Here is a 56,553-nt window from a genome sequence, read left to right as displayed (position 1 = left end):
TCGAGGTCGGCGCCGAGCTGGCCGTGATCGACGACGGCACCGGCGCCCCCGCGGCCGCCCCGGCCCCCGCCGCTGCCGAGGCTCCGGCCGCTCCGGTGGCCGAGGCCCCGGCCCCCGCCCCGGCTCCCGAGGCTCCGGCGGCTCCCGCCGCCCCGGCCGGTGGCGCCACCGGCACGGACGTGGTCCTGCCCGCGCTCGGTGAGTCCGTCACCGAGGGCACCGTCACCCGCTGGCTGAAGTCGGTCGGCGACTCCGTCGAGGCCGACGAGCCGCTGCTCGAGGTCTCCACGGACAAGGTCGACACCGAGATCCCGGCGCCCGCCTCCGGCGTGCTGCTGGAGATCGTGGTGAACGAGGACGAGACCGCCGAGGTCGGCGCCAAGCTCGCCGTCATCGGCGCCCCGGGGGCCGCCCCGGCCGCCGCTCCGGCTCCGGCCGCCCCGGCCCCCGCCGCCGCTGCCCCGGCCGCTCCGGCTCCGGCTGCCCCGGCCGCGCCCGCCGCCCCGGCTCCGGCCCCCGCCGCCCCGGCCCAGCCCGCGGCTCCGGCTCCGGCGCCCGCCCCGGCTCCGGCCCCGGTCACCCCGGCCACCGCGCCGACCCACCCGACCGCCACCCAGGCGACCGACGAGGGCGCCTACGTGACCCCGCTGGTGCGCAAGCTCGCCGCCGAGAACGGCGTCGACCTGGCCACCGTCAAGGGCACGGGCGTCGGCGGCCGTATCCGCAAGCAGGACGTCATCGCCGCCGCCGAGGCCGCGAAGGCCGCCGCCGCTGCCCCGGCTCCGGCCGCTGCCGCTCCGGCTGCCGCCGCCGCCAAGAAGGCCCCGGCGCTGGAGGTCTCCCCGCTGCGCGGCCAGACCGTCAAGATGCCCCGCATCCGCAAGGTCATCGGCGACAACATGGTCAAGGCGCTGCACGAGCAGGCCCAGCTGTCGTCGGTCGTCGAGGTCGACGTCACCCGCCTGATGCGCCTGCGCGCCCAGGCCAAGGACTCCTTCGCCGCGCGCGAGGGCGTCAAGCTCTCCCCGATGCCGTTCTTCGTGAAGGCGGCGGCCCAGGCGCTGAAGGCCCACCCGGTCATCAACGCCAGGATCAACGAGGCCGAGGGCACGATCACCTACTTCGACTCCGAGAACATCGGGATCGCGGTGGACTCCGAGAAGGGCCTGATGACCCCGGTCATCAAGCACGCCGGCGACCTCAACATCGCGGGCATCGCCAAGGCCACGGCGGAGCTGGCGGGCAAGGTCCGCGCCAACAAGATCACCCCGGACGAGCTGTCCGGTGCGACCTTCACCATCTCCAACACCGGTTCGCGCGGCGCGCTGTTCGACACGATCATCGTGCCGCCGGGCCAGGTCGCGATCCTCGGCATCGGTGCCACGGTCAAGCGTCCGGCCGTCATCGAGACCGAGGAGGGCACGGTCATCGGCGTCCGCGACATGACCTACCTGACCCTCTCCTACGACCACCGCCTGGTCGACGGCGCCGACGCGGCCCGTTACCTGACGGCGGTCAAGGCGATCCTGGAGGCGGGCGAGTTCGAGGTCGAGCTCGGCCTGTGACTCCCCGGGCCCCCGCGCCCGTACGACACCCCGTCCGGAGCCTTCCGGGCGGGGTGTTCGTGTTTGTCGGCACACAAAGCGTGTAAGCCTCGTCTCACCTGCGCTAAAGCACCCCCGCGCGCCCTACCCACGGAACGAACCCGCCGTATTGTCTAAACGTCAGCCCTCCCGAAGGAGCCCTCAATGACCGCGCCCGTCGTCCACTCGCTGCGCGAACAGATCCGCGAGCACATCGTGGAGGGAATCGTCAGCGGGCGCTGGCAGCCGGGCGAGCGGATCGTGGAGCGCCGGATCGCCACCGAGCTGGAGGTCAGCCAGACCCCGGTCCGCGAGGCCCTGCGCGAGCTGGAGTCCCTGCGGCTGATCGAGTCCGCGCCGAACAAGGGCGTACGGGTACGGAACCTGACGGCGGCCGACCTGGAGGAGAGCTACCCGGTCCGGGCCGGCCTGGAGGCCATCGCGGCGGAGCTGGCGGCCGACCGCCTCGCCGAGGACTGCTCGGCCCTGGAGCCGCACGTCCTGGCCCTGTACGAGGCCGACCGCAAGGCCGACGGCACCGCCCAGGTCCGCCATACCGTCGGCTTCCACCGCGCCCTCGTGCGCGCCGCGCACAACTCGGTGCTGCTGCACACCTGGGAGGGCCTGGGCATCGAGGTCTTCACGGCGCTGTCCATCCGCTGGCTGGGCACGGTCCAGCAGTCGTACGCGGAGGAGCACGAGGAACTGGTGGCCGCCTTCAAGCGGCGGGACCCCCGCATCGCGGAGATCGTGAAGGCGCACGTGCTGGGCTGCGCGCCGCGCGCTTGATTCAGTCGAGCGGAGCCGCGCTCAAACGCCGCCCCACCTGCGAAAACAAGGCGAAACAGCGTCACCCGGTGCCATCACCGAAGGCACCGCGTGCCTACTTTCTCGGAAACGAGACTTTTTCGCCCTGAACCCTTTGATCGATCATCGATCAGGGAGTTACAGTCGCCGACGGACTTCCACCGAAGTCCCAGCCCTGTCCTGCCAAAGACCTAGGGCACCCCCGAACCCTTACCGATGAGGGAACCCCCTTCGACTGAGGAAGGCGGCGACATGACCGACCCCAACGCCATCCAGCCGAGCGCGCTCGACCAGCTCCCCGACCGCGACCCGGAGGAGACCGCCGAGTGGCAGGCCTCCCTCGACGCCGTCGCCAGGGAGGCCGGGCCGCACCGCGCCGCGTACCTGATGCGCCGCACGCTGGAGCGCGCCGAGGCGGGCGGCATCGCGCTGCCGAAGCTCCTCGAGACGGACTACGTCAACACCATCCCCACCTCCGCCGAGCCGGCCCTGCCCGGCGACCCGGAGATGGAGGCCCGGATCACCGCGTGGAACCGCTGGAACGCGGCCGCCATGGTGACCCGGGGCAGCAAGCACGGCGTGGGCGGCCACATCGCCACCTTCGCCTCCGCCGCCTGGCTGTACGAAACCGGCTTCAACCACTTCTTCAAGGGCAAGGAGGGCGACGGCTCCGGCGACCAGCTGTACATCCAGGGCCACGCCTCCCCCGGCATCTACGCCCGCGCCTTCCTGGACGGCCGCCTGAACGAGGCGCACCTGGACAACTTCCGCCAGGAGGCCGGCGGCAACGGCCTGCCGTCGTACCCGCACCCGCGCCGACTGCCCTGGCTGTGGGAGTTCCCGACGGTGTCGATGGGCCTCGGCCCGCTCTCCGCGATCTACCAGGCGCGCTTCAACCGCTACCTCACCAACCGCGGCATCAAGGACGTCTCGTCCTCGCACGTGTGGGCGTTCCTCGGCGACGGCGAGATGGACGAGCCGGAGTCGACGGCGGCCCTCGCGCTCGCCGCCCGTGAGGAGCTGGACAACCTCACCTTCGTCATCAACTGCAACCTGCAGCGCCTCGACGGCCCGGTCCGCGCCAACTTCAAGATCGTGCAGGAGCTGGAGGCCCAGTTCCGCGGCGCCGGCTGGAACGTCATCAAGACGCTGTGGGGCACGGCGTGGGACGAGCTGTTCGCGCTCGACACCACGGGCGCGCTCGTACGCCGGCTGCGCGAGGTACCGGACGCGCAGATCCAGACGTACCAGACCCGCGACGCCGCCTACATCCGCGCCGACTTCTTCGGCAAGGACCCGGCGCTCGCCGAGATGGCGAAGCTGCTGAGCGACGACAAGATCCTGGAGTGCTTCCACCTCTCGCGGGGTGGTCACGAGGCCCGCAAGGTCTACGCCGCGTACAAGGCCGCCGTCGAGCACAAGGGCGCGCCGACCGTGATCCTGGCCCAGACGGTCAAGGGCCACACCCTCGGCGAGGGCTTCGCGTCGAAGAACGCCAACCACCAGATGAAGAAGCTGACGGTGGACGAGTTCAAGACGATGCGCGACCTGCTCGACCTGCCGATCAAGGACGGCGACTTCGCCGACGGCGTGGTGCCCTACGGCCACCCGGGCGCCGACTCCCCCGAGGTCCGCTACCTCCAGGAGCGCCGCGCGGCCCTCGGCGGCCCCGCCCCGGCCCGCCGTACGCACGCGCTGGCCCCGCTGCCGGCCCCGGCGGAGAAGGCCTTCGCCTCCTTCGACAAGGGCTCCGGCTCGCAGAACGTGGCCACCACCATGGCCTTCGTCCGCCTGGTCAAGGATCTGGTCCGCGACAAGGAGACGGGGAAGCGCTGGGTGCCGATCGTCCCGGACGAGGCGCGCACCTTCGGCATGGAGAGCCTGTTCCCGTCCCTGGGCATCTACTCCCCCAAGGGCCAGACGTACGAGCCGGTCGACCGCGACCAGCTGATGTACTACAAGGAGGCCAAGAACGGCCAGATCCTCAACGAGGGGATCACCGAGGCCGGTTCGATGGCCGACTTCATCGCCGCGTCCACCGCGTACGCGACGCACGGCGAGGCGATGATCCCGTTCTACATCTTCTACTCGATGTTCGGCTGGCAGCGCACCGCCGACCAGATGTGGCAGCTCGGCGACCAGCTCGGCCGCGGCTTCCTCGTCGGCGCGACCGCGGGCCGTACGACCCTGACGGGCGAGGGCCTGCAGCACGCCGACGGCCACTCCCCGGTCATCGCCGCGACCAACCCGGCCGCGCTGACGTACGACCCCGCGTTCGCCTACGAGATCGCGGTGATCGTCCGTGAGGGTCTGCGCCGGATGTACGGCGAGGCCAAGCCGGGCGAGGACCAGAACGTCTTCTACTACCTGACGGTCTACAACGAGCCGCTGCCGCAGCCGGCGAAGCCGGCCGGCCTCGGCATCGACGAGGGCATCGTCAAGGGCCTGTACCGCTTCAACACCGCGGAGTCGGCGGGTCTGTCCCCGGCCGCCAACGCCCCGCGCATCCAGCTGCTGGGCTCCGGTACGGCGATCCACTGGACCCTGGAGGCCCAGAAGCTGCTCGCCGAGGAGTGGGGTGTGGCCGCCGACGTGTGGTCCGCGACCTCCTGGTCGGAGCTGCGCCGCGACGCGATGGAGGCGGACGCCGCCCTCCTGCGCGGCGAGGAGCGGGTGCCGTACGTCCGCCAGGCGCTGCAGGGCGCCGAGGGCCCGGTGCTGGCCGTCTCCGACTACATGCGCCAGGTCCCGGACCAGATCGCGCAGTGGGTCGAGCAGGACTGGTCCTCGCTGGGCGCCGACGGCTTCGGTCTGTCGGACACCCGTGAGGCCGCCCGCCGCCACTTCGGCGTCGACGCCCGGTCGATCGTCGTCGCGGCCCTGGCCCAGCTCGCCAGGCGCGGCGAGGTGAAGGCCACGGCGGTCAAGGAGGCCCGGGAGAAGTACGGACTGTAGTCAGCCGACGCAGTTGCGCGCCGGTGCGGCGGACAGGGGGTGCGGGTGCCCTCTGTCCGCCGCTTCCGTTCTCAGCCGCCGACCCTTTCCCGGTCGTCTCCGAGGTCGTCGAAGCGTGACAGCGCGTGGTGCAGTCCGGTCAGCTCACGCAGGATCGAAGCGCGTTGTTCGACCAGGCCGCCGACCGGGGTGAACTTGCTGTCGGCGATGATCGCGGCCACCGTGTCCCGCAGCTTGCTCACCGCGTCGTCGGAGAAGATCCGGCCGGCCTTCTCGGTCGCCTCGGTCACCATGGCCTCGGCCTCCTGGCGCAGCTGTTCGGCGCGTTCCCCGATCTCCGTGAGCCGCTGCTCCGCCCTGCGCTGGCGCGCGGCCAGATCCCGCTCCGACTGCTCGCGCCGCTTGGCGAGGTTCGTCTCGAAGTCGGCGGCGGCCTGCGCGGCCCTGGCGCGGGTCTCCTCGAAGAGGGTGTCGGCCTCCTCGCGCTTGGCCAGCGCGTCCCGCTGCGCCCGCGCCAGCAGCCCGGCGGCGTCGGTCTTCGCCTGCTCGACGATCCGCACGCCCTCCCGCTCGGCCCGGGTCCTGCGTTCCGTGACGTAGGCCTCCGTTTCGGCGCGCACCTGCCGGGCCGCCGCCTCCGCCAGCTCCCGGTGCTGCTCGGCGGCGCGCGCGGCCTCCGCACGCAGCTCCCGGGCGTCCTCCAGGGCGGCTTCGCGCAGCGCGGCGGCTTCCCCTTGGACGTCGGCCGGCCCCGTCGGGGATGCCGCCTCGGCGCCCAGGCCGCTCAGCCTGTCGAGGACCTCGCGGGCCGTGCCGGGACGCTCCTCGGGGGTGCGGGACAGCAGATCGAGGACGAGCGTGTCCAGTTCGGGCGGGATGGCGGGGTTCAGCCCGCGCGCCGGCTCGATCCGCCCCTCGAAGAGCAGATGCATCTGCGCGTACGGGTTGTCGGCGACGAGCGGGGGCCGACCGGTGAGCATGAAGTAGAGCAGGCAGCCGAAGGAGTACAGGTCGGTGCGGTGGTCCACGGTGCGTTCGCCGCGCGCCTGCTCCGGCGACATGTACAGCAGGCTGCCGATGGCGACGCCGGTGCCGGTGAGTCCGCTGACGAGCACGGTGTCGCCGAGGAACTTGGCGATGCCGAAGTCCAGCACCTTCAGGTCGCCCTCGGCGTCGAACATGACGTTCTCCGGCTTGATGTCCCGGTGCACGATGCCCTGCCGGTGCGCGGCGTCCAGCGCGGCGGCGACCTGCCGAGCCCAGGCCACGGCGCGCCGCCAGGACGGACGTTCCTGCACGACCGCGTCGTACAAGGTCCGCCCGGTCAGGCGTTCCATCACCATGTAGAGCACGCGTTCGTCGTCCAGGACGGCCTCGCCGCAGTCGTGGGCGATGACGGTGTACCGGCCGGGCAGCTGTGCCGCCGACCTGATCTCGCGGCGGAACCGGAGAAAGGTCTCGTGCTCGCCGATCCGCGGCAGCGCGGTGACGAGCTTGACCGCGACCTCCCGGTGCATCCGGTTGTCGCGGGCCGCCCACACCTGCCCCATGCCGCCCCGGCCCAGCCGTTCGACCAGTTCGTACCGGCCGTCGAGGATCTCCCCCCGCATGCCCCGTCCCTTCCCCGCTCCCCATGTGCCTCCAGCGTAGGAGACCAAGGCCGCGCCGGCGGGCTTCGTGGCAGGCTGGCGCCATGCGTGCGGCCCGGCTCATCAAGATGGTGCTCCTGCTGCAGTCCCGGCCGTCCATGACGGCCGCCGAACTCGCGCGGGAGCTGGAGGTCTCGGAGCGGACGGTGACCCGGGACGCGCAGGCGCTGTCGGAGGCGGGCGTGCCGGTGTACGCGGACCGGGGGCGGGCCGGCGGCTACCGGCTGGTCGGTGGCTACCGGACGCGGCTGACGGGGCTGGCCAGGAGCGAGGCGGAGGCGCTGTTCCTGAGCGGGGTGCCGGGGGCGCTGCGGGAGATGGGGCTGGAGGACGCCGCCTCCGCGGCCCGGCTGAAGGTGTCCGCGGCGCTGCTGCCCTCGCTGCGGGACGCCCCGGACAGCGCCGCCCAGCGGTTCCATCTGGACGCGCCGGCCTGGTTCCGGGAGCCGGAGCCGCCCGCGCTGCTGCCGGCGGTCGCGGAGGCGGTGTGGGACGACCGCCGGGTCACCGCCCGCTACCGGCGCGGCGAGAGTGAGGTGGAGCGGTTGCTGGAGCCGTACGGGCTCGTGCTGAAGGCGGGTGTCTGGTACCTGTGCGCACGGGTGGCCGACGACGACCCCTCCCGAACCGACGACGGCCGCTTCCGGACCTACCGGATCGACCGGTTCAGCGGGGTGGCAGCCCTGGAGGAACGGTTCGCCCGTGATCCGGACTTCGATCTGCCCGGCCACTGGGCCGAGCAGGCCGAGCGGTTCGCGCGCTCGATCCTGCGCGCCGAGGTCGTCGTACGGCTGTCCCCGCAGGGGGTGCGCATGCTGCGGCACGCCGTCGATCCGCTGTCGGCGCGCGAGGCGCTGAGCGGCGTGGGCGAGCCGGACGGGACCGGCTGGGTGACGGTGACGCTGCCGGTGGAGTCCGAGGAGGTGGCGCACGCGCAGCTGACGGCGCTCGGCGCGGAGGCGGAGGTGCTGGCCCCGAAGGGACTGCGGGAGCGGTTCGCCGGGGACGCGGCACGGCTGGCCGCACTGTACGGCGCCCCGCGCCCCGAGGGCCGTACGGACACCGGATAACGATCCGCCGTACACCGGCGTACTCCGCGTGCGTCGCACGGGTGGAGGCCCGATGCTGGTGCCGTGATGGACGAGACGGAGTTCTGGGAGCTGATCGACGCCGCCCGCGAGACCGCCGAGGGCGACCCCGAGGAACAGGCCGATGTGCTCGTGGACCGGCTGCTCCAGCTGGACCCCGATCTGATCCTGGACTTCGCCCGTCACTTCGAGGCCCGCTACAACCGCGCCTACCGCTGGGACCTGTGGGGCGCGGCCTGGGTGCTGCTGGACGGGGCCAGCGACGACGCGTTCGACTTCTTCCGGTGCTGGCTGATCGGCCAGGGCCGGGAGGTCTACGAGGGCGCCCTGCACGATCCCGACTCGCTGGCCGAGCTGCTGGAGGAGTTCGACGAGGAGATCGACGGCGACGGCGAGGAGCTGGGCTACGCGGCGGACGAGGCCTACGAGCAGCTGACCGGCACCGTCGCGCCCGATCTGGGCATCGCCCCGGCGCCCGCCGAACCGGAGGGCACGCCGGTGGACTTCGAGAACGAGCGGGAGCTCGCCGCACGGTTCCCCCGGCTGTGGAACCGCTTCCGGGAGTAGCCGGCCCCGGCTCAGCCGGCCGCGCGCCTGCGGAGGCTGTCGGCCGGCAGGTAGGCCTGCGGTTGGTCGGCCCGCACCGCGTGGTGCAGCGGCGCGGCGTTGGCCTGGTCGAGGGCGGACGCGGTGGCCGCGGCCGGGCCGAGGACGACGGTCGCGACCGCGCAGAGCACCACCCAGGGGCCGCGCGCGGTCCGCGTCCAGCCAGCCCGCTCCGTGCTCTCGTCCGGGCCTGCGGCCGTGCTTGCGGCCGTGGACTTTTCACCCGTACGACTGTTGTTCATGATCCCCACCTCCAGTCGGCTTGTGACGTCCACGACCGTAGGGCGCGTGGCTCGGAGCGGGCTGCGTGTCACCTAGGGGGTTCCTATGGGCCACAGCAAAGTGGTCCGGCCCTGCAGGCGCGCGGCCTGCTCCCTGATCTCGGGGAGCCGGGCGGTGAGCGCGGCGCCGGGGCAGCTGGTCATGAACCCGGCGTTGTGGCCGGCCAGGACGGGCAGGGTGACCTTGGTGCCGGCCTGGTAGCGGCTGAGGCTGTTGCTGGAGACCAGCCGGACGCGGGCCCGCGGGTCGACGTCGGCGAGGCCGAGCTTCCAGGCGGCCAGCGCCGCGATCGCGTCGGTCATGGCCCGGGGCACGGGCACGCCTGCGGTGAAGGTGCCGATGGCGGCGATGCCGGCGGTGCGGTGGTTGAAGCCCTGGGTGTGGGCGCCGGTGACGGCCCGGTCGGTGCCTCCGGCGCGGCCTTCGTAGATGGTGCCGCAGCGGTCGACGAGGAAGTTGTAGCCGATGTCGTCCCAGTTCCGGACGCCGGTCTGGCCGGCGTACAGGCGGCGGATGATCTCCGGCGCGTCGGCGCAGGAGTAGTCGCTCGGCGAGTCGGTGTGGTGCAGGAAGACGGCGACCACCTTGTCGTCGTAGCGGGGCGGCGGCTGGCTGTGCCCGGCGGTGCCCAGCCAGACGGAGCGGGGCACGATGTGCGGCCGGGGGGCGCGGTGGGCGACCGGGGTGCGGGCCCGGACGGGCCGGTCGAAGCGGGCCACTGCGGAGCCCTCGACACCGGTGGGGCACAGAACGAGCGCGAGCACGGCCACCAGCCCGGGCAGACAGCCGACCAGCACCGGCAGAACACCGGGTATCCGCCGTGCGCACCGGCGCCGGCCCCCCGGTGGATACGGGACCCGTACCGGCCCCGGCGTGTCCGACAGCGTCCCCGGTATGGCCGACGGCCCGGGCGTGTCTGACAGCGTCCCCGGCGTGCCCAACGGTTCCGGTGTGTGCGACAGCGCCCCCGGTATGGCCGACGGCCCCGGTGTGTCCGACAGCGCCCCCGGTACGGCCGAGAGTCCCGCAGGCTCCGGTGAATCCGCCGGTGCCGGGGGCTTCGACAGCCCAGGGCGCTCCGGCGTCGCGGGGGTCCGCGGGGGCCGCCCGGGTGCCTGGGAGGTCTCCGGCACTTCGCAGGGCCGCGAAGTCGGCGGCGTGTGCGAAGGCCCGGCTGGCTCGGGTGTTCCCGTGGGCTGCTGGGCGCCGAGGGCCATGCGGCGGGCCCGGCGGCCGACGAGTCCCGGGAGTCGCCAGGGCACCGAGGCCTTACGGGGCGCGGACGGCTCCGGCGTCTTCGGGGTGCCCCGGGCCTCCGAAGGCTCCGACGGCCCCGGAGTCGCCGGGGCGTCACGTTTCTCCGGCTCTGCCGGTATTTCCTGCATCCCCGATGCGCCCCGCCTGTGGCGGTGCCGGGGCCTCTCCAGTGTTCTTCGGACGGCGTGCATGGGCACCACTCTCGGGCGGCCGGGCCGTGCCCGCGATGTGCACTCTGCCACCTGGCGGAACCATCATCCCGGTCCAGGTCGTTTCTGGGGGTACATACAAAGTGGCCGGTTCGCCGTCTGGTGGCCGTGCCCAGGTGTGGGTGACTGATCACCGGGCCCGTCCCGTCCGTACTGAGGGGTCCGAGAGAAAGGCGGCTCCGTGGACCTGCTCGACCTGGTGCTTGTGCTGGTGATGCTCGGTTACGCGGCGTCCGGTTACCGGCGCGGCCTGGTGGCCGGCTGTGTCTCGCTGGCCGGGTTCGTCGGCGGTGCCGCCGTCGGCGTGTGGGTACTGCCCTGGGTGACCGGCCTGGTGGAGCGCGGTACGACGCAGGCGACGGCGCTCGCGGTGGCGACGGTGCTGGTGCCCGCGGTGGTGGGGCACGAGCTGGCGGGCCGGCTGGCGCTGCGGCTGCGCGGGGAGCTGGACCGGGGCCCGCTGCGGGTGCTGGACGGCATAGGGGGCGCGGCGGCGAACTCGGTCGCGGTGCTGATCGTGGCCTGGGTGGCGGCGAGCGTGCTGGGCGCGGCCCCGTCGCAGACGCTGAACACGGCGATCCGGAACTCGACGCTGCTGGGCGCGGTGCAGGACGCGATGCCGGACACCACGCCCGCGTGGTTCTCGCGGGCCACGTCGGCGCTGACCGAGGCGGGTTTCCCGCAGGTCTTCAACCCGTTCGAGAACGAGTCGACGGCCCAGGTGGCCCGACCCTCCGGGGACAGCGTCACCCCGGCCGCGACGAGCGCCGCGAAGCTGAGCACGGTGAAGATCGAGGGCGTCTCGGGCAACGAGGGCCGGGAGGGCAGCGGATTCGTCTTCTCCGCGCGGCATGTGATGACCAACGCGCACGTGGTGGCGGGCATCGACCACCCGAGCGTGCGCGTCGGCGGCGTCGGGCGGTCGTACGCGGCCCGGGTGGTGCTCTTCGACCCCGACCGGGACGTGGCGGTGCTGTATGTGCCCGGGCTGCGCGCCCCGGTGCTGCACTTCGACACCAGCGCATCGCGCGGGGACTCGGCGGTGGTCGCGGGCTATCCGCAGGACGGCGGCCTGAACCTGCAGGCGGCGACGGTGGCGGGCCGGGTGCGGGCGATCGGGCAGAACATCTACAACGACGGCACGGTCACCCGGGACATCTACTCGATCCGCTCCACGGTCCGGCCGGGCAACTCCGGCGGCCCGCTGCTGACCACGACCGGCAAGGTGTTCGGGGTGGTCTTCGCGCGCTCCACCTCGAACGCCGAGACGGGGTATGCGCTGACGGCGGCCGAGGTGGCGGGCGACGCCCAGCGCGCGGCCACGGCGACGGCGACGGTGGACACGGGCCGGCTGGTCAGCTCCTGACGGTCACAGGCGCCGGCCCATGAGCACGTCGTCGACGTAGGCGCCGTCGAGCAGGAACTCCTGCGGCTGCACCCCCTCGACGGCGAAGCCCTCGGACTCGTACAGCGCGCGGGCCGGGGCGTTGTGCCCGAGCACGCGCAGGGTGAGGCGCCGCGCCCCGCGCTCGCGCGCCTCCTCGACGGCGGCCCGGAGCAGCGTGCGCCCGAGGCCCCGCCCCCGCGCCTCCTCGGCGACGGCGAGGCCCTGGATCTGCAGGACGTGCGCGTTGGAGGCGAGCGGGGTCGGGCGCCCGATGCGGACATAGCCGACGATCCGCCCGGCGACCTCGGCGACCAGGTAGTCCTCAGGGAGGTGGCGCTCGTCGAAGAACGGCCCCTCCGGCGGGGGCGACACGGCGTGCAGGGTGGACCAGGCGGACCGGTCGAGGAGGGTCAGTTCCTCGTCGTCGGCAGGCACGGCGGTGCGTATGTACGGCTCCGGCATGACGATCACCCTACGGCGGGCCGCCGGAGCACCTCACGGGGTTTTCGCGCGGGCATGCTGAGGTCATGGAGCGAATGCGAATCGCCGTGGCCGGCGCGTCCGGGCTCATCGGCAGTGCCCTGGTGCGGTCCCTGACCGCGGACGGGCACGAGGTGGTACGACTGGTGCGCCGGGCTGCCGAGGGCCCGGACGAGGTCTGCTGGGACCCCGAGGGCCAGTACGTCGACGCGCGCGGGCTGACCGGCTGTGCCGTGGTGGTGAACCTGGCCGGGGCCGGGATCGGCGACCGGCGCTGGACCGCGTCGTACAAGCGGCGGCTGCGGGACAGCCGGGTGCTGGGCACGGCCGCGCTGGCGGAGGCGGTGGCCGCGCTGCCCGAGCCGCCGCGGGTCTTCGTCAGCGGCAGCGCGATCGGCATCTACGGCGACACCGGCGACCGGGTGGTGGACGAGGACGCGCCGCCGGGCGACGGTTTCCTGCCCTCGCTGTGCGTGGAGTGGGAGGAGGCGGCGGCGCCCGCGCAGGAGGCGGGCGTGCGGACGGTGTTCCCGCGCACCGGGCTGGTGGTGGCGCGGGGCGGCGGGGCCTGGGGGCGGCTGTTCCCGCTGTTCCGGGCGGGGCTCGGGGGGCGGCTGGGCGACGGGCGGCAGTACTGGTCGTACATCGCGCTGCACGACGAGGTCGCCGCGATCCGCCATCTCATCGACGACGACACCCTCTCCGGGCCGTTCAATCTGACGGCCCCGCAGCCGCTGACGAACCGTGAGATCACGGCGGCGATGGCCCGGGTGCTGCACCGTCCGGCGCCGTTCGCGGTGCCGGCACCGGTCCTGCGGGCGGTGCTGGGCGAGCTGGCCGGGGATGTGCTGGGCAGCCAACGGGTCGTGCCGAAGCGGCTGTTGGAGTCGGGTTTCCGGTTCGCGTTTCCGGGGATCGACGAAGCGATCCGGTCGGCCTGACCTACGCACGAGACCTCCTGCGGCCTCCTGCCGCTCCTGCCGCCTCCTGCGAGCTTCCGAGACCAGTTGTGACCGTATGCGACCTCCATGCGACCGTGCCCTGTTGATGCGCGACTGTTTGCGACCGATCACGGACCTAACCTCGACCCGAACTCGGGTATCCCCGGGGCCAGTTGGGGGCATGACGTCTCCACCGGCCGCGCAACCACAGGAGGGGCCTCGTGCTTGAGCCCGCGTACCAGGTGGACGTCGTCATCGTGGGAGCCGGAATCGCCGGACTCTCGGCGGCTCACCGGCTGACCAGCGCAGGAATCTCGACCGCAGTCCTCGAGGCCGCCCCTTACGTCGGCGGCCGCATGTCGACGGAGAAGGTCGACGGCTTCCGGCTCGACCGCATCGGACAACTGCTGTCCACGTCCTACCCCGAACTCCGCACGACCCCCGGTCTGGACTCCCTGGCCCTGAGCACCTTCGCGCCGGGCGTCCTGCTGCACCGCGACGGACGCACCCAGCGCGCGGGCGCACCGGCGACCGGAGGGAGCGCAAGGGGCGCAAGGGGCGCACTCCATGTGGTGCGTGCCCTCGCAAGCGCCCCCAGGGGACCGGCGGCCACCCCGGGCCGGACCGGCGCGCCGGTGGGCGGCGCCGTCGACCAGGCCCGGCTCGGTGCCGCGCTGGGCCGGATCGCCGCCACTCCGGTCGAACGCGTCCTGGCCCGGCCCGAGCTGCCCGCCCGCCAGGCCCTCGCCCAGCGCGGGATGCCGCCGCGCACGGTCGACGGCTTTCTGCGCCCGCTGCTCGCCGCCCTGCTGTGCGACCCGGAGCTGACCACGTCCAGCCGGTGCGCCGACCTCGCGCTGCGCGCCTTCGCGAGCGGCCTGCTGTGTGTGCCGGAGGGCGGCGCGGAGGTGCTGCCGGAGCTGCTGGCGCGAGCGCTGCCGGCCGGCACCGTGCACACCGGGGTGCGGGTCACCTCGGTGTCCACGACCTCGGTGGCCACCGCCGAGCACGGGGCGATCCGCTGCCGGGCGGTACTGCTGGCGACGGACGCGCGGGCGGCGGCGGAGCTGCTGCCGGGCCTGAGGGTGCCCGACTTCCACCCGGTGACCGTGGTCCACCACACCACCGACGACCCGACGCCCGCCTTCGCGACGGGCACCTCGCTGCTGCTGGACGCCGACCGCGGCGGCCCGGTCGCGCACACGGCGGTGCTGAGCAACGTGGACCCGGGCCGGGCGCCGGTGGGCCGGGTGCTGATCTCCTCGACCGTGCTCGGCACACCGCCGGAAGGGATCGACACCGCGGTCCGCATCCACCTCTCCCGGCTCTACGGCACCTCGACGCGCCGTTGGGAGACGCTGGCGGTCCACCACACCCCGGAAGCGGTCCCGGCCATGCGCCCCCCGCACGACCTGCGCCGCCCCGTCCGCCTCCTGGCCGGCCTCTACGTCTGCGGCGACCACCGCGACACCAGCACGGTCCAGGGCGCCCTGCACTCGGCCCACAGGGCGACGGCAGCGCTCCTGGCCGACCTGGGCGCGGCGGGTTCCCTGAATCGCGCAGATCCGGCGCCCACTTTGCCAAGGGCGGCGTAAGGCGCCCTGAAGGGGCGCGGGGAACTGCGCGAGCAACCACGACGGCGCGTAAGGAAGCCCACAACCGCCACCCCCAACGGCGAGTGGCCATCGGGCTACCCCAACGCCGCCACCTTCTCCCGATACCCCCGCACAGGTGCCGCATCCCGATAGGGCTCGAGCCGACGCTCGAAGTCCCGCACGTACTCGATCGCGCGAGCGCTCCGCATCTCCGCGGCCTGGCCGGCGGCCTCCGCGGCCAGCGCGCACGCCTGGTCGAGTTCGCCGAGGCCGAGGCGGGCCGTGGCGAGGACGACCCGGCAGAAGAGCCGGCTGCGGGCGAAGGAGGGCGCGCGGAGCTGGAGCGAGCGTTCGGCGTGCTGGGCGGAGGCCCGGAACTGCTGCAGATCCCGGTGGCAGTGCCCGAACTCGTCGGCGAGCTGGGCCTCGTCGAAGAACTTGGCCCAGTACGGCACCTCGTCCCCGGGCCGGGCCGCCTCCAGGGCGCGCTCGGCCCGCACCAGCGCCGCCGTGCACGCCCGCACCTCCCCGAGCACGCCGTGCGCCCTCGCCTCGGAGGCGTGCAGCAGCGCCTGCACCACCGGTGGGCCGCCCGTGCCCATGCCCTGCTGGGCGACCCGGGCCAGCTGCACGGCCTCCCTGCCGTGGCCGAGATAGACGGCCTGCCGGCTCATGGTGACCAGGACGTAGGAGCCGTACGCCCGGTCGCCGGCCGCCTGGGCGAGCCGCAGGGCCTGCACGAAGTAGCGCTGGGCGAGTCCGTGCGCGGCGATGTCGTACGAGGTCCAGCCCGCGAGCCGGGTGAGGTCGGCGGCCGCGGCGAACAGCTTGCGGCCGGTCTGCTCGTCGTAGGAGCCGCGGAGCATCGGCTCGCACTCGTGCTCCAGGTAGCGCACCAGCGCCTGCCGGGCGTGGCCGCCGCCGTACCGGTCGTCGAGGGTGCGGAACAGCTCGCCGACCGAGCGCAGCGCGTTGATGTCGCCGCCCGTGACCTTGTGCCCGGGGGCGCGCTCGGCGTGCCCGCGCGCCCGGGGCGGCACCGGCAGCACCGGCCGGCCCTGGGGCTTGGCCGGGGCGGAGCGGCTCTGCGCGGGCACCCGGGGTACCGGTTCGCGGGCCACCTTGTCGTCGGCCTTGCCGATCAGCCAGTCCCGGCTGGGCACCACGAGCCCCGCCGGGGTGAAGGCGATCTTGCGCAGCTCGGCGTGGCTGCCGGAGTCCTTGCGCCACAGCCCGCTGACGATGTCCACGGCCTCCTCCGGGGTGGCCGCGAACTCCAGCCCGGCGTACACCGGCGCACAGGCGTCCAGGCCGAGATCCTGGGCCGTGAGCCGGCGCCCGAGCCGGCGTGTGAAGACCTCGGCGATGAGGGCAGGGGTCGTACCCCGCGGCTGCTGCCCGCGCAGCCAGCGGGTGACCGAGGTCTTGTCGTATCTGAGGTCCAGCCCGTGCTCCAGGCCGAGCTGATCGACGCGACGGGCCAGACCCGCGTTGGAGAACCCCGCTTCTGCGATGAGCGCGGCGAGTTGGCGGTTGGGGGTGCGCTGCGCGGGTCGGTCCGTCATCTGCGGTGCGGTCTCCTGCCTTCCGGGCCTGACGAAGTGCCCGGTTTGCCTTTGAGCAGCCCTTATGGCCTCACGAACGGCGTGAATGTAGCGGAGAGTGAGCAGGCGATCGCACATTCCGCCTGGCATTCATCCGATCGTGTGAGAAACGCCCGCCGGGCTGACGTACGCCGGACGGACGTACAGTGGCGTGCGCGTGTTACGTGTCTGACACACCGATTGCTCGGTCGCTGAGGGAGGCGCTTGCCGTGAGTGAGTTGCGGTTCGTCCGCATGGGGTTCGGTGCGGATGCCGTCGATTACCAGGAGGCCTGGGACGAGCAGCGCCGGGTGCACGCGGCCCGGTTCGCCGACGAGGTCCCGGACACCGTGATCCTCCTGGAGCACCCCCCGGTGTACACGGCGGGCCGGCGCACCGAGGACAGCGAGCGTCCGCTGGACGGCACCCCGGTCATCGACGTGGACCGCGGCGGCAAGATCACCTGGCACGGCCCCGGCCAGCTGGTGGGCTACCCGATCCAGAAGCTCCCGCGCCCGGTGGACGTGGTCGCGCACGTGCGGCGGCTGGAGGAGGCGCTGATCCGCACCTGCGCCGACTTCGGCCTGGAGACCACTCGGGTCGAGGGCCGCAGCGGCGTATGGGTGCTCGGCGACCCGATCGAGCAGCGGCCGGTGCTCGGCGGGCTGTCGCTGGACTTCGACCCGCGGCTGCAGGACGAGGAGTTCGACCCCCGCCTCAACGGCCCCGAATACGCTCCCTCCAACGCCGGCCAGCGCCGTGAGGACCGCAAGATCGCCGCGATCGGCATCCGGGTCGCCAAGGGCGTCACGATGCATGGCTTCGCGCTCAACGTGAACCCCGACAACAAGTGGTTCGACCGGATCATCCCGTGCGGGATCCGGGACGCGGGGGTCGCCTCCCTCGCGGGCGAGCTGGGCCGGGACGTCACGATCGAGGAGGTCCTGCCGGTGGCCGAGAAGCACCTCAAGGACATCCTGGAGAACGCGGACCTCAAGCCGCGGGTGATCGAGAAGGCGTCCGCCTGAGCCGTCGGCCGTCCGGGGAATGCTCCCTGCGACCGCGAGGTTGATCTCGTCGGCAGGGCGCTATGAACACGGGCGTACCCTGGTGTGCGCCGAAGAATCAAAGCTTAGGGAGCCGGTCGTGTCCGCAGTCGCACCCGACGGACGCAAGATGCTGCGCCTGGAGGTCCGCAACAGCCAGACCCCCATCGAGCGCAAGCCCGAGTGGATCAAGACCCGGGCGAAAATGGGTCCCGAGTACACGAAGATGCAGAACCTCGTGAAGAGCGAGGGCCTGCACACGGTCTGCCAGGAAGCCGGCTGCCCGAACATCTACGAGTGCTGGGAGGACCGCGAGGCGACCTTCCTCATCGGCGGCGACCAGTGCACCCGGCGCTGTGACTTCTGCCAGATCGACACCGGCAAGCCCGAGGCCCTGGACCGCGACGAGCCGCGTCGCGTCGGCGAGTCCGTGGTCACGATGGACCTGAACTACGCCACCATCACCGGCGTCGCCCGCGACGACCTGGAGGACGGCGGCGCCTGGCTGTACGCGGAGACGGTCCGGCAGATCCACCAGCAGACCGCCGGGCGCGAGGGCGGCCGTACGAAGGTCGAGCTGCTGGCCCCGGACTTCAACGCGGTCCCCGAGCAGCTCGCCGAGGTCTTCTCCGCCCGCCCCGAGGTCTTCGCGCACAACGTCGAGACGGTTCCCCGGATCTTCAAGCGGATCCGCCCCGGCTTCCGCTACGAGCGCTCCCTGAAGGTCATCACCGAGGCCCGTGACTACGGCCTGGTGACCAAGTCCAACCTGATCCTCGGCATGGGCGAGACCCGCGAGGAGGTCAGCGAGGCGCTGAAGCAGCTGCACGAGGCCGGCTGCGAGCTGGTCACCATCACCCAGTACCTGCGCCCCTCCGTCCGGCACCACCCCGTCGAGCGCTGGGTGAAGCCGCAGGAGTTCGTGGAGCTGAAGGAGGAGGCCGAGCAGATCGGCTTCTCCGGTGTGATGTCCGGTCCGCTGGTGCGGTCGTCGTACCGGGCCGGGCGCCTGTACCAGATGGCCGTCGAACAGCGTCGATCAGGTGCTCCGCAGCGGGATGGCTCGTTCATCGCCACCCAGGCGGTGTGAGCCCGGCGCGTGCGCCGAGCGTGTGAATTCGCGCACAAGTAGCTACTGGCCAGTAATGGCCGAGTCGACGCGGTCCTGACCGTCCTCGCTGATGAGGGCGGCCATCAGGACCGCGTCAGCGTTTCAGTGCCCTGTATCAAGGCTTCATTGGTGTTTGACCGGTCGGACACGCCCTGGTAACACCAATCAGTGACTCTGGTATCACCGCTCGTACATCATCGATCCGAGGGGGGACCTCGATCATGCAGGCCGCGCCCGTACGCGCCACCGCCATCCCGTCCTTCACCGACGCTCTCCGCGCCGTCGAGTCCCTGCTCATGAGCGGCGGTCAGCGCACCGCCCGGCGCAACGCGTGGACCTCCGTGCTGGAGGACCGCCGGCGCGCCAAGGACCGGGTGGAGGCGCAGCGCTTCCTGGAGCAGGCCGCCGGCCGCTCCTGACCCTCCCCGACGCCTTCCTCCCGGGCACTGCCGTCGTCCGCACTCCCGGGGCCACGTAGACTTCGTGACATGGCGAGGAAGGAAACCGCGGCGGACGCCGCGAACGCAGGACGACTGAAGCAGATCGTTCTCACATACAAGATGACCCGTAAGGTCGACACGAAGATCGGCCTTGTACTCGGGGCCGTCGGCATCGGTACCCTCGCCGTCTTCCTTGTGATCGGCTTCTTGCTCGGCCACCCCGTATATCTGGGCATCTTCGGCCTGCTGATCGCGCTGCTGGCGACGGCGATCGTGTTCGGCCGCCGGGCCGAGCGCGCCGCCTTCGGCCAGATGGAGGGCCAGCCGGGCGCCGCGGCCGCCGTGCTGGACAACATCGGCCGGGGCTGGACGACGACTCCGGCGGTGGCGATGAACCGCAGCCAGGACGTGGTGCACCGGGCGGTCGGCAAGGCCGGCATCGTGCTGGTCGCCGAGGGCAACCCGAACCGGGTGAAGAGCCTGCTGGCCGCCGAGAAGAAGAAGATGAACCGGATCGTCGCGGACGTACCGGTGCACGACGTGATCGTCGGCAACGGCGAGGGCCAGGTCGAGCTGAAGAAGCTGCGTACGACCATGCTGAAGCTCCCGCGCGTGCTCACCGGCCCCCAGGTGACGGCCACCAACGACCGGCTGCGGGCCATGGGCGACCTGATGAAGAACATGCCGCTGCCGAAGGGGCCCATGCCCAAGGGCATGCGGATGCCGAAGGGCCGCTGAGCCCCGTGGCGCCGGCCCGTCAGGACAGGCGCCGGAACTCCCGCTCGCAGTAGACCATCGGCGAACCCTCGCCCAGCCGCACTCCCGTTACCCGGCCGATCAGGATCGTGTGATCCCCGGCCGGGTAACGCGCGTATGCGGCACAGTCCAGCTGTGCGGGCGCCTGCCGCACCGCCGGCAGCCCGGAGGGGCTCGGCTGCAGCAGGGCGTCGGAGAACTTGTCCGCGCCCTTGGTGGCGAACAGCAGGGCCAGCGGCTGGTGCTCCGGGGCCAGCACGCTCACCGCGAAGTGCTCGCACCGTGCGAAGACCGCCGCGGAGTCGGCCGCGTCCGCGAGACACACCAGGACCAGGGGTGGCTCCAGGGAGACGGAACAGAAGGAGCTCGCCGTGAAGCCGCGCGGGGTGCCGTCCTCGCAGCGGGCGGTCACCACCACCACGCCCGACGGAAAGCGCGCCATGGCGTCCCGGAACTCCTCCGGCGTCACCTCGGCCGCCATCACATCCTGAGCATCGGTCATACCGCGACGATGCCGCCGGCGGTGTGACCGGGCAACCGGATGGCGGCATCTGGACGATCGCCGGGCGCGGGTGCGGACCCGCAGCCGGAAACGGTCAGATCCGGACCTCTACGGTCTTCGCCAGCCGGTCGTGCAGCCCACGCCCGTCCCGGTCCCAGATCAGTGCCGGGACGGCGAGGCACAGCAGGATCGTGCGGAGCAGGGACCGCAGCGGGTTGACAGTGCCGGTCTCCAGAGCCACCACCCGGATGCCGAAGAGCCGCTTGCCCGGGGTGAAGCCGATCGTGCCCACGGTCAGCACGCTCATGACGAAGAAGACGCCGAGCGCCCAGTTGCTCGTCGCAGGCACCCGGTAGCCGTTGGTGATCAGGCCGTATGCGATCAGCACGCTCAGTCCCCAGTCCACGGCGAGCGCGCCGAGCCGCCGTCCCGGGCGTGCGACGGAGTTCGGCCCCTCCTCGGGGAGACCCAACTGCTCGCCCCGGTAGCCGAAGTCCGCACCGGCCTCTTCCATGGCCGCGCGAGGCCCGGAGAGCCACGATCCGAGTGCTTGCCTGTTGTCCACCCGTCAACGGTACTGGGCCCGAAATGACCGGGGTACGCCGGGGTGTCCCGGAGCTAGGGTGGACATGTGGCCGGTTAACTTCTGCGAAACAAATGGGTCACGCCCGAGAAATCACCCGTCCCTAGGGTCGAGGCCAGCGTGTGCCACCGCACTGGCCGCACGAACGATCTACCACCCCGGCGAGGACGGTCGGGAGTAGGAGGAGCTGGATGTTCCAGAACGCCGACGAGGCCAAGAAGTTCATCGCGGACGAGGACGTCAAGTTCATCGACGTCCGCTTCTGCGACCTGCCGGGCGTCATGCAGCACTTCACGGTGCCCGTTGAGGCGTTCGACCCGGACGAGGAGCTGGCCTTCGACGGATCGTCGATCCGTGGTTTCCAGGCCATCCACGAGTCCGACATGGCCCTGCGCGCGGACCTGTCCACCGCCCGTGTGGACCCGTTCCGCCGGGACAAGACCCTCAACATCAACTTCTTCATCCACGACCCGATCACGGGCGAGCAGTACTCCCGTGACCCGCGCAACGTGGCGAAGAAGGCCGAGGCCTACCTCGCCTCGACCGGTATCGCGGACACCGCGTACTTCGGCCCCGAGGCCGAGTTCTACGTCTTCGACAGCGTCCGTTTCGCCACCTCGGCGAACGAGAGCTTCTACCACATCGACTCCGAGGCGGGCGCCTGGAACACCGGTGCCCTCGAGGACAACCGTGGTTACAAGGTCCGCTACAAGGGCGGTTACTTCCCGGTCCCGCCGGTCGACCACTTCGCCGACCTGCGCGCCGAGATCTCCCTGGAGCTGGAGCGGTCCGGCCTGAAGGTCGAGCGCCAGCACCACGAGGTGGGCACCGCCGGCCAGGCCGAGATCAACTACAAGTTCAACACGCTGCTCGCCGCCGCCGACGACCTGCAGCTGTTCAAGTACATCGTGAAGAACGTGGCCTGGCGCAACGGCAAGACCGCGACCTTCATGCCGAAGCCGATCTTCGGTGACAACGGCTCGGGCATGCACGTGCACCAGTCGCTGTGGAGCAACGGCGACCCGCTGTTCTACGACGAGGCCGGTTACGCGGGCCTGTCGGACACCGCCCGCTACTACATCGGCGGCATCCTCAAGCACGCCCCGTCGCTGCTGGCCTTCACCAACCCGACGGTGAACTCGTACCACCGTCTGGTGCCGGGCTTCGAGGCGCCGATCAACCTGGTGTACTCGCAGCGCAACCGCTCCGCGGCCATGCGCATCCCGATCACCGGCTCCAACCCGAAGGCCAAGCGCGTCGAGTTCCGCGCCCCGGACTCCTCCGGCAACCCGTACCTGGCCTTCTCCGCCCTGCTGCTGGCGGGTCTGGACGGCATCAAGAACAAGATCGAGCCGGCCGAGCCGATCGACAAGGACCTGTACGAGCTGGCTCCCGAGGAGCACGCGAACGTGGCCCAGGTCCCGACCTCGCTGCCGGCCGTCCTCGACTCGCTCGAGGCCGACCACGAGTTCCTCCTCCAGGGCGACGTCTTCACGCCGGACCTGATCGAGACGTGGATCGACTTCAAGCGCACCAACGAGATCGCGCCGCTGCAGCTGCGTCCGCACCCGCACGAGTTCGAGCTGTACTTCGACGTGTGACAGACGGTCCCCGCGGACTGGACAGGCCCCTCGGCTCGGCCGGGGGGCCTTCCTCGTGCTCAGCCGGTGCGCCGGGAGCGACTGCGGTACTGCGTCCGCGCCGAGGTGTTCGCCGAGCAGCTGCACCCACGGGGGCAACCTTTCCCGCTTCCCAGACTTCCTATTGTCGGGGGATCATCCCTCCTGACCCTGCCGGACGAGAGAGGTTGAACGGGGATGACGGAACAGGACGACTGGGAGCGGGAGTTCGATCACCGCTGGGCGAATTCCGCCGAGCACAAGGAGCCCTCGGCCCGGGCCCGGATGCTGGCCGCGCGCTGGAAGGAGAACCCGCCGAGCCCGGCGCCCTTCCGCGCCGACCCGGAGCCGGTGCCGCGCCGGGCGTCATGGGCGTCGACGACCGTGGTCTTCGGCTGTGTGATCGCGGTCATGGTGCTGATCGGGCTGCTGCAGTTCGGCTCGTCGTACTAGGACACGTCGTACCGGGCGCACGGTTCGTACCGGGCGCACGGTGACCGGGGACGCTCAGCGACAGCCGGCCGACTCACAGGTACGTTTTGCTGCTCCTAGGGACGTTCAGGACGTGTTCATGGGAGTCCGCTGGTGCACACTGGACAGCGGGACGAGTGCCTGACTGCGGGGTGATGCAAGATGCAGAGCCGCTTCCGGAGCGACCGACGGCTGACCGTGCGCATGGGTCTGACGATGTTCCTGCTCGGTCTGCTGTATGTGGGCTTCGTGGCCGCGCTGATCGCGCTGCTGAAGTCCTGGGTGCTGGTCGTCGTGCTGGTCGGGGCGATGTTCGTGGCACAGTTCTGGTTCTCCGACCGGATCGCCATGTTCGCGATGCACGGCCGGGTCGTGGAGCGCGAGGAGTATCCCGAGCTGCACGCGGTGGTCGACCGGCTGTGCGCGATCGCGGACATGCCCAAACCGGTGGTCGCGGTGTCCAACATGGACATGCCCAACGCGTTCGCGACCGGCCGTAACCCCGACCACGCCGTGATCTGCGTGACCACGGGGCTGCTACGGCGGCTGGAGCCGGCCGAGCTGGAGGGCGTGCTGGCGCACGAGATGTCGCACGTGGCGCACAAGGACGTCGCCGTGATCACGATCGCGTCCTTCCTCGGTGTGCTGGCGGGCCTGATCGTGCGGTTCGCCTTCTATTCGCAGCTCTTCGGCGGGGGCCGCAGGGACCAGAACACCGCCGCCGTCTTCGCCGCGATCATGGGCGTCTCCGCGGCGGTGTACGCGATCAGCTTCCTGCTGATCCGGGCGCTGTCGCGGTACCGGGAGCTGGCCGCCGACCGGGCGGCGGCGCATCTCACCGGCCGCCCGTCGGCCCTTGCCTCGGCGCTCACCAAGGTCACCGGGGACATCGCCCGGATCCCGACCAAGGACCTGCGCACCGCCCAGGCCTTCAACGCCTTCTACTTCACCCCGGCGACCGGCAAGGAGCCGGGCATCGAGCGGATCTTCTCCACGCACCCCACCCTGGAGCAGCGGCTGGAGCAGCTGGGCCGGATCTCGGCGGAGCTGGGCGAGGCCGCCACTCCCGGGAAGGCGGGCTGAGCATTGGGGCTGCTGGACATCCTGCTGGGCCGTACGAAACCGGTCGCGCCCGATCTCGACCAGCTCTTCGCGCTGCCCTCGGCGGCCGTGACTCTGCAGGTCGCGGCAGGTTTCACACCGACCGGGACCGGTGCGGTGTGCTTCGCCACGGTGGAGGGCGCGGCCTTCGAGCAGACCCACCGGGAGGTGCAGGCGCTGCTGGACGCGGACACCGACCGCTCCGGTCCGCCGGTGGAGCTGCGCCGGGACGACTACGGCTACTCCTGGCTGGTGTCCGCGCGCAGCCCCGAGCAGCTGCCGGAGCTGGTCAACGATCTGCACGCGGTGAACAGCGCGATGGAGATCAACGGCTTCGGCCCGCAGCTGCTGTGCTCGCTGGCCGCCTTCACGGACGACGGCGGCCGCAAGCTGGCGCTGGTCTACCTCTACAAGCGGGGCACCTTCTACCCGTTCGCCCCGCTGCCCGGTACCGCCGAGCGGCGGGACAACGCGCTGGAGCTCCAGGTGAAGGCGACGCTCGCCGACGATCTGCGGATCGAGCAGGACCTGAGCCGCTGGTTCCCGGTGTGGGGCGCCCCCGGCCTGTGACCGGGGCCGTCCTACGCCCTTCACCTGCTCTTCTCGCGCTCCTGCCGACGCGCCTCGAAGGGCCGTTCCCGGCGGTAGCGGCGCTCCCACTTGGCCAGCCGGTCCCGGCGGTCGCGATAGGCGCGGTAGCTCTCCGGAGTGGGCGGGGTGCCCGCGCCGGCGGGTGGTGGCGTGCCGGGGGAACCACGTCCGTGCGTCGCGTACAGGTACAGCAGCGCGACGGCGGCGAGCCACCACAGATGGTTTCCGATTCCGAGGATCACCAGGACGACGGTCCCGGACGCGACGATGCCACGCATGACGGACCTCCGTTGGGGTGAGTGTGGCGGGGGTGGAGTGTGTCGGCTTCGTGCCGTTTGTTCAGCGTAGGGAGGCGGTGACGGGGACCGCATCCCGTTTTCCACCCGGCGCGGGCCCGCCATGAGTGAATGACCCGGTGAACGAACTCTCCGACTTCACTTACGACTTCGACGGCGAACGACTCAGCGGCCTGACGGCCGGTTCGCCCGGCCGGGCCACGGCGGTGCTGCTGCACGGCGCGGGCAACGGCAGCAAACAGCGCCTTCTGCCGCTGCTCACGGAGTTCACCGAGCGCGGCTGCCACGCCCTGGCCTTCGACTTCTCGGGCCATGGCGACAGCACGGGATCCCTCGCGGAACTGAGCCTGCGCCGCCGCTTCGAGCAGGCGGTGGCGGTGATCGACGCGCAGGTGCCGGCGGACGCCCCGCTGGTGCTGGTCGGCTTCAGTATGAGCGGGCAGACGGTCGCCGATCTCGTACGGCACTACGGCCCACGGGTGGGGGCCGTCGGCCTGTGCGCGCCGGCCGTCTATGCGCCCGAGGCCTGGGAGGTGCCGTTCGAGAACCGCCAGGGCCGCTTCAGCGAGATCATCCGCACGCCGGACGGCTGGCGGAGTTCACGGGCACTGGAGGTGTTCCGGGCGTACGAGGGCCGGGCGGTGCTGGCGGTCCCGGGCATGGACGCGGTCATCCCGCCGGCCGTGACCGAGGCCGTACAGGACGCTCTGTCGGCACGGGCCCGGTACACCCGCTTCGAACTTCCGGACGCGGAGCACCGGCTGGGGTTGTGGTTCCGTGACCACGCGGAGGACCGGCGGGAGTTCGTCCGTTGCGTCCTGGCGGAGTCGGCCGAGCGCGAGCCGGTCGAGGCGGTGTCGGCGTGAGAGCGCGCCGGGTGCCCCGCCGAAGGGAAGGGCACCCGGCACCGGTGCGGGCTGTCAGCGGTTGTAGCGCATGAACGCGCGCACCATGTGGCAGGTCGTGTCGGACGGCGGGCGCATGCCGATCTCCTCCGCCGTGCTGCGGATCGTGTCGTCGCGGGCCTGGGCCGGGAGGTAGATGCCCGAGTCGAGCAGGGCTATCGCCAGGCGCATGGCCTTGAGCCGGCGGTTGTGGGTGACGTACCACTCGCGCGGCCGTCCGGCCGGCAGCGGTCGCTTCACCACGGGCTCGTAGGGCGAGTCGAACAGCACGGGATGCTTGGCGGTGGACTGGGTGGGCAACGGCTTCGGCTTCAGGGCGGCAGCGGGCACGGGCATCCTCCTGTCGCGGTCAGGGCAGCCCTCCGGGGTTCCGGCGACTGTCTCGAACACTGCTTCCAGTCTACCGGCGGCCACTGACAATCGGAGGTCCCCGACGGCAGCCGAATGCCCAGGTGAGGCAGGGGATTTGGGGCGCGTGACGGGGGGTCGGGAAGGGGCTGCCGGGACGTCGGAAATTCGAACAGGGCTGAGGCCGAGTACCGTGTGCGGCATGGAAATCTGGATCAACCCGGCCTGCTCGAAGTGCCGCAGCGCCATCAGCCTGCTCGACGCCGAGGGGGCCGAGTACACCGTCCGCCGCTACCTGGAGGACGTGCCGAGCGAGGACGAGATCAGGGCCGTGCTGGAGCGGCTGGGGCTCGAACCGTGGGACATCACCCGCACCCAGGAGGCCGAGGCCAAGGAGCTGGGGCTCAAGGAGTGGGCGCGGGACGCCGACACCCGGGACCGGTGGATCACCGCGCTCGCCGAGCATCCCAGGCTCATCCAGCGGCCGATCATCACCGCCGACGACGGAACGGCCCTGGTCGCCCGCTCCGAGGACGCGGTACGGGATGCCCTGTCCCACAACAAGGACTGAGCGGGCTCAACTCATCTGTGACACAGCCCACTTCACCGACTCCTGCAACCGCTGAGTAACCTCGTTCGGTATCTCGTACATAGCGGCGTACGCTCCCCTACCTCTTCAGGAGGCGCGCATGTCTCGCAGGAGAACTCTCGGTACGAAGAAGAAGATCGCGCTGCTCGTCAGCGCCGCGGCGGTGGCGGGCGGCGGGGCCTTCGCACTGGCCACGACGTCCAACGCCGCCCAGCCCGCACACAACGCGAAGACCCTGTCAGCCGGGGACTCGAACGTCTGCCAGGGACTGGCCACGGCCCACGGCAACAACGACCGGTTCATCGCTGACCAGAAGGCTCATCCCGACGCCCAGTCGGCGGCCCGGATCGCCAACCGTGAGGCGGTCATCAAGCAGATCGAGGTCCAGCAGAAGGCGGCCGGTTGCACGGTTGGGGAGTCGGCTCAGGGCTCCCAGACCGGACAGCAGGCGCAGGCCGGACAGCAGGGCGCCGGGCAACAGGGCGCCGGGCAGCAGGCCGGACAGCAGGGCGCCGGACAGCAGGGCGCGCAGCCCTCGCAGTCCGCCGCCGCGGGGAACAGCGGTGGTGGCGCCGCCGCTGCCTCCGGTCAGCAGGTCTGCAACGGCTCCACGGTCACGCTCTCCGGTGAGGGCGGCGCCCCGGCGGCCTCCAGCAACCAGTTCCCGGCCGGGACCACCCTGAAGGTCACCAACCTGGACAACAACAAGTCCACCACGGTGAAGGTGACTTCCGTCTCCGGCAGCTGCGTGCTGCTCAACAACGCCGCCTTCGAACAGGTCAGGGAACCCGGCAAGTTCCTCATCCGCCATGCCCGGATCGAGAAGGTGGGGTGAGGTTCAGGGACCGGACAGGAAATCGGTGAGGCGGCCGGCCAGGGCGGCGGGTGCCGCCTGCGGCAGCGCGTGGTGCGAGACGCCCGGTAGTACGGCCGTCTCCACGTGCGGCAGCAGGACCTCCGCCCCGGCAGCCACCTCACGAGGGTCATGGGTCCTGCTGTTCGCGGCCACGAGCAGCAGGACCCGTGCCTCCAGGGCCCGTAGCGCGTCCGGTGCCGGGCGGGGGCTGGTCACCGGTTTGCGGGAGGGGAAGCCGGCAGCCGCCTCCTGCAGCCGCAGCCAGTCGGAGTCGAGGGCAGCTCCCCCGGTCTCCCACTCCAGGAAGGCGCGGACCCGGCGGGGCGTGGGCCGCAGCAGCATCGGCAGTGCGCGCAGCAGATACGCCGCCTTGAACCCGGCGAAGCACTGGGTCGGGTCCAGGAGGAACAGGCGGCGTGTCCGCGCGGGGGCGTGCAGGGCGTAGTGGAGGGCGATCCAGCCGCCGTACGAGTGGCCGCCCAGGTCGGCCGAGGCGGCACCCAGGCCGTCCAGGACCGCGTCCAGCCAGAGCGTCAGGTCGGCGACCGTACGGGGGTGGCGGTCGTCGGCCGGGACGCTCAGGCCCGGGGCGCCGAGCACGTCGACCGCGTGCACCCGGCGCACCCGGGCCAGCTCCGCGACCTGGGCGTACCACGAGACGGAGGTGGCCCCACCGCCGCCCGGTAGCAGGAGCAGCGGGGGCGCGTCGCGGGGGCCGCAGGAGTTGAGGCGGGTGTCACCGAAGGGCGTGGCGACCGTCAGCGCCTCCCGCTCGGCGGGCCATTTCGCCAGCACCTTGTCGTACGCAACCCGGAAGGCCGCGCTGTCGTATCCGGTGTCTCCGGCCACAAAACCGCCCCCTATTATCTCGTTCAGCAAGATACTCGCCGAGCGAGATGATAGTCCCGGGAGGCCCGCATGCAATCCGATCTGGAGACCGTCCATCTGCTGCGTGCCGTCGCCGTCGAACTCGGCCTGCACAGCGGCCGGTTCGCGCAGCAGAACGGCATGCACCCCACGGACGTACGCGCCCTGATCGCGCTCATGGACGCGCGGCGCGCGGGCGAGGAGCTGACCGCCGGACGGCTCGGGGCCGCTCTCGGGCTCAACTCGGCGGGCACGACGGCGCTGCTGGACCGGCTGGAGCGGGCGGGCCGGGTACGGCGGGCGCGCGGGCGGAGCGATCGGCGGAAGGTCGTCGTGGAGGTGACGGACAGTGCCGTGGCACTCGGCTGGACGTTCTTCGGACCGCTGATCGAGCGCTCGCTGGAGCTGCTGCGCGGCTACGACGACCATCAGCGGGCCGCGATCCGGGACTTCCTCGACGGGGTGCGGCAGGCCGCGGCGGAGGGCGCCCATACCCCGCCCACCGGCACCTCACAACGTGAGTCGGGACACAGAACGACCAGGTAACACGGGGTTCACACAGGAGCAATGGACGGGAAATCGCCTGTTGACAGGCTGCCCGGCAGATCGAGCGGCGCCCCAGTGCCGCAGCGCCGCAGCACCCGCGACGACAAGTGCGCCCGGACTTACCCCTAAGGATGTGGCCCCGTGACCTTCAAGGCTGAGTACATCTGGATCGACGGCACCGCGCCGACGGCCAAGCTCCGTTCCAAGACGAAGATCATCACGGGTGCCCCGGCCGGTCTCGACGCGCTGCCGATCTGGGGCTTCGACGGCTCCTCCACCAACCAGGCCGAGGGCCACGCCTCGGACTGTGTGCTCAAGCCGGTCTTCACCTGCCCGGACCCGATCCGCGGCGGCGACGACGTCCTGGTGCTGTGCGAGGTCCTCGACACGGACATGAAGCCGCACCCGTCCAACACGCGGGCCGCGCTGACCGAGGTCGCCGGGAAGTTCGCCGCGCAGGAGCCGATCTTCGGCATCGAGCAGGAGTACACCTTCTTCGACGGCTCCCGCCCGCTGGGCTTCCCCGAGGGCGGCTTCCCGGCCCCGCAGGGCGGCTACTACTGCGGTGTCGGCGCCGACGAGATCTTCGGCCGCGAGATCGTCGAGGCCCACCTGGAGAACTGTCTGAAGGCCGGCCTCGGCATCTCCGGCATCAACGCCGAGGTCATGCCGGGCCAGTGGGAGTTCCAGGTCGGCCCGCTCGCCCCGCTGGAGGTCTCCGACCAGCTGTGGGTGGCCCGCTGGCTGCTGTACCGCACCGCCGAGGACTTCGGCATCTCCGCGACCCTGGACCCGAAGCCGGTCAAGGGCGACTGGAACGGCGCGGGCGCGCACACCAACTTCTCCACCAAGGCCATGCGCGAGGGCTACGACGCGATCATCACCGCGTGCGAGTCGCTCGGCGAGGGCTCCAAGCCGCTCGACCACGTCAAGAACTACGGCGCCGGCATCGACGAGCGCCTGACGGGTCTGCACGAGACCGCCCCGTGGGACAAGTTCTCCTACGGCGTCTCCAACCGTGGCGCCTCGGTCCGCATCCCGTGGCAGGTCGAGAAGGACGGCAAGGGCTACATCGAGGACCGCCGCCCGAACGCCAACGTCGACCCGTACGTGGTGACCCGCCTGCTGGTGGACACCTGCTGCTCCGCGCTGGAGAAGGCCGGCCAGGTCTGATCCGTCCGGCTTCCCGAAGGGGGCGCCCGCCGTCACGGCGGGCGCCCCCTTCCGCATGGGGTGAGGCGCTGCGGGCGGCGGCGACCGGGACGCCTGAAGGAGGCAGGCACGGTCGGCGGCCGGGGCCGGGCAGCGCGGGCCGTGTGGCGTGTCACCGGCCGGGCCGAGGACACGGTGGAGCCGCTCGCCCGGTGGCTGGTCGCAGCTGCCGGCCTCCGCGAAGGTGCTCGACCGACCGATCCTGTCCGGATACCGAGACGACATTCCACGCAGGGCTCCTGTCCGGTGCCCGCGTCTGCTTCAATGGGCCCATGGCCAGCTTCCAGAAGTACATCGCGACGGGTCGCCATGACCTCGAGCCCTTCTGGCCTTCCCGTCAGCACCACGACTTCGACCGGGTGTGTTGCCGCGCGGTGAACGCGCGGGCCCTCTAAAGCCGTAACCCCCGGCCTTCGGCCAGCGCGAAACGACGTACGTCCTCCGGCGCGCCCGACCACGAATCGCGGCCGCCGCTCCCACCGACGAACCTCTCGCGCGAAAGAGCTGACCTCTCATGGCGACCACTCGTTCTCTCTCCCCCGCCTCCACCCTCACCGCCCCCGCCCGGCACCGGCTGCGCGCCGTCGACCGGGACGAGGTGGTCGATGTCGCGGACCTCCTGCCGCCGGGCTCCACCTGGCTGCCCGCGCCGCAGCACACCCTGCCGACCCTGCCCGGACAGCCGCCGATGGTCGGCTACCTGGTGCTGGTCCCGGCCGACCAGCACCCGCCGTTCCTGCCGGTCGCGGTGCCGGACCAGCCGGAGACAGCCGCCGAGGCGGGCGCCGCCGAGCCGCTGGTGCGGATCGACCCCGTGCAGCGCACCGCCCGTGTCGACGACCGCGAACTCGACCTCACCTACCTGGAGTTCGAGCTGCTCGCGCACCTGGTGGCCCATCCGCACCGGGTGCACACCCGCGACCAGCTGGTCACCACGGTGTGGGGCTACGGCCATGTCGGCGACGGCCGCACCGTCGACGTGCACATCGCCCGGCTGCGCCGCAAGCTGGGCGCCGAGCACCGTCAGACGATCCAGACGGTGCGCCGGGTCGGCTACAAGTACACTCCGCCGACCGGCCGCTGACCGGCAGTCGGAAAAGTGGCTCTGCCCTCGGCAGAGTCCCCTGCCGCCGGGCGCCCGGAGCGGGCACGATCACCGGTATGAGACTTCTGGTGCTGGGCGGTACGGAGTTCGTGGGGCGGGCGGTGGCCGAGGCCGCGCTGGGGCGCGGCTGGGAGGTGACCGTCTTCCACCGGGGACGGCATCAACCCCCGCCGGGGGTGCGGTCGTTGCACGGCGACCGCACCGCACCGGACGGCCTCGCCGAGCTTGCCGAAGACGCCGGCTCCTGGGACGCCGTGATCGACACCTGGTCGGCCGAGCCGCGTGCCGTGCTCGCGGCGGCACGGCTGCTGCGGGGCCGTGCCGCACGGTATGTGTACGTCTCCAGCCGGTCGGTGTACGCCTGGCCCTGGCCCACGCTGGGCGGGGCCGCCGAGGCCGGGGCGCCGGTCGAGGGCGCCGCCGCCGACGCCGGGCCGACCGACTACCCGCGCGACAAGCGGGGCGGCGAGCTGGCCGCCGTAGAGGCCTTCGGCGAGCGGGACTCGCTGCTGGTGCGGGCCGGGCTGATCCTCGGGCCGTACGAGAACGTGGGCCGGCTGCCCTGGTGGCTGACCCGGATCGCCCGCGGCGGCCCGGTGCTGGCGCCCGGGCCGCGCGAGCTGCCGGTGCAGTTCATCGACGCCCGCGACCTGGCGGGCTGGCTCCTGGGAGCGGTGGAACGGTCGCTGAGCGGGCCGTACGACCTGATCGGCCCGCCGGGGCACAGCACCATGGGCGAGCTGCTCGACCTGTGTGTCCGGGTCACCGGCGCGGACGCCGAGCTGCGCTGGACCGATCCGGAGGCGATCCTGGCCGCCGGGATCGAACCGTGGACCGAGCTGCCGGTGTGGGCGCCGCCGGGCACCGAGCTGTACGACTGCGTGCACCGCACCGACGTGTCACGGGCCCTGGCCACCGGTCTGGAGTGCCGCCCGGCCGCACAGACGGTCGCGGACACCTGGCGCTGGCTCACGGAGCTCGGGGGCGTGGCACCGCTGCGGCCGGACCGGACGGCCCCGGGCATCGATCCGGAGGTGGAGGCGAAGGTGCTGGCCGGCGGCGGGGGTGTATCTGGCACCACCCCCCGGGAGGGGACCTCGGGCCAGTGACCCCCGCCCCGGGGTCGGCGAGACTTGCCGCATGAGCAGCGAAGACAAGAGCGGCCGCAGCCGAGAGGCCCTGCTGGCCGCCGTGCGCGGGCTGGTGCTGGCAGTGACCGTGCTGCCTTTCGGCATAGTGTTCCTGGTGCTGATCCCGCTGTCCCTCGCCTTCGTCCCCCTCGGCGTCGGACTGGTGACGACTCCGGCCGTGCTGACGGGCGTTCGCGCGCTGGCGGACGTGCGCCGCAGGCTGGCGGGCGAGTGGTGCGGGGTGCGGATCGGGGCGGCGTACCGGCCGATCCCCCGCGGCACCAACCCGTGGACCCGCACCTTCACGATGCTGGGCGACCCCCAGACCTGGCGGGACGTGCGCTGGTTGCCGGTGGACGTCACGGCCGGTTTCGTCACCGCGCTGCTCCCGGCCGTGCTGCTGTTCTTCCCCGTCGAGGGTCTGATGCTGCCCTTCGGACTGTGGCGGCCGTACACGCACGGCGGCACCTACTGGTACGCGTTCGTCCCGGTCACCGGAGAGGTGAGCGCCATCGGCGCGGCTGTCCTCGCCCTCGTCCTCCTCGGCGTCGCCCGGCGCTACACCCCGGCCCTGCTGACCGCACACTTCCGGCTCACCCGGGCCGTCCTCGGCCCCGCCGACGGCGAACTCGCCGAGCGCGTGAGGGTGTTGACCGAGACCCGGCGCGACGCCGTGGACACCTCCGCCGCCGAGCTGCGGCGCATCGAGCGCGATCTGCACGACGGGGCGCAGGCCCGGCTGGTCGCCATGGGCATGGACCTCGGCACCATCGAGTTGCTGGTGGAGCGGGACCCGGCCCAGGCGAAGCGGCTGCTCGCCCAGGCCCGCCGGAACTCCGCCGAGGCCCTGGAGGAGCTGCGCGACCTGGTGCGCGGCATCCACCCGCCGGTCCTCGCCGAACGCGGGCTCGGCGACGCCGTACGGGCGCTGGCGCTGCGGCTGCCGCTGCCGGCCGAGGTGACCGTGGAGCTGCCCGGCCGGGCGGACGCGCCGGTGGAGTCGGCGGCCTACTTCGCGGTGAGCGAGGTGCTCACCAACGCCGCCAAGCACTCCGGCGCCGACCGGGTCTGGGTCGACGTGCACCATGCCGAGGGCCGGCTGCGGATCACGGTCACCGACAACGGCAGGGGCGGCGCGGCGGTCGGCGCCGGGTCGGGGCTCGCCGGGGTCGAACGCCGGCTCGGTACATTCGACGGCGTCCTGGCCGTCAGCAGCCCCGTCGGCGGCCCCACCCTGGTGACCATGGAGATGCCGTGCGCGTTGTCCTAGCCGAAGACCTCTTCCTGCTGCGCGACGGGCTGGTGCGGATGCTGGAGGCCTTCGGCTTCGAGATCGTGGCCGCCGTCGAGTCCGGACCCGAACTCAGCCGGGCGCTGGCCGAGTTGGAGCCGGACGTGGCCGTGGTGGACGTACGGCTGCCGCCCACGCACACCGACGAGGGCCTGCAGTGCGCGCTCGCGGCCCGCAAGGCGCGGCCCGGGCTGCCGGTGCTGGTCCTGTCCCAGCACGTGGAGCAGCTGTACGCGCGCGAGCTGCTCGCGGACGGCAACGGCGGGATCGGGTACCTGCTGAAGGACCGGGTGTTCGACGCCGAGCAGTTCGTGGACGCCGTACGACGGGTCGCGGCCGGCGGTACGGCGATGGACCCGCAGGTGATCCAGCAGCTGCTGTCCCGCCGGGCGGGCGACGACCGGCCGCTCTCGGGTCTCACCCCGCGCGAGCTGGAGGTGCTGGAGCTGATGGCGCAGGGCCGGTCGAACGCGGGCATCGCGGCCCAGCTGGTGGTGACCGAACGCGCCATCGCCAAGCACACCTCCAACATCTTCACCAAGCTGGGCCTGGAGGTGTCGGACGACGACAACCGGCGGGTGCTGGCGGTCCTCGCCTATCTGGACCGGGACCGCTGACCAGCCAACTCCCCTGTTTCTGCGAGGAATTTGTGAGACGGGTGAACACCTGTGGGGCGGCGTCCGTATGGAAGGGCGCCGCTTCACTCCTGTCGGGCGCCCCGATGCTGCCCCGCAAGGAAGTCAGAGGAGTTCCATGGGACGCAACACACGAAAACGCCGTACGCCGCTGGCCGCCAAGGCCATAGCCGCATCGGCGGCCCTAGCGCTCGGTGGGGGCGGGCTGATCTGGGCGAACTTCTACGCCTCTGCGCACGAGTCGAACAACCAGACGTGGGGAGGCAACCAGACGAAGGCCGCGACGGCGCAGGTCGCGACCATCTCCTGCCCGGACGTCCAGCAGAAGCTGACGAACGTGCCGTGGCGGGCCCGCCAGGGCGTGGCGACGGAGCTGGCCAACCTCGACAAGCAGATCACCGAGGCCTACACCCGGCTCGCCTCCACGCGGGACGCGCAGGCCAAGGATCCGAGCTTCGTACAGAACGCGATCGTCGGTCCGCTCAAGGACAAGCGGGCGGCGACCATCGACCGCATCCGGATGGACATCCAGCGGGTCGGCGGTTCCTTCGACAACGCGATCCAGCAGCTCGCCGCCTGTACGACGCAGTCCGCCAACCAGACCACCGCCGGGGGGAACGGCGATGGCCAGCAGCAGAACGGCGGGCAGCAACAGAACAACGGTGGCCAGCAGCAGGGCGGCCAGCAGCAAGGCGGTCAGCAGCAGGCCAACAACGGTGGTCAGGGCGGCGACGGCCCCTCCGCGGCGGACTTCGTGGACATCACCAAGGTCGCGCCGAACGTCCAGTCCAAGCCGAACAAGACCCCCAACGCCTCCACGGGCACGTTCACCACGCGCTGCGGTGTGAACGCGAACCAGAACCACAACAGCGACAACGTGATCGTCGCGCCCGGCGTGACCAACGGCGCCCACCACGTCCACGACTACGTCGGCAACCAGAAGGTCAACGCCTTCGCCAGCAACAACACGTTCCTGCAGGGCGGCACCAGCTGCCAGAACCGGAACGACCTGTCGGCGTACTACTGGCCGGTCATCCGCGAGCAGGACGGCACCCAGGAGAAGGACGCCAACGCGGACGGCGGCGGCAAGGACCTCAACGTCGGCAAGATCCTGGTCGCCCAGCAGGCCCAGATCAAGTACGTGGGCAGCCCGGCGAGCAAGGTCGTCGCGATGCCGCAGTTCCTGCGGATCATCACCGGTGACGCCAAGGCCTTCGTCAACGGCCCGGCCAACGCCAACGCGCACTGGAGCTGCACCGGCTTCGAGAACAGGGTGCAGCTGACGGACAAGTACCCGATCTGCCCGGCGGGCAGCAACGTGGTGCGCTCGTTCGCCTTCCAGAGCTGCTGGGACGGCCAGAACATCGACAGTGCCAACCACCGCACACACGTGGCCTTCGCCGATCCCGGGAGCGGGGTCTGCCCGAACGGCTTCAAGGCGATCCCGCAGCTGACGATGCGCCTGGTGTACAACGTGCCGCAGCCCGTCATCCAGGCGGACGGCACGGTGAAGAACGCCTACGCGGTCGACGGCTTCCCGGAGGAGCTGCACAAGGCGATCACCGATCACGACGACTTCATCAGCGTCACGACCGGTGGCCTGGCGAACCGGATCGCCAACTGCATCAACAGCGGGCGGAACTGCGCCTGACCGCCTGACGCGGGCCACAGAGCGAGGCCGGTGACGGACCCCCCTCCCGTCACCGGCCTTCCGCGTCTTTCAGCCGCTGTGCCCGGCGTGGGCGGCGTGGTTCGTGCCCATCTCCACGTCCCCGCCGAGGGTGCCGCGCAACGCCTTGACGACGCCGTCGTCACCGACGGCGACCCACTTGCGGCCGACGAGGTAGTAACCGCCGTAGTCCTTCGCGTCGTTGATCCACTCACGCTGGCCGCGGTCGGTGGCGAAGGTGGCGAAGACGAACCTGCCGTCGTGGTTCCTGCAGATGGCCTGCCGGACCTCGTCGGAGTCGATCTGCATGTTCGGCGTGCACTTCACCTCGGCCGCCAGGCTCTCCAGGCTGCCGGTCGCGGTGGGCGGGACCGCCTTGGTGTCCCCGCCCGAACCGCAGCCCGCCAGCGCCAGTACGGCCGCGGCGGCCGGCAGCAGTCGTGTCACCCTCATCTGTTCCTCCGGTCCAGTGGGCCAAGCATGCCTCAGCTCCTTCGGATACGGCTCCGGGCCGCCGTGCGCTCAAATCCGGCAATCACCCATCCGGTGGTGACCAACCCACGGCTCGCTCGTTCTCCATGACGTGCAGTCACAGGATGTAGCCCAGCGTCACGGATCCACCTCCGAGTACTCCGGTCCGGTCGATGTCGAGCAGGCCGAGGCCGCGCTCGTCGAGCACTATCCGCGGCTGGTCCGGATCGCCTACCTGGTGCTGCCGCCGAGCCTCGGCCGCAGCCGCCGGGTGCTGACCGCACACGCGCTCGTCCAGCGCGCCCTGCCCAGAGGCCGGGGGCAGCAGTCCGTGATCCCGGCCCAGGCCTCCGGGCGTGCGGGCGACCCCGGGTACGCCTTCCTGCGCGAGCGCGTCCTGCGTGCGGCCCTGGAGGCGGCCCGGCCCCGCAAGGGGCTGCCCCGGCTCTCCCAGCTGCCGCCGCTGCTGCCCCAGGTGTGGGGCCTGAGGCTGTTCCCGCGCTCGGGCGGCGCCGACGAACTCGCCCTGGACCAGCGGCTGTCCGCCCTGTCCGGCCCGGCCCGCGCCGCGTATGTGCTGCGCGGTCTGGAGAAGCTGTCCGACGCCGGGATCCGGGGGCTGCTCACCGCGGCCGGGGTGGAGGACGCGGGCGGCGCGCTGGCCTCGGCGAACGGCGTGCCCACCCAGCCCGCGCTGCTCTCCTCCGCCGAGTTCGACCCCTGTCTGCTCCAGGCCCGGCCCACCGATCTGATGCGTCGCCGCCAGCACACCAAGGCCGCCCTCGCGGCCGCCGCGGCGCTCGCGGTGTGCGGGGCGCTGGTCGTCCTGCCGGGTGACGGCTGGGGCCCGGACGGTGCCGCCGCGCCGGCCTACGCCGAGAACCCTTCCGCCGAGGCCGCCCTCGACCCCGCCCGGCTGATCCGGGTCTCCCCCGTCGGCTGGGAGTCCGCCGCCCGCACCGACTTCTCGGTGTGGCCCGCGCGCGGCCCGCTCACCGGCGACACCGCCCTGCTGCGGCGCGCCCTCGCGGTGTGGGCCCGCCCCGGCGCGACGGTCCGGGTCTCGGCGACGCCCGGCACCCAGACCGGCGGCCCGGCCGGCCCGCCCCAGCTGCTGTACGCGGGCCAGGTCGACAACGCGCGCGTGGTGCTGCTCTACGACGGTCTGCGCATCGCCCGCTACGCCGAGCCGGTCGACGGCACCCAGGGCGCGGCCCTCGACCTCGCCCGGGTCGACGGCGCGACCGGCGCCGAGGCGAGCGCGCTGGTGCTGAGCCGCTCCGACGGCAACGTCCGCTATCTGACCGCGCCCTGGGTCAAGAAGGCGGCCTCGCGGGACCTGACGAAGCCGGACGCGGCCGCGATCCCGCTGGCCCTCACCGACGGGATCACCGCACCGCTGGCCAGCCCGGCGCTGCGGTCCGGCAGCTGCACCTCCTGGACGGTGCTCCAGCTGACCGACGCCACGGGCCCGGAACTCACCACCGACCTGGGCGAGTTGGTACCGGCGCGGCTCACCGCCGGGCGGCCCGGATCGGCGGGTGGGGCGTCCGGCGCCGCCGGGCTGAAGGCCTGGGCGCCGTTCGCCTGCTCGCTTCAGGCGGAGCGCTCCGCCGGGGTGCGCAGCGTCAACGCCTGGGCGTTCGCCGACCAGCCGCTGCCCGACGGCAGCGGGGCGGCCGAATGGGTGTGCACCAGGGCCGAGACCTGGCGCGGCGACGGTACGGCCGCGCTGGCCCAGTTCCGCACGCCGGGCGCGGCGGTGGGGGCGGCCGTCGCCAAGGGCACGGACGCGCGGGCCTGCGGGCCGCGCGATCCCCATGTGCTCGCCGGGGTGCTGTGGAAGTCCGCGGCCGGGCACTGGTATCTGCTGGCGGCGGGTGACAAGGACACGGCGTCGATCCAGGCGGGCGGCGGAGTCACCGCGGCCGGGCAGGGACAGTTCCTGGTCGCCCGGGCCAGGATGGGGGCTCAGGCCTCGCTGAAGGGCACGCTGGTGGACGGGACCGAGGTCAGCGGGTTGCGGTAGAGCCCTTTGTTGACAGCGGCGTAAACAAGGCCGCTCCCGGGGGTTCTCAGGGCGCCTACTCGTCAGTACATTGACGCCATGTCTAACACGCAGGCCCGGGTGCCGCTCAAGGCACGCAAGGTGTCCTTCTCCTGGGACGGCACGCCGTTGCACTGGGTGCCGGAGGATCCGTTCACCACGCACACCATCAACGTGCTGCACCTGCTGCTGCCCGCCGGTGAGCGGTGGTTCGTGCACGTGTACAAGCAGGTGCTGCCGTACATCCGCGACGAGCGGCTCCGCGAGGACGTCATCGGGTTCATCGGCCAGGAGGCCATGCACTCCCAGGCCCACGACGAGGTGCTGCCGCATCTGCGCGAGCAGGGGCTCGATCCGACGCCGTACACCGCGCAGGTCGACTGGTTCTTCGAGAAGCTGCTCGGTGACCGGACGCTGCCGCCGGGCAGGCCGCGCCGGTGGTGGCTGATGGAGCGGGTCGCGCTCATCGCGGCCATCGAGCACTACACCGCGTTCCTCGGCGACTGGGTGCTCAACGCCGAGGAGCTGGACCGGCGCGGCGCCGACCCGACCATGCTGGACCTGCTGCGCTGGCACGGCGCGGAGGAGGTCGAGCACCGCTCCGTCGCCTTCGAGCTGTTCATGCACGTCGACGGCAGCTACCGCCGGCGCGTGCGCACCTGGGCGACGGCCTTCTCGTCGCTGGTGTTCCTGTGGCAGCGCGGGGCGCGGTTCTTCATGGCGAACGACCCGACCCTCATCGACGGCAAGGCCTCCTTCAAGGACTTCTACGTCCGCGGCAGGCGGGGCCTGCTGCCCGCGACCGGGGACATGCTCCGGTCCATCCCCCGCTATCTGAGCCGCGACTACCACCCCTCGCAGGAGGGCGACACCGAGCAGGCCGTCGCCTATCTGGCCGCCTCCCCGGCGGCCACGGCGGCGCAGAAGAGGGCCGCCTGATGCCGAAGCTGCGTACGGTCGTGCTCGTCGCGGGTGCCGCCCTGCTGGCCCGGGGGGCCCTGCGCCGCCGGATCCAGGTCTCGCCGCTGTGGCCGATGCCCGCGCTGGAGGAGCCCACCTCGGGCCGGCCGCGCTCGCGTGCGCTGCGGCTGCTGGTGACCTCACGCGAGACGGTCGCCGAAGGAGTCGTACAACTCCGCCTGGAGGGGCGGGACTTGCCGCGCTGGGAGCCCGGAGCGCATCTCGACCTCGTCCTGCCGTCGGGGCTGGTACGGCAGTACTCGTTGTGCGGGGACCCCGGGAACACCTCCTCGTACACGGTCGCGACCCGGCTGGTCGAGGACGGGCGGGGCGGCTCGCGCGAGGTGCACGAGCAGGTCACGGAGGGCATGGAACTCGAGGTGCGGGGGCCGCGGAACCGTTTTCCGCTGGTCGAGGCGGAGTCGTACGTCTTCGTCGCCGGCGGGATCGGGATCACCCCGCTGCTGCCGATGCTGCGGGCGCTGCCGGAGCACACCGACTGGCGGCTGCTGTACGCGGGGCGCGACCGGGCCTCGATGCCGTTCCTGGAGGAGGTCGAGAAGCTGGGCGGCGACCAGGTGACCGTCGTGGAGGGGCGGCCGGACCTCGACGCGCTGGAGGTGAGCGAGGGGGCCGCCGTCTACGCCTGCGGTCCCGAGGGACTCATGGCGGCCGTCGCGGCGCGCTTCCCGGACGTCCGCCTCGAACGGTTCGCGCCCCGTACGTCGTCCGACGGCAACACCGGCTTCCAGGTCGAACTGCGGCGCAGCGGTCGGACGTTGACCGTACCCGCCGACTCCACCGTGCTCGCCGCCGTACGCAGGGAACTGCCGGACACCGCCTACTCCTGCGAGCAGGGCTTCTGCGGGACCTGCCAACAGCGGGTGCTGGAAGGGGAGATCGACCACCGGGACGAGCTGCTGACCGACCTGGAGCGCGCCGACTCGATGCTGATCTGCGTCTCGCGGGCCCGCAGCGATCGTTTGGTGCTCGACATGTGATCACCTGCGGCCGAACCCGATCGGTAAGGTGTTCGCATGAGTACCGGGGTTCGCCGCAGGATGGGTGTCGAGGAACGGCGACAGCAGTTGATCGGCGTTGCCCTCGACCTGTTCAGCCGACGCTCGCCCGACGAGGTCTCCATCGACGAGATAGCGTCGGCCGCGGGCATCTCACGCCCGCTCGTGTATCACTACTTCCCCGGCAAACTCAGCCTGTACGAGGCCGCGTTGAAGCGCGCCGCGGAGGATCTCGCGGGCCGCTTCGCCGAGCCGCACGAGGGCCCGCTCGGCGCCCGGCTGCTGCGCGTGATGCGCCGCTACTTCGACTTCGTGGACGAGCACGGCCCCGGTTTCTCGGCGTTGATGCGCGGCGGCCCGGCGGTCGGCTCGTCGGCGACCAACGCGCTCATCGACTCCGTACGGCAGGCCGCCTACGACCAGATCCTGTCGCATCTGGAGGTCACACAGGCGCCGCCGCGGCTGGAGCTGGTCGTCCGCTCCTGGATCTCCCTCGCCGAGTCGACCGCACTGATCTGGCTGGACGGCCGGCGCATGCCGCGCGCCGAACTGGAGCTCCAGTTGGTGCACGACTTCGCCGCGCTGGCCGCCGTCAGCGCCGCCTACGACGAGGAGATGGCGGCCCTGCTGAAGACCATGGTCAAGGACGAGCCGGCCGACGGCCCCTTCGCGGAGCTGGTCGGCCGGCTCATCGCCCTCGGTTCCTAGACCGTCACCGGTCGAACTTCCGGTACGACGGGTCGAGATCGCGGACCTCGGCGGAGGCGTGCAGGGTGATCCCGGTGTCCGCGACGTGCTTCCGGAGCAGCTCCAGGGCCGTCTCCGTCAGCCTCGCCTTCGTCTCGTCGCTGCGGCCGGCGAGGAGCCCGAACGTCACGTGCACGATGGCGTGCCCGCGCGCCCCGGGATCCTCGTAGCCGTACACCGTGTACGCGCTCGGCCGGAACTGCGTCTTGCAGGCCTCCGGCTTCGCCGCCGCGATCTCCACGGTCGCCTCGTGCAGCGCCCGGGCGAAGCCCTCGCGGTCGAAGGCGTTCTCCACGATGTCCGAGTAGTCGATGGTGATCTGCGGCATGCGCACTCCTGTTCTACGACGTCAGCCCGACCCTACTTCCCCGCCCGCGTGAACACCGCCACCGTCCGCGCCGGGACGCTGAACGTGCCCGAGCCGGCCGCGTAGGCGGAGGTCTTCACCACCGGGTCGGCGCCGGAGGCCTGCACCGGGTGCAGCGTGTACTGCGTCCCGGCCAGGTCGCCGATCCTCTGCTCCTGCCGCTCCGGGGTGGCGTTGAAGACGACGACCAGGTCACCGAGCTTCATCGTGATCACACCCGGGGTCTCGTCCTTGCCGGACAGCGGGAAGGACAGCTCGTCCTGCACCTGTGAGGCCGTACCGAGCGAGAACGCCTTCTCGGTCGTGCGGATTCTCAGTAGGTCCTGGTAGGCGGCGGAGGTCCCGGTGATCTGCGGGCAGCCGACCTTGACGCCGGTCAGCAACGGCCGGGCGTAGTCCCACTTGGACTGGTTGTCGGCCGCCATGGGCAGCCCGCGGCCGAAGCCGTTGCCGTCCGCGCAGTTCCAGTGGATGGCGTTGAACCAGTCCCCGCTGTCGAAGGAGTTGCGGTCCAGCGACTTCGAGCGCAGCAGGTCGGTGCCCGCCTGGGACAGGGCCGGCCCCTGCGACAGGGCGGCCGTGGCCATCGCCAGGACCTGCATGCGGGCCCGGTCGGACGCGGAGGTGTCCTTCGGGAGCTTGTAGGTCAGGGCGTCGAAGAGGGACTCGTTGTCGTGTGCGTCCACATAGGCGAGGGCGTCGCCGGGTGCGTCCGCGTAGCCGGCGGGCGAGCCGTTGTAGTCGACCTCCGCTCCCGTGACCTCCTTGCCGTCGGTGTCCGTGAAGTGGTACTTCGCGAGGTTTCCGGACAGCCCGACCTTGATCAGGTCCTGGTAGTGCAGGAGGCGCGCCTTCTGCTCCTCCTTCGAGCCGTTGGCGGTGGAGGAGTTGGGATCGGTGTACAGCCCGGACGCGAAGCCCTGGATGCCGGGGTCGGAGTCGAAGGGGCTGCCGCCGCGTACGGCGTCACGGGCGCGGTCGGAGAAGGTGGCGATGCCGGTGCCGGCCATGTTGGCCTGCGTGGCCTGCACGAAGCGGGCGTCGTTCGCGACCTCGCCGAAGTTCCAGCCCTCGCCGTACAGGATGATCTTCTTGCCGTCGACGCCGTCCTTCTCCACGGTCAGCGCGTCGAGGGCCTTGCGGACCGCGAGGATGTTGGCCTTCGGGTGGTGGCCCATGAGGTCGAAGCGGAACCCGTCGACCTTGTACTCCTTGGCCCAGGTGACGATCGAGTCCACGACCAGCTTGCCCATCATCGAGTTCTCGGGCGCGGTGTTGGCGCAGCACGTGCTGCTGGCCACCGAGCCGTCGGCCAGGAGCCGCTGGTAGTAGCCCGGCACGATCTTGTCGAGGACGGAGGTGTCCGCCTGGCCGCTGGCCGCCGTGTGGTTGTAGACGACGTCCATGACGACCCTGAGGCCGTCCTGGTTGAGCGCCTGGACCATCCTGCGGAACTGGACCGTGCGGGCGGTGCCGTCCGGGTCGGTGGCGTACGAGCCCTCGGGGACCGTGTAGTGGTACGGGTCGTAGCCCCAGTTGAAGGCGTCCTTCGCGGCGGTCTTCGCCACGCACGCCTGCTGCTGGTCGGAGTCGGCCGCGTAGGAGGCCAGGTCGCAGTCGGGACTCGCCTGGTCGGCCTTCTTCTCGGGGACGGTGGCGAAGTCGAAGGCGGGCAGCAGATGGACGTACGACGTGCCCGCCCTGGCCAGCTCCCTCAGATGCTTGGAGCCGTCGCTGTTCTTGTCGGTGAAGGCCAGGTAGGTGCCCTGGTCCTGGGCCGGGACGGTCTTGTCGGCGACCGAGAAGTCCCGGATGTGCAGCTCCTGGATCTGCGCGTCCTTCAGCGGTACGGCCCTGGGCTTGTGCAGGGCCGACCAGCCGCTCGGGGCGAGGGCCTTGTCGCCCAGGTCGACGACGAGGCTGCGCTCGGAGTTCGCGGTCAGGGCGACCGAGTAGGGGTCGGTGACCTTGTTGGTGACCATCTTGCGGACGCTGGGCGCCCAGACCTTCACGACGTACCGGTAGGTCTTGCCCTTCCATGACGCCGGGCCGGTGACGGACCAGACGCCGGTGGTGTCGTCGCGGTGCATGGGGTGGACCGAGCCGTCCAGCTCCAGTGCGACGCTCTGTGCCGTCGGCGCCCAGACGGAGAGTCTGGGCCTGCCGTCGTGGAAGACCGGCCCGAGCGCGGCCTTGGTCGCGCCGGGGTAGAGGTCGTCCAGCACGCCCGCGATCTGCACCCCGGTCGCGGCCAGGACGGCACCGTTGGCGGCGCGCTGCGAGGCGACGAGCTGGCCCTTCAGCGCCTGGCGCACCCGGTCCCGGTCACGCGGGTCGACGGACCAGGCGGTGTAGTCCTTCAGGTGCGGGAACTTGGCCTTCTGGGCGTCGGTCAGCGTGGTCTTCTCCAGCCGGATCCAGCGCTCGTCGTCGCTGGTCAGCGCCCCGTCCTTGACCGCGATCGAGCCGTCCAGGGAGTACAGCAGCTGGGTGGAGGCGGCGCCGTCCACGCCGTTCCAGGCGACGGTGTCCCGGTCGATCCAGATCGCCTTGGACGTGCTCAGGTCGAGGGCGGCCGAGCTGCCCGCCGGCTGCGGCAGCAGGTACTTCTCCTGGCCGTTCAACAGCCACACCTCGTAGCCGCTCGCCTTGAGGTCCAGGGACTGGTCGGCGGGCAGGTCCTTCTCGTCGCCCTTGTGGATGATGTAGCTGAGGCTGGTGGCACCCGCGGTGAGCGGCACCTCGAAGACCGCGCCATAGGCATCAGTCTTGACCGGCTTCAGCGGGTTCGACCAGTCGGTGGGGTTCGCGGCACCCGTCCAGACGTGCAGGCCCCAGCCGTCGTAGTCGCCGTCGGCCCGGTGGTAGTGGATGACCGCCTTGGTCTTGTCCTGCGCCGGATAGTCGGGCTTCTGGGTCAGTACGTCCGGCTTCCCCTGCTCGACCCAGACCTCACCCGTCTTGGTGACGTCGATGCTCCGGTCGGCGGAGACGTCCTTGTTGCCGTTCTTGTCGATGACCAGGAAGCCGACGTTGGAGGCGCCGGGCTTGAGCTTGACCCAGGCGAAGGCGCCGTAGGCGTCCCGGCCGGTGAACGGGTGGCTGGCCGGCCAGTTGGTGGCCTCACCGTCGGCGATGTCGCCCCAGGCGTACAGGCCCCAGTTGCCGTAGTCGCCGTCGGTGCGCTTGTAGTGGACGATCACGTAGTCGCGGGAGGAGGCCGTGGGGACCTCGGGCGCGGGCGGGGTGCCGGAAGTGCTGTTCGCCGTGGCGCTCGCGGTGTGCCCGGCCGAGTCGATCACGACGGCCTTGTAGCGCAGCGCGGTCCCGGCGGGTACGTCCTTGCCGAGGGTCTGGGTGACCTTGTACGGAGCGTGGTCGGCGGAGCCCAGCACCTGCCACTGGGCGTTTCCGACCTGGGCGGCGAAGACGACCCGGTTCAGCTGACCGCCGTCGACATCGGCTGTGACGTCCACCGTGCCGGTGGCTCCGGCGGCCGGCGCCTTCAGGGTGATCACCGGCACGGCGGCGGGCTTCGCGAGGGTGCCGGACGCCTTGTAGACGACGGCGGACCCGGCCGGGACGGTGACGCTGACCTTGCGGTCGCCGTCGGACGTCACGGAGTCGGTGGCACCGTAGATGCCCCGGTACGCCATGTCGGCGGAGCCGGTGGCGAAGGTCGCCGTCTGCGCCGCGTCGGCGTTGTTGAGGGCGACGACGTACTCCTGCCCGGTCTTCGCGTCCGTCCGGGTGAAGGCGTAGACGCCGGCGCCGTCGGCCGCGTAGCGCTGGGTCTGGACTCCGTCCGTCAGGGCCGGGTTGGCCTTGCGGAGCTTCGAGAGGTCGGCGATCTCCCGGTACAGCGGCGCACTGGTGTCGTACGAGTCGCTGGCGTGGGTGCGGTCGGTGCCGATCTCGTCGTCGTCGAGGTAGTCGGCGACCTTGGAGGCGAACATGGTCTGGCGGGCGTCCTTGTCGCCGCCGGAGCCGGTGAAGCCCTGCTCGTCGCCGTAGTAGACGACCGGGTTGCCGCGGCTGAGGAACATCAGCTCGTTGGCGAGCTCGTCCTTCTTCAGGATCTCGGCGTCGGTGGCCTTCGGGTTGTCCTGCTTGAGGAAGTACCCGATGCGGCCCATGTCGTGGTTGCCGAGGAAGGTGACCTGCTCGTACGCGTTGGCCTTGTCGGTCGTGTACTTGTAGTCGTCCCCGAAGACGCCCGCCAGCTTCTGGGCGCCGGCGCCCTGGGAGGCGTAGGCGCGGGCCGCGTCCTGGAACGGGAAGTCGAGCGTGGCGTCGAGGCGGCCCTGGGTGACGTACGGGGACGTGATGTTCGGGTCGGCGGAGTAGACCTCGCCGAACATGAAGAAGTTCCTGCGCCCGTGCGCCGCCGCGTACTTGTCGAGCGCGGTCGCCCACTGGGTCCAGAACGGCATGTCGACGTGCTTGACGGTGTCGATCCGGAAGCCGTCGACGGCGAAGTCCTTCACCCACCGCTCGTAGATCTTCTCCATGCCGTGGACGACCTCGGGACGCTCGGTCCACAGGTCGTCCAGGCCGGAGAAGTCGCCGTAGGTGGTGGACTCGCCGGCGTACGTCGAGTCGCCCCGGTTGTGGTACATCGTCGGGTCGTTGAGCCAGGCCGGGACCTTGGACTGGCTGGTGACCTTCGGGGTGTACGGGAAGGAGGCGCTGGAGACGGCCGGGAACTTCTTGCTTCCGTCCGCGTAGTCGGCGTCGTCGAAGGGCCTGCCGTCCTTGGTGAGGTACGGGAAGGCGCCCTTGGAGAGGTAGTCGTAGGACTTCTCCTGGTAGTCCACGACGTCGGCGGTGTGGTTGGTGATGACGTCGAAGAAGACCTTCATGCCCTTGGCGTGCGCCTTGGAGATGAGGGTCTTGAGGTCCTTGTTGGTGCCGAAGTGCGGGTCGACCTGGGTGAAGTCGGTGATCCAGTAGCCGTGGTAGCCGGCGGAGGCGTTGCTGCCCGTGCCCTGCACGGGGCGGTTCTTGAAGATGGGGGCCATCCAGATGGCGGTCGTGCCGAGGCCCTTGATGTAGTCCAGCCTCTTCGTCAGGCCCTTGAGGTCGCCGCCTTGGTAGAAGCCCTTGTCGGTGGGGTCGTAGCCGGTGCTGAGGCGGGAGCCGGTCAGGCCGCCCTTGTCGTTGGACGTGTCGCCGTTGGCGAAACGGTCCGGCATGACGAAGTAGAACTGCTCACGGGTGTCGTCGTGCCTGGCCGGCTGGGCGGCGAGGGCCGCGTCCGAGGGGGGCGCGGGTGGGGTGGCCGCCTGCGCGGCCAGTGGCTGGATCAGGGCGGCGGCAAGGGCCACGGCGGTGACGGCCGCGGCCCGTCTCGCTCTCGGTATCACAGGCGGTAACTCCTAGCGAATGCGGCTCATTTGGCTCCCTTGGGTCCGACCCCGCGCGACCGTATCGCCGACGAAAGGTTTACAGCAAGAGTCTTGAAACTCAGAGCAAGAAGTTTCAGCGTCAACCTTGACGTGCCCTTCTCAACTTCCTCACGCTCACGGGTTGTTCAACGCTGCCCCTTCTTCCGGAGCCGCACATGGGCAGACACCGACCCCCGGGAGTCCTCCGCCGAAAGGACAGCTCGGGCAATGTGACCTGGGAGTCCGGGACGAACCGCTCGTACACGACGGGCAGTTCGTCCGGCTACACGACGAGCGACACCTGGAAGTAGGCGTCCGGGTTCAGCAGCTCGACTTCCCGGCGTAGAGCGCGAGCGCCGTGTTCGAGCCCAAGGTGGCGGTGAACTGCCCACTGGAGTTCACCGTCACCGTCGTGTTGTTCTGGACGTTGCAGTACGTGCCCGCGGGCAGGGAGGTCTGGTACGTCCTGGTCAGGCTGCCGGACTCGTGGTTGATCGCCACATAGCCCCTGCTCCCCCGGCCGAACGCGATCGCGTTGTTGCCGTCGTCCCACCAGTCGGTGACCGCCTGGCCGCGGGTCGCGTTGCGGAAGGCGACCATGCGGATGATCTCCGGCCAGGCGTGCTGGCACTTCCAGCCGTCCTGCCAGCAGGCGCCCACCTGGCCGCCGTTGGGCGGGCCCGCGTCCGCGTCGGACCACTCGTAGCCGGAGTTGATGTCGGGGGCGCCGTACGGCCAGGCGAGCATGAAGACGTTGGCCAGGGTGTAGTTGGCGCCGTCCTTGTAGTTGAGGGTGCTTCCGTTGCGCTCGGTGTCGTGGTTGTCGACGAAGACGCCGGCCACCGAGCTGCCGAGGTAGCCCCAGCCCTCGCCGAAGTTGGTGAGGTAGGCCAGCTTCTCGTTGTTGAAGACGCGCTTGAGGTCGTAGGCGTAGCGGAACTCCTGGACGTCTCCGTTGCCGGTGTACTCGGAGGGCTGGACGGCCTCGTTCGCGCCGTAGATGACCTCCTGCTTCCAGTATGCGGAGGGGTTGGTCAGGCGGCTCTTGATGTTCGCCAGGTCCTCGGCCGGGATGTGCTTGGCCGCGTCGATGCGGAAGCCGTCGGCGCCCAGGGAGAGCAGGTCGTTCATATAGCCGGCGATGGTCTTGCGGACGTACTCCTCGCCGGTGTCCAGGTCGGCGAGGCCGACGAGTTCGCAGTGCTGGACGTTCCAGCGGTCCTGGTAGTTGGTGACCTGGGACGTGCAGTCGTCGAAGTCGGGGTACGAGTACAGGCCCGGATAGTCGTACTTGCTGTACGTCGAGCCGCCGGTGCCGGTGCCGCTGCCCGCCGACATGTGGTTGATGACGGTGTCGACGACGACCTTGAGGCCGGCCGCGTGGCAGGTGTCGATCATGCTCTTGAAGGCGGTGCGGTCGCCGAGGCGGCCCGCGATCTTGTACGACACCGGCTGGTACGACGTCCACCACTGCGAGCCCTGTATGTGCTCGGCGGGCGGGGAGACCTGGACGTATCCGTAGCCGGCGGGGCCGAGGGTGGTGGTGCACTCGCGGGCCACCGAGGCGTAGTTCCACTCGAAGAGGACGGCGGTGACGTCCTTGGTGCCGGGCGGGGAGGCCTCGGCGGTGGTCGGGTTCATGCCAACCAGAGCGGCGGCCGTGAGGGCGGCCACCGCGGGGAGGGTTCTGCGTGCCATGTGGGGTCCTTCGTCCTTGAAGGCTGGGGAAAGACCGCTGAAGAAGCTTGCTGCAATGTTTCAGCAAACTTGCGGTGACGCAGATGTTAAAGGCCCGCTGCCTGAAAGACAGCGGGCCGTTGTGAAGTTGATGCAAGAACTTTCAGAGGGGCCGTCAGGCCGCGTGTCAGACGGTCGTGAACCACACCGTCGTGTCGGCGGGCACCTTGGTCTCGTCATCGGCCTCGGTCACCTCACCGCTGGCGAGCAGCACACGGCCGTACGCCGGGGTCGTCACCGACTCCCCCGTGGTGTTCGCGACGCAGACGAACTCCCCGCGCCGGAAGGCCAGGACTCCCTCGGGTGCCCGCAGCCACTCCACCGCGTCGCCCGCGCCCAGGTCGGGCTGCGTCCGGCGGGCGGACAGGGCCGCGCGGTACAGCTCCAGCGTCGAGCCGGGGACGCCCGTCTGCGCCTCCACGCTCAGCTCGCCCCAGCTCGCCGGCTGCGGAAGCCAGCTGCCGCCGCTGCCGAAGCCGTACGAGGAGCCCTCGCGGGTCCACGGGATCGGCACCCGGCAGCCGTCGCGGAAGCCGTCCTGGCCGGCGCCACGGAAGTACGCCGGGTCCTGGCGCACCTCGTCGGGGAGGTCGACGACGTCCGGCAGGCCCAGTTCCTCGCCCTGGTAGACGTACGCCGAGCCGGGCAGGGCCAGCATGAGGAGGGTGGCGGCGCGGGCGCGGCGCAGACCCAGTTCGCGGTCGCCGGCGGTGCGGATCTGGGTGCCCAGGCCCGGGGGGTTGGCGAAGCGGGTGGCGTGCCGGGTGACGTCGTGGTTGGACAGCACCCAGGTGGCGGGGGCGCCGACCGGACGCATGGCCTCCAGGGTGCGGTCGATGACCCTCCGGAGCTCCTTCGCGTCCCATTCCGCGCTGAGGTACTGGAAGTTGAAGGCCTGGTGCAGTTCGTCCGGGCGGACGTAGTTGGCGGTGCGCTCGACGGTGGGGGTCCACGCCTCCGCCACGAAGATCCGCCCACCCGTCTCCCACCACCGCCCTTCTGACGAAGGCCCTTCGGGCCCCCTTTTATCCGCGTACTCGTCGAGGATCGTGCGCCACTGGCGGTAGATCGCGTGGACGCCGTCCTGGTCGAAGAACGGCATGACATCGTTGCCCAGCAGCTTGAGCTGGTCGTGGGAGCCGAGGTCGGGCAGGCCGTCGGCCTTGACCAGGCCGTGGGCCACGTCGATGCGGAACCCGTCCACACCCATGTCCAGCCAGAAGCGCAGGATGGAGCGGAACTCGTCGCCGACGGCCGGGTGCTCCCAGTTGAAGTCGGGCTGCTCGGGCGCGAAGAGGTGCAGGTACCACTCCCCGTCGGCCACCCGCGTCCACGCGGGACCGCCGAAGATGGACTCCCAGTCGTTCGGCGGGAGTTCGCCGTTCTTCCCCTTGCCGGGGCGGAAGTGGTAGCGCTCGCGCAGCGGGGAACCGGGGCCCTCGGCGAGGGCGCGCTTGAACCACTCGTGCTGGTCGGAGGAGTGGTTCGGCACGAGGTCGACGATGATCCTGAGGCCCAGCTCGTGGGCGTCGCGGATCAGCGCGTCGGCGTCGAGCAGGTTGCCGAACATCGGGTCGACGGCGCGGTAGTCGGCGACGTCGTAGCCCGCGTCGGCCTGTGGGGAGGCGTAGAAGGGGCTGAGCCACACGGCGTCGACGCCGAGGTCGCGCAGGTACGGCAGGCGGGAGCGTACGCCTTCCAGGTCGCCCATGCCGTCGCCGTTGCTGTCGGCGAAGCTGCGCGGATAGACCTGGTAGATGACCGCGTCCCGCCACCAGTCGCGGCGGCGGTCGGCAACGGCGGCGACGGTTGCGGCGGTGGAGTGGTGGGCCGGTGCGGCAGGGTGCTGCTGGCTCATGGCGTCCTTGGTGTGTAACGGGGTTCGGTTCATGGGCGCGTGGGTGCGGCGGCGGATGCGGGTGGGCCGGGGGTGCGTGTGCGAGGCGGCCGCGGTGACAGCGGGGTCGGATGGGCACCGCGGCCGCCTTCCCGCGCGGTGAGGCGCGCGGGAGTCCCTGGGCGGGCGTCAGCCCTTGGTGCCGCCGGCGGTGAGACCGGTGACGAGGTTCTTCTGCACGAGGTAGAAGAACACCGACACGGGTATCGCGATCAGCACCGCGGTGGCGGCCATGTAGTTCCACTGGGCGTCGTGCTCGCTGACGAAGGTCTGCAGACCGACGGCGAAGGTGTACTTCGAGTCGTCCAGCATGAAGGTCGTCGCGAAGGCGACCTCGCCGACGGCGGTGATGAAGTTGTAGAAGGCGGCGACGGCGAGGCCCGGGCGGGCCAGCGGCAGGATCAGCCGGAAGAAGGTGCCGAAGGGGGTCAGTCCGTCGACGCGTCCGGCCTCGTCGATCTCGAAGGGGATGGTGTCGAAGTACCCCTTGAGCAGCCAGGCGCTGTACGGCACGGCGGTGGTGCAGTTGATGACGATCAGCGCCCAGTAGGTGTCGATGAGATCGAGCTGGCTGAAGATCTCGTACATCGGCACGATCAGGATGGCGATCGGGAAGGCCTGAGTGAGCAGCAGGACCCACATCAGCTGCTTGTAGCCGGGGAAGCGCATCCGGGAGACCGCGTAGCCGGTGGTGGCGGCGACGAAGACGCCGATCAGGGTGGTGCCGCCGGCCACGATCATCGTCGACTTGAACCAGTCGAAGAACCCGGTGTGCTGGAGAACGAAGCTGTAGTTGGAGAAGCTGAGCTTGCCCAGGATCTTGCCCGGGTGCAGATAGTCGTCCTTCTCGGGGCCGAGCGACAGGAAGATCAGCCAGGCCACCGGGGCGAGCGCGATCAGGCTCGCGACGGCGAGTCCGCCGTGCAGGACGGCGGCGCCGAGGGGGCCGCGTTCACCGCGCCGGCGGGCGCGGCGCGGGGGCTGCGCGGCGGGGGTCGGCCCGGCCTCGGTCTTTTCCAGGGTCGTGGTGCTCATGGTGGTGGCTCCTGCGGCGTCAGACGGCGAGCTGGTCATTGCGCTTCAGCCAGCGGAAGTAGAAGGAGGTGAAGACGGTGATGATCGACAGCAGCAGTACGCCGTACGCGGCGGACTGGGCGAAGTCGCGCGGCTGCTGTCCGAAGCCCAGGAAGTAGGCCCAGGTGACGAGGATCTGGGCGTCGGGGGCGCTGGTCGGGCCGAACAGCAGGAAGATGATGGCGAACTGGTTGAAGGTCCAGATGATGCCGAGGAGTACGACGGTGGAGCTGACGGACCTCAGTCCCGGCAGGGTGACGTGCCTGAAGCGCTGCCAGGCGCTGGCGCCGTCCATCTCGGCGGCCTCGTAGAGCGAGGAGTCGATGGACTGCAGTCCGCCGAGCAGCGAGAGCATCATGAACGGCACACCGCACCAGGTGTTGACCATGATCGCGGCGAAGCGCTGCCAGAAGGTGTCCTCCAGCCACTGCGGCTGGGGCATGTGGAGCGCGTGCAGGATCTGGTTGATCACCCCGGAGTCGGAGAGCATGATCCGCCACGAGAAGACGGTGACGAAGGTCGGCACGGCCCAGGGCAGGACCAGCAGCACCCGGTAGAAGGTGCGGCCGCGCAGCTTCTCGTTGAGCATGAGCGCGAGGCCCAGGCCGATGGTGTAGTGCAGGGCCACACAGGCGGCCGTCCAGACGACCGTCCACAGGAAGTGCGACCAGAACCGGTCGTAGGACAGCGGGCCGAACAGAATGTCCTTGTAGTTGCCGAACCCGATGAACTTGTAGGTCGCCGGGATGTGGTTGACGCCGATGGTGCGCGCCGAGTTGAGGCTGTTGGCGTCGGTCAGGGTCAGGTAGACACCGCGGATCAGCGGGTAGCCCACGATCACGGCGAGCACGACGACCACCGGGGCGATCATCGCGTAGGCGTACCAGTACCTGTGGTACCCGTTCTTGATGCGCTGCCCCAGCCCGGGCCGAGGCGCGCGGTCACCGCGGCGCTTGCCGGTCGCGCGGTCGATGGCGACTGTCATGGTTCGACACCTTCAAAACGATCAGGGGTTGGGCCGGGCACAGGGCGGTGGCCGCCGGATCCTTCCCCTCCTTGCGAGAGGATCCGACGGCCACCCGGGCGTCACTTGCTGAAGTCGGGCACCAGCTTGGCGATGGCGACCTCGGCGTTGCTCAGGCCCTTGTCCAGCGACTCCTTGCCGCCGGCGATCTTCGGCAGCTCGGTGTCGAGCGGACCCCACAGGCTGCTGTACTCGGGCAGCGCCGGGCGGGGCTGGGCGGCGGAGAGGACGGCCTGGTAGCCGGCGATGCCGGGGTCGGCCTTGACCTGGGCGGTGTAGGCGTCCTCACGGGTGGGCAGGGTGGAGTTCTTCAGGGCGATGGTCTCCTGGGAGGCCGCCGAGGTCATGAACTTCACGAACTTCAGCGCCGCCGCCTGGTGGGACTTGTCCGAGCCGGCGTAGACCGCGAGGTTGTGGCCGCCGGTCGGGGCGCCCGCCTTGCCGGTGGAGCCGGCCGGGACGGTGGCGATGCCGAGGTTGGACTTGTCCTTGAAGGCGCTGCCCTTGTAGAAGTTCGTGATCTCCCAGGGGCCCTGGATGATCGAGGCGACCTTGCCGTTGACGAACGCGTCCTGGATGTGGGCGTAGGCGTCGGCGGTGGTGTCGGCCTTGTGCAGGCCCTGCCCGGAGAAGGTGCTCAGCCAGGTGCCGTAGGCCTTCTTCGCGGCGGCCGAGTCGACGGTGATCTTCTTGGCGGTGGCGTCGACGGTGTCGGTGCCCTCGCCGTAGAGGAAGGTCTGCGCGTAGTAGGCCTGGGTGGAGCCCCAGTAGCCGTACACCTTGTCCTTGGTGTCGATCTTGGCGGCGTCGGCCTTCAGCTCGTCCCAGGTCTTGGGGGCGTCGGTGATGCCGGCCTTCTTGAACAGGGCCTTGTTGTAGACGAGGGCCAGGGTGTCGGTGACCAGCGGCACGCCGTAGGTCTTGCCCTGGTACTGGGCCTGCTTGATCAGGCTCGGCTGGAACTTGGCCTGGTCGGCGAGGGCCTCGGTGCCGTCCAGCGGCAGGAAGTAGCCCTTCTTGGCGAAGGCCGGGGTCCAGCCGACCTCGGAGCGCAGCACGTCCGGGGCCCCCTTGGAGCCGGCCGCGGTGTCGAACTTGTTCTGCGCCTGGTCGAAGGGGACGTTGACGTACTTGACCTTGATGTTCTTGTTGGCAGCCTCGAACTGCTTGATCAGGGCCTGGTACGTCGGCGCCTCGTTCGTGGCGTTGGAGGTGTCCCACCAGGTGATGGTCACCGGGCCGTCCGACTTACCGCTGTCGCTGCTGCTCCCGCCACCGCAGGCCGTCGCCGCGAGGGCGAGGGACGCCACCAGCGCGGAGGCCGCTATGCCACGCCGCATGAGTTCTCCTTGAGGGTTTAGCCCGTGTGATGCCGACTGCGCCGTTGCGGCCGCCGAGCGACCAGGAACGTAACAGCGTTGTAAGCGTTGCGAAAGACCTTGCAGAAAAAAAGTGCAAGGGAACACGATGGTTACCCTGTCGTTACCGCTCAGCGGAGAGACGACACGTGTGCAAGACTCTGCAAGCTCTTGCCGCCACCAATTCGAGGGAGCCCGATGAGGCAGCAACCCAGGGCGGGCCGTCCGGCCGCTCGCGCACGGCGTCCCGTCGGTGTGCAAGGCGACATACGACCGGTACAGTCCGGTGCCGTGACCACACGGCTTGCGGACATCGCTGCGCAGGCGGGGGTGAGCGAAGCGACCGTCAGCCGGGTCCTCAACGGGAAGCCGGGCGTCGCCGCCACCACCCGCCAGTCCGTGCTCGCCGCGCTGGACGTCCTGGGCTACGAGCGCCCGGTCCGGCTGCGGCAGCGCAGCGAGGGCCTGGTCGGTCTGATCACCCCGGAGCTGGAGAACCCGATATTCCCGGCCCTGGCCCAGGTCATCGGCCAGGCCCTGACCCGCCAGGGCTATACGCCGGTGCTCGCCACCCAGACCCCGGGCGGGTCGACCGAGGACGAGCTGACCGAGATGCTGGTGGACCGGGGGGTCGCGGGGATCATCTATGTCTCCGGGCTGCACGCCGACACCACCGCCGACATGCAGCGCTATGAGCGGCTGCGGGCGCAGGGCGTGCCGTTCGTGCTGGTGGACGGGTTCTCGCCGAAGGTGCAGGCGCCGTTCATCTCCCCCGACGACCGGGCCGCGATGACGCTCGCGGTGACCCATCTGGTGTCGCTCGGGCACACCCGGATCGGGCTCGCCCTCGGGCCGAAGCGGTTCGTGCCGGTGCAGCGGAAGATCGAGGGCTTCGTGCGGGCCATGCAGGACCAGCTGGGCCTGGACGCCCCGGTGATCGAGACGGAGCTGATCCAGCACTCGCTGTACACGCTGGAGGGCGGCCAGGCGGCCGCGACCGCGCTGATCGACCGGGACTGCACGGCCGTGGTGTGCGCCAGCGACATGATGGCGCTCGGTGCCATACGAGCCGCCCGGCAGCGGGGGCTGGACGTGCCCCGGGACGTGTCGGTGGTGGGCTTCGACGACTCCCCGCTGATCGCCTTCACCGACCCGCCGCTGACCACGGTCCGCAAGCCGGTGCCGGCGATGGGCCAGGCCGCGGTGCGCACGCTGCTGGAGGAGATCGGCGGGACGCCCGCGCCGCACAGCGAGTTCGTGTTCATGCCGGAGCTGGTGGTGCGCGGTTCGACCGCTTCGGCGCCGCATGTCGTCCGTATGTCGTAGAAGGTGCGCGGCGGACCCGACCTTGGGATGATCGGGCGAAGGACCCTTTTCTGGCAGACTTGATGCCTATGAGTGACTCGACCGTGACGCAGTCGGAAGGTCGCGAGGAGGTGGCCGTTCCTCGGACCGTCACGGGCGAGGACGGCGGGGGTCCGCTACGGCGGGTGCGGCGGCCGCGTCGGCCCCGGCTCTGGTTCGAGATCCTTCTGATCGCGGTGAGTTACTGGACGTACTCGCTGATCCGCAACGCCGTCCCGGAGCAGAAGGACAAGGCGCTGCGCAACGCCGACTGGATCTTCCGGGTCGAGCACCAGCTGGGCGTAGCCGTCGAACAGTCCGTCAACCACGCCGTGAACTCGGTGACTTGGCTGATCATCGGGATGAACTACTACTACGCCACGCTGCACTTCATCGTCACGATCGGTGTGCTGGTGTGGTTGTACCGATGGCATCCGGGGCGTTACGCGGCGGCGCGGCTGGCGCTGTTCTCGACCACGGGTGTGGCCCTGCTCGGTTACTATCTGTTTCCGCTCGCGCCGCCTCGGTTGATGCGCGGCGGGGACTTCGTGGACACCGTGATGGTGCACCACACCTGGGGCTCGATGGCCTCCGGCGATCTGAAGCACATGTCGAACCAGTACGCGGCGATGCCGTCGATGCACATCGGCTGGTCGCTGTGGTGCGGGCTGACGATCTTCGCGCTGGCGTCCGTGCCCTGGGTGCGGGTGCTGGGCCTGCTCTACCCGGCGGCCACCCTGCTGGTCATCGTTGCCACGGCCAACCATTTCTGGCTGGACGCCGTGGGCGGTGTGCTGTGCCTGGCCTTCGGCTTCACAGTGGCACGGCTGTGGTACGGCGCGCTGCCGTACACCCTGCCCAGGCTGGTCCCGGCCCGCCGCCCCGAGCCGGAGCGGGCGACGGCTCGGGCCTGATCACCGCGGCTCCGGCCGGGCGTCACCCCCCGTTGCCGTAGAACAGCTCCTCCACCACCGTGCGCGCCCTGCGAGTGGTACGGCGGTACGCGTCCAGCATGTCCCCGGCGTGCCCG

The 56,553-nt window shown here is 71.0% G+C and carries 49 protein-coding genes and 2 pseudogenes (1 of these 51 only partly in view); 32 read left to right on the top strand and 19 right to left on the bottom strand.

The annotated features are described in order from the left end of the window. The 3 genes from sucB to aceE form a co-directional block, all read left to right on the top strand. Positions 1-1,565, top strand: partial view of a 2-oxoglutarate dehydrogenase, E2 component, dihydrolipoamide succinyltransferase gene (gene sucB, locus ACZ418_RS04410; RefSeq protein WP_468356742.1) — the 3' portion only. Its footprint begins 199 nt before the window's first position; 1,565 of the gene's 1,764 nt are visible here — the last part of the coding sequence; its start codon lies off the left edge, out of view; its stop codon occupies positions 1,563-1,565. 183 nt (positions 1,566-1,748) lie between these two features. Beyond that, entirely contained in the window at positions 1,749-2,372 is a 624-nt protein-coding gene (locus ACZ418_RS04405) for a GntR family transcriptional regulator (RefSeq protein WP_468356739.1), read from the top strand. A 270-nt stretch (positions 2,373-2,642) separates the two neighbouring features. Further along, positions 2,643-5,345: a pyruvate dehydrogenase (acetyl-transferring), homodimeric type gene (aceE, locus tag ACZ418_RS04400; RefSeq protein WP_468356736.1), complete on the top strand. Its 2,703-nt coding sequence runs from the start codon at positions 2,643-2,645 to the stop codon at positions 5,343-5,345. Positions 5,346-5,560: 215 nt separating this feature from the next. Here aceE and ACZ418_RS04395 read toward each other — a convergent pair. Together ACZ418_RS04395 and ACZ418_RS04390 are read right to left on the bottom strand one after the other, a co-directional pair. Beyond that, a pseudogene (locus ACZ418_RS04395) lies at positions 5,561-6,052 on the bottom strand (cellulose-binding protein); the annotation flags it as partial. Positions 6,053-6,151: 99 nt separating this feature from the next. Beyond that, positions 6,152-6,955, bottom strand: a pseudogene (locus tag ACZ418_RS04390) (serine/threonine-protein kinase); the annotation flags it as partial. Positions 6,956-7,038: 83 nt separating this feature from the next. On the opposite strand from ACZ418_RS04390, the gene ACZ418_RS04385 reads away from it, so the two are divergent. Then, a complete protein-coding gene (locus ACZ418_RS04385; protein WP_468356733.1) occupies positions 7,039-8,064 on the top strand; it encodes a helix-turn-helix transcriptional regulator in 1,026 nt (341 codons plus the stop codon). A gap of 66 nt (positions 8,065-8,130) precedes the next feature. After that, positions 8,131-8,649: a DUF4240 domain-containing protein gene (locus ACZ418_RS04380; protein ID WP_468356890.1), complete on the top strand. Its 519-nt coding sequence runs from the start codon at positions 8,131-8,133 to the stop codon at positions 8,647-8,649. Between the two features lie 11 nt (positions 8,650-8,660). On the opposite strand, the gene ACZ418_RS04375 is transcribed toward ACZ418_RS04380, so the two are convergent. Both ACZ418_RS04375 and ACZ418_RS04370 read right to left on the bottom strand, forming a co-directional pair. Beyond that, positions 8,661-8,930, bottom strand: coding sequence for a hypothetical protein (locus tag ACZ418_RS04375; RefSeq protein WP_468356731.1), 270 nt, complete (start codon positions 8,928-8,930; stop codon positions 8,661-8,663). A 72-nt stretch (positions 8,931-9,002) separates the two neighbouring features. Then, positions 9,003-9,767, bottom strand: coding sequence for a peptidoglycan recognition protein family protein (locus ACZ418_RS04370; protein WP_468356728.1), 765 nt, complete (start codon positions 9,765-9,767; stop codon positions 9,003-9,005). Positions 9,768-10,617: 850 nt separating this feature from the next. Here ACZ418_RS04370 and ACZ418_RS04365 point away from each other — a divergent pair. After that, complete coding sequence (locus ACZ418_RS04365; RefSeq protein ID WP_468356725.1) at positions 10,618-11,802, top strand: MarP family serine protease; 1,185 nt, start codon at positions 10,618-10,620, stop codon at positions 11,800-11,802. A 3-nt stretch (positions 11,803-11,805) separates the two neighbouring features. Here the strand turns inward: ACZ418_RS04365 and ACZ418_RS04360 are convergent, their stop codons facing one another. Next, positions 11,806-12,285: a GNAT family N-acetyltransferase gene (locus tag ACZ418_RS04360; protein WP_468356722.1), complete on the bottom strand. Its 480-nt coding sequence runs from the start codon at positions 12,283-12,285 to the stop codon at positions 11,806-11,808. A gap of 65 nt (positions 12,286-12,350) precedes the next feature. Between ACZ418_RS04360 and ACZ418_RS04355 the strand changes: the two genes are divergently transcribed. Continuing rightward, complete coding sequence (locus ACZ418_RS04355; protein WP_468356719.1) at positions 12,351-13,244, top strand: TIGR01777 family oxidoreductase; 894 nt, start codon at positions 12,351-12,353, stop codon at positions 13,242-13,244. Positions 13,245-13,465: 221 nt separating this feature from the next. Next, on the top strand, positions 13,466-14,839 hold the full coding sequence (locus ACZ418_RS04350; RefSeq protein WP_468356716.1) for an NAD(P)/FAD-dependent oxidoreductase: 1,374 nt from the start codon (positions 13,466-13,468) through the stop codon (positions 14,837-14,839). Positions 14,840-14,934: 95 nt separating this feature from the next. Here the strand turns inward: ACZ418_RS04350 and ACZ418_RS04345 are convergent, their stop codons facing one another. Continuing rightward, positions 14,935-16,404, bottom strand: a complete 1,470-nt coding sequence (locus ACZ418_RS04345) for a regulator (RefSeq protein ID WP_468356713.1) — start codon at positions 16,402-16,404, stop codon at positions 14,935-14,937. A gap of 248 nt (positions 16,405-16,652) precedes the next feature. Between ACZ418_RS04345 and lipB the strand changes: the two genes are divergently transcribed. The 4 genes from lipB (at position 16,653) to ACZ418_RS04325 (ending at position 19,757) form a co-directional block, all read left to right on the top strand. After that, complete coding sequence (gene lipB, locus ACZ418_RS04340; protein ID WP_468356710.1) at positions 16,653-17,450, top strand: lipoyl(octanoyl) transferase LipB; 798 nt, start codon at positions 16,653-16,655, stop codon at positions 17,448-17,450. 118 nt (positions 17,451-17,568) lie between these two features. After that, complete coding sequence (lipA, locus tag ACZ418_RS04335) at positions 17,569-18,558, top strand: lipoyl synthase (protein ID WP_468356707.1); 990 nt, start codon at positions 17,569-17,571, stop codon at positions 18,556-18,558. A 242-nt stretch (positions 18,559-18,800) separates the two neighbouring features. Then, positions 18,801-18,998, top strand: coding sequence for an SCO2195 family GlnR-regulated protein (locus ACZ418_RS04330; protein WP_208901281.1), 198 nt, complete (start codon positions 18,801-18,803; stop codon positions 18,996-18,998). Between the two features lie 69 nt (positions 18,999-19,067). Further along, positions 19,068-19,757, top strand: a complete 690-nt coding sequence (locus ACZ418_RS04325; RefSeq protein WP_468356704.1) for a DUF4191 domain-containing protein — start codon at positions 19,068-19,070, stop codon at positions 19,755-19,757. 19 nt (positions 19,758-19,776) lie between these two features. On the opposite strand, the gene ACZ418_RS04320 is transcribed toward ACZ418_RS04325, so the two are convergent. Together ACZ418_RS04320 and ACZ418_RS04315 are read right to left on the bottom strand one after the other, a co-directional pair. Continuing rightward, positions 19,777-20,277 carry a flavin reductase family protein gene (locus ACZ418_RS04320; protein ID WP_468356701.1) on the bottom strand — a complete coding sequence of 167 codons (501 nt, stop codon included), beginning with the start codon at positions 20,275-20,277 and terminating at the stop codon, positions 19,777-19,779. Between the two features lie 94 nt (positions 20,278-20,371). Beyond that, entirely contained in the window at positions 20,372-20,842 is a 471-nt protein-coding gene (locus tag ACZ418_RS04315) for an RDD family protein (protein ID WP_468356698.1), read from the bottom strand. 209 nt (positions 20,843-21,051) lie between these two features. Here ACZ418_RS04315 and glnA point away from each other — a divergent pair, with 209 nt between their 5' ends. The 4 genes from glnA to pspAB all read left to right on the top strand — a co-directional run bounded on the left by glnA (position 21,052) and on the right by pspAB (position 24,621). Then, on the top strand, positions 21,052-22,461 hold the full coding sequence (gene glnA, locus ACZ418_RS04310; protein WP_468356695.1) for a type I glutamate--ammonia ligase: 1,410 nt from the start codon (positions 21,052-21,054) through the stop codon (positions 22,459-22,461). Positions 22,462-22,677: 216 nt separating this feature from the next. After that, positions 22,678-22,932: an SCO2583/SCO2584 N-terminal domain-containing protein gene (locus ACZ418_RS04305; protein WP_468356692.1), complete on the top strand. Its 255-nt coding sequence runs from the start codon at positions 22,678-22,680 to the stop codon at positions 22,930-22,932. A gap of 180 nt (positions 22,933-23,112) precedes the next feature. Then, positions 23,113-24,033 (top strand): zinc metalloprotease HtpX, encoded by a 921-nt coding sequence (gene htpX / locus ACZ418_RS04300; RefSeq protein WP_468356689.1) that lies wholly within the window; start codon positions 23,113-23,115, stop codon positions 24,031-24,033. A gap of 3 nt (positions 24,034-24,036) precedes the next feature. Next, positions 24,037-24,621: a PspA-associated protein PspAB gene (pspAB, locus tag ACZ418_RS04295; protein ID WP_468356686.1), complete on the top strand. Its 585-nt coding sequence runs from the start codon at positions 24,037-24,039 to the stop codon at positions 24,619-24,621. Between the two features lie 20 nt (positions 24,622-24,641). Here pspAB and ACZ418_RS04290 read toward each other — a convergent pair whose 3' ends face one another. Beyond that, positions 24,642-24,920, bottom strand: a complete 279-nt coding sequence (locus ACZ418_RS04290; protein WP_468356683.1) for a hypothetical protein — start codon at positions 24,918-24,920, stop codon at positions 24,642-24,644. A gap of 137 nt (positions 24,921-25,057) precedes the next feature. On the opposite strand from ACZ418_RS04290, the gene ACZ418_RS04285 reads away from it, so the two are divergent. Continuing rightward, positions 25,058-25,804 (top strand): alpha/beta hydrolase, encoded by a 747-nt coding sequence (locus tag ACZ418_RS04285; RefSeq protein WP_468356680.1) that lies wholly within the window; start codon positions 25,058-25,060, stop codon positions 25,802-25,804. Positions 25,805-25,858: 54 nt separating this feature from the next. On the opposite strand, the gene ACZ418_RS04280 is transcribed toward ACZ418_RS04285, so the two are convergent. After that, positions 25,859-26,173 carry a hypothetical protein gene (locus tag ACZ418_RS04280; RefSeq protein ID WP_468356677.1) on the bottom strand — a complete coding sequence of 105 codons (315 nt, stop codon included), beginning with the start codon at positions 26,171-26,173 and terminating at the stop codon, positions 25,859-25,861. A gap of 220 nt (positions 26,174-26,393) precedes the next feature. On the opposite strand from ACZ418_RS04280, the gene ACZ418_RS04275 reads away from it, so the two are divergent. After that, positions 26,394-26,762, top strand: coding sequence for an arsenate reductase family protein (locus ACZ418_RS04275; protein ID WP_468356674.1), 369 nt, complete (start codon positions 26,394-26,396; stop codon positions 26,760-26,762). A 118-nt stretch (positions 26,763-26,880) separates the two neighbouring features. Then, positions 26,881-27,615 carry a hypothetical protein gene (locus ACZ418_RS04270; RefSeq protein WP_468356671.1) on the top strand — a complete coding sequence of 245 codons (735 nt, stop codon included), beginning with the start codon at positions 26,881-26,883 and terminating at the stop codon, positions 27,613-27,615. A 3-nt stretch (positions 27,616-27,618) separates the two neighbouring features. On the opposite strand, the gene ACZ418_RS04265 is transcribed toward ACZ418_RS04270, so the two are convergent. Then, positions 27,619-28,485: an alpha/beta fold hydrolase gene (locus tag ACZ418_RS04265; protein WP_468356668.1), complete on the bottom strand. Its 867-nt coding sequence runs from the start codon at positions 28,483-28,485 to the stop codon at positions 27,619-27,621. Between the two features lie 69 nt (positions 28,486-28,554). On the opposite strand from ACZ418_RS04265, the gene ACZ418_RS04260 reads away from it, so the two are divergent. From ACZ418_RS04260 to ACZ418_RS04230, 7 genes are all read left to right on the top strand, one after another. After that, positions 28,555-29,049, top strand: a complete 495-nt coding sequence (locus tag ACZ418_RS04260; RefSeq protein ID WP_468356665.1) for a MarR family transcriptional regulator — start codon at positions 28,555-28,557, stop codon at positions 29,047-29,049. A gap of 141 nt (positions 29,050-29,190) precedes the next feature. Next, positions 29,191-30,222 carry a glutamine synthetase gene (gene glnII / locus ACZ418_RS04255; RefSeq protein WP_468356662.1) on the top strand — a complete coding sequence of 344 codons (1,032 nt, stop codon included), beginning with the start codon at positions 29,191-29,193 and terminating at the stop codon, positions 30,220-30,222. Positions 30,223-30,775: 553 nt separating this feature from the next. Then, on the top strand, positions 30,776-31,345 hold the full coding sequence (locus ACZ418_RS04250) for a winged helix-turn-helix domain-containing protein (RefSeq protein ID WP_468356659.1): 570 nt from the start codon (positions 30,776-30,778) through the stop codon (positions 31,343-31,345). A gap of 77 nt (positions 31,346-31,422) precedes the next feature. After that, positions 31,423-32,475 (top strand): NAD-dependent epimerase/dehydratase family protein, encoded by a 1,053-nt coding sequence (locus ACZ418_RS04245; protein WP_468356656.1) that lies wholly within the window; start codon positions 31,423-31,425, stop codon positions 32,473-32,475. 31 nt (positions 32,476-32,506) lie between these two features. Then, complete coding sequence (locus tag ACZ418_RS04240) at positions 32,507-33,766, top strand: sensor histidine kinase (protein ID WP_468356653.1); 1,260 nt, start codon at positions 32,507-32,509, stop codon at positions 33,764-33,766. Then, entirely contained in the window at positions 33,751-34,404 is a 654-nt protein-coding gene (locus ACZ418_RS04235; protein WP_468356650.1) for a LuxR C-terminal-related transcriptional regulator, read from the top strand. Before ACZ418_RS04240 ends, ACZ418_RS04235 begins: the two co-directional genes overlap by 16 nt. Positions 34,405-34,540: 136 nt before the next feature. Further along, a complete protein-coding gene (locus tag ACZ418_RS04230) occupies positions 34,541-36,073 on the top strand; it encodes a DUF1996 domain-containing protein (protein ID WP_468356647.1) in 1,533 nt (510 codons plus the stop codon). A gap of 69 nt (positions 36,074-36,142) precedes the next feature. Here the strand turns inward: ACZ418_RS04230 and ACZ418_RS04225 are convergent, their stop codons facing one another. Further along, positions 36,143-36,544 carry a hypothetical protein gene (locus ACZ418_RS04225; RefSeq protein WP_468356644.1) on the bottom strand — a complete coding sequence of 134 codons (402 nt, stop codon included), beginning with the start codon at positions 36,542-36,544 and terminating at the stop codon, positions 36,143-36,145. Positions 36,545-36,674: 130 nt separating this feature from the next. Here ACZ418_RS04225 and ACZ418_RS04220 point away from each other — a divergent pair, with 130 nt between their 5' ends. The 4 genes from ACZ418_RS04220 (at position 36,675) to ACZ418_RS04205 (ending at position 41,296) form a co-directional block, all read left to right on the top strand. Beyond that, positions 36,675-38,591, top strand: a complete 1,917-nt coding sequence (locus tag ACZ418_RS04220) for a hypothetical protein (protein ID WP_468356641.1) — start codon at positions 36,675-36,677, stop codon at positions 38,589-38,591. A gap of 78 nt (positions 38,592-38,669) precedes the next feature. Further along, on the top strand, positions 38,670-39,548 hold the full coding sequence (locus tag ACZ418_RS04215; protein ID WP_468356638.1) for a metal-dependent hydrolase: 879 nt from the start codon (positions 38,670-38,672) through the stop codon (positions 39,546-39,548). After that, positions 39,548-40,570: a PDR/VanB family oxidoreductase gene (locus ACZ418_RS04210; RefSeq protein WP_468356635.1), complete on the top strand. Its 1,023-nt coding sequence runs from the start codon at positions 39,548-39,550 to the stop codon at positions 40,568-40,570. Before ACZ418_RS04215 ends, ACZ418_RS04210 begins: the two co-directional genes overlap by 1 nt. Before the next feature lie 36 nt (positions 40,571-40,606). Further along, on the top strand, positions 40,607-41,296 hold the full coding sequence (locus tag ACZ418_RS04205) for a TetR/AcrR family transcriptional regulator (protein WP_468356632.1): 690 nt from the start codon (positions 40,607-40,609) through the stop codon (positions 41,294-41,296). A gap of 4 nt (positions 41,297-41,300) precedes the next feature. Here the strand turns inward: ACZ418_RS04205 and ACZ418_RS04200 are convergent, their stop codons facing one another. The 7 genes from ACZ418_RS04200 to ACZ418_RS04170 all read right to left on the bottom strand — a co-directional run bounded on the left by ACZ418_RS04200 (position 41,301) and on the right by ACZ418_RS04170 (position 54,161). Then, positions 41,301-41,663 (bottom strand): 5-carboxymethyl-2-hydroxymuconate Delta-isomerase, encoded by a 363-nt coding sequence (locus ACZ418_RS04200; RefSeq protein ID WP_468356629.1) that lies wholly within the window; start codon positions 41,661-41,663, stop codon positions 41,301-41,303. Between the two features lie 32 nt (positions 41,664-41,695). After that, positions 41,696-47,068, bottom strand: coding sequence for a pullulanase-type alpha-1,6-glucosidase (pulA, locus tag ACZ418_RS04195; protein ID WP_468356627.1), 5,373 nt, complete (start codon positions 47,066-47,068; stop codon positions 41,696-41,698). Between the two features lie 342 nt (positions 47,069-47,410). Then, complete coding sequence (locus ACZ418_RS04190) at positions 47,411-48,787, bottom strand: alpha-amylase (protein ID WP_468356624.1); 1,377 nt, start codon at positions 48,785-48,787, stop codon at positions 47,411-47,413. A gap of 166 nt (positions 48,788-48,953) precedes the next feature. Then, positions 48,954-50,684: a glycoside hydrolase family 13 protein gene (locus tag ACZ418_RS04185; RefSeq protein ID WP_468356621.1), complete on the bottom strand. Its 1,731-nt coding sequence runs from the start codon at positions 50,682-50,684 to the stop codon at positions 48,954-48,956. A gap of 168 nt (positions 50,685-50,852) precedes the next feature. Next, the gene (locus ACZ418_RS04180; protein ID WP_468356618.1) at positions 50,853-51,758 is read right to left on the bottom strand and encodes a sugar ABC transporter permease; all 906 of its coding nucleotides are present in this window, start codon (positions 51,756-51,758) and stop codon (positions 50,853-50,855) included. A gap of 19 nt (positions 51,759-51,777) precedes the next feature. Next, positions 51,778-52,782 carry a carbohydrate ABC transporter permease gene (locus ACZ418_RS04175; protein ID WP_468356615.1) on the bottom strand — a complete coding sequence of 335 codons (1,005 nt, stop codon included), beginning with the start codon at positions 52,780-52,782 and terminating at the stop codon, positions 51,778-51,780. Positions 52,783-52,883: 101 nt separating this feature from the next. Then, positions 52,884-54,161, bottom strand: a complete 1,278-nt coding sequence (locus ACZ418_RS04170; RefSeq protein ID WP_468356612.1) for an extracellular solute-binding protein — start codon at positions 54,159-54,161, stop codon at positions 52,884-52,886. Positions 54,162-54,470: 309 nt separating this feature from the next. Between ACZ418_RS04170 and ACZ418_RS04165 the strand changes: the two genes are divergently transcribed. Together ACZ418_RS04165 and ACZ418_RS04160 are read left to right on the top strand one after the other, a co-directional pair. After that, positions 54,471-55,505: a LacI family DNA-binding transcriptional regulator gene (locus ACZ418_RS04165; RefSeq protein WP_468356609.1), complete on the top strand. Its 1,035-nt coding sequence runs from the start codon at positions 54,471-54,473 to the stop codon at positions 55,503-55,505. 68 nt (positions 55,506-55,573) lie between these two features. Beyond that, complete coding sequence (locus ACZ418_RS04160) at positions 55,574-56,437, top strand: phosphatase PAP2 family protein (RefSeq protein ID WP_468356606.1); 864 nt, start codon at positions 55,574-55,576, stop codon at positions 56,435-56,437. The last annotated feature ends 116 nt before the right edge of the window (positions 56,438-56,553 follow it).

The organism is Streptomyces sp. NPDC030820 (genome assembly GCF_055572075.1).
The sequence above is the reverse complement of the archived record's forward strand: the minus strand, read 5'-3'. Positions and strand labels throughout refer to the sequence as shown.

What these genes read in the sequence shown, in the direction of transcription:
- ACZ418_RS04405 (WP_468356739.1), top strand. Translation starts at nt 1,749, where the DNA reads ATGACCGCGCCCGTCGTCCACTCGCTGCGCGAACAGATCCGCGAGCAC.
- aceE (WP_468356736.1), top strand. Translation starts at nt 2,643, where the DNA reads ATGACCGACCCCAACGCCATCCAGCCGAGCGCGCTCGACCAGCTCCCC.
- ACZ418_RS04385 (WP_468356733.1), top strand. Translation starts at nt 7,039, where the DNA reads ATGCGTGCGGCCCGGCTCATCAAGATGGTGCTCCTGCTGCAGTCCCGG.
- ACZ418_RS04380 (WP_468356890.1), top strand. Translation starts at nt 8,131, where the DNA reads ATGGACGAGACGGAGTTCTGGGAGCTGATCGACGCCGCCCGCGAGACC.
- ACZ418_RS04375 (WP_468356731.1), bottom strand. Translation starts at nt 8,930, where the DNA reads ATGAACAACAGTCGTACGGGTGAAAAGTCCACGGCCGCAAGCACGGCC.
- ACZ418_RS04360 (WP_468356722.1), bottom strand. Translation starts at nt 12,285, where the DNA reads ATGCCGGAGCCGTACATACGCACCGCCGTGCCTGCCGACGACGAGGAA.
- ACZ418_RS04355 (WP_468356719.1), top strand. Translation starts at nt 12,351, where the DNA reads ATGGAGCGAATGCGAATCGCCGTGGCCGGCGCGTCCGGGCTCATCGGC.
- ACZ418_RS04345 (WP_468356713.1), bottom strand. Translation starts at nt 16,404, where the DNA reads ATGACGGACCGACCCGCGCAGCGCACCCCCAACCGCCAACTCGCCGCG.
- ACZ418_RS04330 (WP_208901281.1), top strand. Translation starts at nt 18,801, where the DNA reads ATGCAGGCCGCGCCCGTACGCGCCACCGCCATCCCGTCCTTCACCGAC.
- ACZ418_RS04325 (WP_468356704.1), top strand. Translation starts at nt 19,068, where the DNA reads ATGGCGAGGAAGGAAACCGCGGCGGACGCCGCGAACGCAGGACGACTG.
- ACZ418_RS04320 (WP_468356701.1), bottom strand. Translation starts at nt 20,277, where the DNA reads ATGACCGATGCTCAGGATGTGATGGCGGCCGAGGTGACGCCGGAGGAG.
- glnA (WP_468356695.1), top strand. Translation starts at nt 21,052, where the DNA reads ATGTTCCAGAACGCCGACGAGGCCAAGAAGTTCATCGCGGACGAGGAC.
- ACZ418_RS04305 (WP_468356692.1), top strand. Translation starts at nt 22,678, where the DNA reads ATGACGGAACAGGACGACTGGGAGCGGGAGTTCGATCACCGCTGGGCG.
- htpX (WP_468356689.1), top strand. Translation starts at nt 23,113, where the DNA reads ATGCAGAGCCGCTTCCGGAGCGACCGACGGCTGACCGTGCGCATGGGT.
- ACZ418_RS04290 (WP_468356683.1), bottom strand. Translation starts at nt 24,920, where the DNA reads ATGCGTGGCATCGTCGCGTCCGGGACCGTCGTCCTGGTGATCCTCGGA.
- ACZ418_RS04275 (WP_468356674.1), top strand. Translation starts at nt 26,394, where the DNA reads ATGGAAATCTGGATCAACCCGGCCTGCTCGAAGTGCCGCAGCGCCATC.
- ACZ418_RS04270 (WP_468356671.1), top strand. Translation starts at nt 26,881, where the DNA reads ATGTCTCGCAGGAGAACTCTCGGTACGAAGAAGAAGATCGCGCTGCTC.
- ACZ418_RS04260 (WP_468356665.1), top strand. Translation starts at nt 28,555, where the DNA reads ATGCAATCCGATCTGGAGACCGTCCATCTGCTGCGTGCCGTCGCCGTC.
- ACZ418_RS04250 (WP_468356659.1), top strand. Translation starts at nt 30,776, where the DNA reads ATGGCGACCACTCGTTCTCTCTCCCCCGCCTCCACCCTCACCGCCCCC.
- ACZ418_RS04245 (WP_468356656.1), top strand. Translation starts at nt 31,423, where the DNA reads ATGAGACTTCTGGTGCTGGGCGGTACGGAGTTCGTGGGGCGGGCGGTG.
- ACZ418_RS04240 (WP_468356653.1), top strand. Translation starts at nt 32,507, where the DNA reads ATGAGCAGCGAAGACAAGAGCGGCCGCAGCCGAGAGGCCCTGCTGGCC.
- ACZ418_RS04230 (WP_468356647.1), top strand. Translation starts at nt 34,541, where the DNA reads ATGGGACGCAACACACGAAAACGCCGTACGCCGCTGGCCGCCAAGGCC.
- ACZ418_RS04225 (WP_468356644.1), bottom strand. Translation starts at nt 36,544, where the DNA reads ATGAGGGTGACACGACTGCTGCCGGCCGCCGCGGCCGTACTGGCGCTG.
- ACZ418_RS04215 (WP_468356638.1), top strand. Translation starts at nt 38,670, where the DNA reads ATGTCTAACACGCAGGCCCGGGTGCCGCTCAAGGCACGCAAGGTGTCC.
- ACZ418_RS04210 (WP_468356635.1), top strand. Translation starts at nt 39,548, where the DNA reads ATGCCGAAGCTGCGTACGGTCGTGCTCGTCGCGGGTGCCGCCCTGCTG.
- ACZ418_RS04205 (WP_468356632.1), top strand. Translation starts at nt 40,607, where the DNA reads ATGAGTACCGGGGTTCGCCGCAGGATGGGTGTCGAGGAACGGCGACAG.
- ACZ418_RS04200 (WP_468356629.1), bottom strand. Translation starts at nt 41,663, where the DNA reads ATGCCGCAGATCACCATCGACTACTCGGACATCGTGGAGAACGCCTTC.
- ACZ418_RS04190 (WP_468356624.1), bottom strand. Translation starts at nt 48,787, where the DNA reads ATGGCACGCAGAACCCTCCCCGCGGTGGCCGCCCTCACGGCCGCCGCT.
- ACZ418_RS04185 (WP_468356621.1), bottom strand. Translation starts at nt 50,684, where the DNA reads ATGAGCCAGCAGCACCCTGCCGCACCGGCCCACCACTCCACCGCCGCA.
- ACZ418_RS04180 (WP_468356618.1), bottom strand. Translation starts at nt 51,758, where the DNA reads ATGAGCACCACGACCCTGGAAAAGACCGAGGCCGGGCCGACCCCCGCC.
- ACZ418_RS04175 (WP_468356615.1), bottom strand. Translation starts at nt 52,782, where the DNA reads ATGACAGTCGCCATCGACCGCGCGACCGGCAAGCGCCGCGGTGACCGC.
- ACZ418_RS04170 (WP_468356612.1), bottom strand. Translation starts at nt 54,161, where the DNA reads ATGCGGCGTGGCATAGCGGCCTCCGCGCTGGTGGCGTCCCTCGCCCTC.
- ACZ418_RS04160 (WP_468356606.1), top strand. Translation starts at nt 55,574, where the DNA reads ATGAGTGACTCGACCGTGACGCAGTCGGAAGGTCGCGAGGAGGTGGCC.